Source organism: Cupriavidus sp. 01T418 (assembly GCF_056398885.1).
The window spans coordinates 1-57,671 of sequence record NZ_JBFTQG010000022.1 but is presented as its reverse complement, the minus strand read 5'-3'; the positions used below and the strand labels follow the sequence as shown (position 1 = coordinate 57,671).

47 protein-coding genes and 2 pseudogenes (1 of these 49 running past the window's edge) are annotated in these 57,671 nt (G+C 64.7%); 32 read left to right on the top strand and 17 right to left on the bottom strand.

Going from position 1 to position 57,671, the window contains the following annotated elements:
- The 3 genes in view from ccoG to AC1DQ3_RS21030 are tightly spaced (at most 24 nt apart) and all read left to right on the top strand, a layout consistent with a single transcriptional unit that may run on beyond the window.
- Positions 1-1,093, top strand: partial view of a cytochrome c oxidase accessory protein CcoG gene (gene ccoG, locus AC1DQ3_RS21040; protein ID WP_477122087.1) — the 3' portion only. It extends 401 nt beyond the left edge of the window; 1,093 of the gene's 1,494 nt are visible here — the last part of the coding sequence; its start codon lies off the left edge, out of view; the stop codon is at positions 1,091-1,093.
- Between the two features lie 24 nt (positions 1,094-1,117).
- Positions 1,118-1,336, top strand: coding sequence for a FixH family protein (locus tag AC1DQ3_RS21035; protein WP_477122086.1), 219 nt, complete (start codon positions 1,118-1,120; stop codon positions 1,334-1,336).
- Between the two features lie 2 nt (positions 1,337-1,338).
- Positions 1,339-1,584 carry a hypothetical protein gene (locus AC1DQ3_RS21030; protein WP_477122085.1) on the top strand — a complete coding sequence of 82 codons (246 nt, stop codon included), beginning with the start codon at positions 1,339-1,341 and terminating at the stop codon, positions 1,582-1,584.
- A gap of 68 nt (positions 1,585-1,652) precedes the next feature.
- Here AC1DQ3_RS21030 and fnr read toward each other — a convergent pair whose 3' ends face one another.
- Complete coding sequence (gene fnr, locus AC1DQ3_RS21025; protein WP_477122084.1) at positions 1,653-2,378, bottom strand: fumarate/nitrate reduction transcriptional regulator Fnr; 726 nt, start codon at positions 2,376-2,378, stop codon at positions 1,653-1,655.
- 138 nt (positions 2,379-2,516) lie between these two features.
- Between fnr and AC1DQ3_RS21020 the strand changes: the two genes are divergently transcribed.
- The 8 genes from AC1DQ3_RS21020 (at position 2,517) to truB (ending at position 13,669) form a co-directional block, all read left to right on the top strand.
- The gene (locus AC1DQ3_RS21020; RefSeq protein WP_477122083.1) at positions 2,517-3,275 is read left to right on the top strand and encodes a sulfite exporter TauE/SafE family protein; all 759 of its coding nucleotides are present in this window, start codon (positions 2,517-2,519) and stop codon (positions 3,273-3,275) included.
- Positions 3,276-3,856: 581 nt separating this feature from the next.
- The gene (gene scpB, locus AC1DQ3_RS21015; RefSeq protein ID WP_477122082.1) at positions 3,857-4,900 is read left to right on the top strand and encodes an SMC-Scp complex subunit ScpB; all 1,044 of its coding nucleotides are present in this window, start codon (positions 3,857-3,859) and stop codon (positions 4,898-4,900) included.
- A gap of 5 nt (positions 4,901-4,905) precedes the next feature.
- Positions 4,906-6,909 (top strand): 23S rRNA pseudouridine(2605) synthase RluB, encoded by a 2,004-nt coding sequence (gene rluB, locus AC1DQ3_RS21010; RefSeq protein ID WP_477122081.1) that lies wholly within the window; start codon positions 4,906-4,908, stop codon positions 6,907-6,909.
- A 331-nt stretch (positions 6,910-7,240) separates the two neighbouring features.
- Positions 7,241-7,729 (top strand): ribosome maturation factor RimP, encoded by a 489-nt coding sequence (gene rimP / locus AC1DQ3_RS21005; RefSeq protein WP_477122080.1) that lies wholly within the window; start codon positions 7,241-7,243, stop codon positions 7,727-7,729.
- Positions 7,726-9,201, top strand: a complete 1,476-nt coding sequence (gene nusA / locus AC1DQ3_RS21000) for a transcription termination factor NusA (RefSeq protein WP_477122079.1) — start codon at positions 7,726-7,728, stop codon at positions 9,199-9,201. The genes rimP and nusA overlap by 4 nt, the downstream gene beginning before the upstream one ends.
- Positions 9,202-9,295: 94 nt before the next feature.
- A complete protein-coding gene (infB, locus tag AC1DQ3_RS20995) occupies positions 9,296-12,199 on the top strand; it encodes a translation initiation factor IF-2 (protein ID WP_477122078.1) in 2,904 nt (967 codons plus the stop codon).
- Positions 12,200-12,261: 62 nt separating this feature from the next.
- Entirely contained in the window at positions 12,262-12,630 is a 369-nt protein-coding gene (gene rbfA, locus AC1DQ3_RS20990) for a 30S ribosome-binding factor RbfA (RefSeq protein WP_477122077.1), read from the top strand.
- 91 nt (positions 12,631-12,721) lie between these two features.
- Positions 12,722-13,669, top strand: coding sequence for a tRNA pseudouridine(55) synthase TruB (gene truB / locus AC1DQ3_RS20985; RefSeq protein WP_477122076.1), 948 nt, complete (start codon positions 12,722-12,724; stop codon positions 13,667-13,669).
- A gap of 77 nt (positions 13,670-13,746) precedes the next feature.
- Here truB and AC1DQ3_RS20980 read toward each other — a convergent pair whose 3' ends face one another.
- The 4 genes from AC1DQ3_RS20980 to AC1DQ3_RS20965 form a co-directional block, all read right to left on the bottom strand.
- Positions 13,747-15,339, bottom strand: coding sequence for a DHA2 family efflux MFS transporter permease subunit (locus AC1DQ3_RS20980; RefSeq protein ID WP_477122075.1), 1,593 nt, complete (start codon positions 15,337-15,339; stop codon positions 13,747-13,749).
- A 2-nt stretch (positions 15,340-15,341) separates the two neighbouring features.
- Positions 15,342-16,616 carry an EmrA/EmrK family multidrug efflux transporter periplasmic adaptor subunit gene (locus AC1DQ3_RS20975; RefSeq protein WP_477122074.1) on the bottom strand — a complete coding sequence of 425 codons (1,275 nt, stop codon included), beginning with the start codon at positions 16,614-16,616 and terminating at the stop codon, positions 15,342-15,344.
- 83 nt (positions 16,617-16,699) lie between these two features.
- Positions 16,700-18,208 (bottom strand): efflux transporter outer membrane subunit, encoded by a 1,509-nt coding sequence (locus AC1DQ3_RS20970; RefSeq protein WP_477122073.1) that lies wholly within the window; start codon positions 18,206-18,208, stop codon positions 16,700-16,702.
- A gap of 116 nt (positions 18,209-18,324) precedes the next feature.
- Positions 18,325-18,813, bottom strand: coding sequence for a MarR family winged helix-turn-helix transcriptional regulator (locus AC1DQ3_RS20965; RefSeq protein WP_477122072.1), 489 nt, complete (start codon positions 18,811-18,813; stop codon positions 18,325-18,327).
- Positions 18,814-19,129: 316 nt separating this feature from the next.
- Between AC1DQ3_RS20965 and typA the strand changes: the two genes are divergently transcribed.
- Complete coding sequence (typA, locus tag AC1DQ3_RS20960; protein ID WP_477122071.1) at positions 19,130-20,950, top strand: translational GTPase TypA; 1,821 nt, start codon at positions 19,130-19,132, stop codon at positions 20,948-20,950.
- A 101-nt stretch (positions 20,951-21,051) separates the two neighbouring features.
- Here typA and AC1DQ3_RS20955 read toward each other — a convergent pair whose 3' ends face one another.
- Complete coding sequence (locus AC1DQ3_RS20955; protein ID WP_477122070.1) at positions 21,052-21,945, bottom strand: sterol desaturase family protein; 894 nt, start codon at positions 21,943-21,945, stop codon at positions 21,052-21,054.
- A gap of 299 nt (positions 21,946-22,244) precedes the next feature.
- On the opposite strand from AC1DQ3_RS20955, the gene AC1DQ3_RS20950 reads away from it, so the two are divergent.
- Positions 22,245-23,750 carry a methyl-accepting chemotaxis protein gene (locus AC1DQ3_RS20950; protein ID WP_477122069.1) on the top strand — a complete coding sequence of 502 codons (1,506 nt, stop codon included), beginning with the start codon at positions 22,245-22,247 and terminating at the stop codon, positions 23,748-23,750.
- A gap of 111 nt (positions 23,751-23,861) precedes the next feature.
- Complete coding sequence (locus AC1DQ3_RS20945; protein WP_477122068.1) at positions 23,862-24,938, top strand: enoyl-CoA hydratase/isomerase family protein; 1,077 nt, start codon at positions 23,862-23,864, stop codon at positions 24,936-24,938.
- Positions 24,939-25,144: 206 nt separating this feature from the next.
- Here the strand turns inward: AC1DQ3_RS20945 and AC1DQ3_RS20940 are convergent, their stop codons facing one another.
- Positions 25,145-25,363 carry a hypothetical protein gene (locus AC1DQ3_RS20940; RefSeq protein ID WP_477122067.1) on the bottom strand — a complete coding sequence of 73 codons (219 nt, stop codon included), beginning with the start codon at positions 25,361-25,363 and terminating at the stop codon, positions 25,145-25,147.
- Positions 25,364-25,898: 535 nt separating this feature from the next.
- Here AC1DQ3_RS20940 and AC1DQ3_RS20935 point away from each other — a divergent pair.
- Entirely contained in the window at positions 25,899-27,962 is a 2,064-nt protein-coding gene (locus AC1DQ3_RS20935; protein WP_477122066.1) for a serine/threonine protein kinase, read from the top strand.
- A gap of 91 nt (positions 27,963-28,053) precedes the next feature.
- On the opposite strand, the gene AC1DQ3_RS20930 is transcribed toward AC1DQ3_RS20935, so the two are convergent.
- On the bottom strand, positions 28,054-29,985 hold the full coding sequence (locus AC1DQ3_RS20930) for an SUMF1/EgtB/PvdO family nonheme iron enzyme (protein WP_477122065.1): 1,932 nt from the start codon (positions 29,983-29,985) through the stop codon (positions 28,054-28,056).
- Between the two features lie 410 nt (positions 29,986-30,395).
- Here AC1DQ3_RS20930 and AC1DQ3_RS20925 point away from each other — a divergent pair, with 410 nt between their 5' ends.
- The 10 genes from AC1DQ3_RS20925 to AC1DQ3_RS20880 all read left to right on the top strand — a co-directional run bounded on the left by AC1DQ3_RS20925 (position 30,396) and on the right by AC1DQ3_RS20880 (position 43,464).
- Positions 30,396-30,824 (top strand): DUF4399 domain-containing protein, encoded by a 429-nt coding sequence (locus AC1DQ3_RS20925; RefSeq protein ID WP_477122064.1) that lies wholly within the window; start codon positions 30,396-30,398, stop codon positions 30,822-30,824.
- A 43-nt stretch (positions 30,825-30,867) separates the two neighbouring features.
- Complete coding sequence (locus AC1DQ3_RS20920) at positions 30,868-31,308, top strand: DUF4399 domain-containing protein (RefSeq protein ID WP_477122063.1); 441 nt, start codon at positions 30,868-30,870, stop codon at positions 31,306-31,308.
- A gap of 384 nt (positions 31,309-31,692) precedes the next feature.
- The gene (locus AC1DQ3_RS20915; RefSeq protein ID WP_477122062.1) at positions 31,693-31,968 is read left to right on the top strand and encodes a hypothetical protein; all 276 of its coding nucleotides are present in this window, start codon (positions 31,693-31,695) and stop codon (positions 31,966-31,968) included.
- 64 nt (positions 31,969-32,032) lie between these two features.
- Positions 32,033-32,293 carry a hypothetical protein gene (locus AC1DQ3_RS20910; protein ID WP_477122061.1) on the top strand — a complete coding sequence of 87 codons (261 nt, stop codon included), beginning with the start codon at positions 32,033-32,035 and terminating at the stop codon, positions 32,291-32,293.
- A gap of 270 nt (positions 32,294-32,563) precedes the next feature.
- Positions 32,564-34,003 (top strand): efflux transporter outer membrane subunit, encoded by a 1,440-nt coding sequence (locus AC1DQ3_RS20905; protein WP_477122126.1) that lies wholly within the window; start codon positions 32,564-32,566, stop codon positions 34,001-34,003.
- Positions 34,004-34,218: 215 nt separating this feature from the next.
- Positions 34,219-36,849, top strand: a complete 2,631-nt coding sequence (locus tag AC1DQ3_RS20900) for an FHA domain-containing protein (RefSeq protein ID WP_477122060.1) — start codon at positions 34,219-34,221, stop codon at positions 36,847-36,849.
- On the top strand, positions 36,818-38,200 hold the full coding sequence (locus tag AC1DQ3_RS20895) for a beta-barrel domain-containing protein (protein WP_477122059.1): 1,383 nt from the start codon (positions 36,818-36,820) through the stop codon (positions 38,198-38,200). Before AC1DQ3_RS20900 ends, AC1DQ3_RS20895 begins: the two co-directional genes overlap by 32 nt.
- A gap of 72 nt (positions 38,201-38,272) precedes the next feature.
- The gene (locus AC1DQ3_RS20890; RefSeq protein ID WP_477122058.1) at positions 38,273-39,025 is read left to right on the top strand and encodes a peptidylprolyl isomerase; all 753 of its coding nucleotides are present in this window, start codon (positions 38,273-38,275) and stop codon (positions 39,023-39,025) included.
- 18 nt (positions 39,026-39,043) lie between these two features.
- Entirely contained in the window at positions 39,044-42,103 is a 3,060-nt protein-coding gene (locus tag AC1DQ3_RS20885; RefSeq protein ID WP_477122057.1) for an ABC transporter transmembrane domain-containing protein, read from the top strand.
- Between the two features lie 56 nt (positions 42,104-42,159).
- The gene (locus AC1DQ3_RS20880; RefSeq protein WP_477122056.1) at positions 42,160-43,464 is read left to right on the top strand and encodes a sigma-54 interaction domain-containing protein; all 1,305 of its coding nucleotides are present in this window, start codon (positions 42,160-42,162) and stop codon (positions 43,462-43,464) included.
- Positions 43,465-43,510: 46 nt separating this feature from the next.
- Here AC1DQ3_RS20880 and AC1DQ3_RS20875 read toward each other — a convergent pair whose 3' ends face one another.
- Positions 43,511-44,281: a PP2C family protein-serine/threonine phosphatase gene (locus AC1DQ3_RS20875; RefSeq protein WP_477122055.1), complete on the bottom strand. Its 771-nt coding sequence runs from the start codon at positions 44,279-44,281 to the stop codon at positions 43,511-43,513.
- 126 nt (positions 44,282-44,407) lie between these two features.
- Positions 44,408-44,704, bottom strand: a complete 297-nt coding sequence (locus AC1DQ3_RS20870; RefSeq protein WP_477122054.1) for a hypothetical protein — start codon at positions 44,702-44,704, stop codon at positions 44,408-44,410.
- Between the two features lie 572 nt (positions 44,705-45,276).
- On the opposite strand from AC1DQ3_RS20870, the gene AC1DQ3_RS20865 reads away from it, so the two are divergent.
- The 6 genes and pseudogenes from AC1DQ3_RS20865 to AC1DQ3_RS20840 form a co-directional block, all read left to right on the top strand.
- Positions 45,277-45,753 carry a lecithin retinol acyltransferase family protein gene (locus AC1DQ3_RS20865; protein ID WP_477122125.1) on the top strand — a complete coding sequence of 159 codons (477 nt, stop codon included), beginning with the start codon at positions 45,277-45,279 and terminating at the stop codon, positions 45,751-45,753.
- A gap of 24 nt (positions 45,754-45,777) precedes the next feature.
- On the top strand, positions 45,778-45,999 hold the full coding sequence (locus tag AC1DQ3_RS20860; protein ID WP_477122053.1) for a hypothetical protein: 222 nt from the start codon (positions 45,778-45,780) through the stop codon (positions 45,997-45,999).
- A 128-nt stretch (positions 46,000-46,127) separates the two neighbouring features.
- Entirely contained in the window at positions 46,128-46,349 is a 222-nt protein-coding gene (locus AC1DQ3_RS20855; RefSeq protein ID WP_477122052.1) for a hypothetical protein, read from the top strand.
- Between the two features lie 247 nt (positions 46,350-46,596).
- The gene (locus AC1DQ3_RS20850; RefSeq protein ID WP_477122051.1) at positions 46,597-47,742 is read left to right on the top strand and encodes a hypothetical protein; all 1,146 of its coding nucleotides are present in this window, start codon (positions 46,597-46,599) and stop codon (positions 47,740-47,742) included.
- Between the two features lie 345 nt (positions 47,743-48,087).
- A complete protein-coding gene (gene dusA, locus AC1DQ3_RS20845; RefSeq protein ID WP_477122050.1) occupies positions 48,088-49,101 on the top strand; it encodes a tRNA dihydrouridine(20/20a) synthase DusA in 1,014 nt (337 codons plus the stop codon).
- A 306-nt stretch (positions 49,102-49,407) separates the two neighbouring features.
- A pseudogene (locus AC1DQ3_RS20840) lies at positions 49,408-50,305 on the top strand (ABC transporter substrate-binding protein); the annotation flags it as partial.
- A gap of 223 nt (positions 50,306-50,528) precedes the next feature.
- On the opposite strand, the pseudogene AC1DQ3_RS20835 reads toward AC1DQ3_RS20840, so the two are convergent.
- From AC1DQ3_RS20835 to senB, 6 genes and pseudogenes are all read right to left on the bottom strand, one after another.
- Positions 50,529-51,063, bottom strand: a pseudogene (locus AC1DQ3_RS20835) (IS630 family transposase); the annotation flags it as partial.
- Positions 51,064-51,113: 50 nt separating this feature from the next.
- Positions 51,114-51,911, bottom strand: a complete 798-nt coding sequence (phnE, locus tag AC1DQ3_RS20830) for a phosphonate ABC transporter, permease protein PhnE (protein WP_477122049.1) — start codon at positions 51,909-51,911, stop codon at positions 51,114-51,116.
- Between the two features lie 3 nt (positions 51,912-51,914).
- The gene (locus AC1DQ3_RS20825) at positions 51,915-52,736 is read right to left on the bottom strand and encodes a PhnE/PtxC family ABC transporter permease (protein WP_477122048.1); all 822 of its coding nucleotides are present in this window, start codon (positions 52,734-52,736) and stop codon (positions 51,915-51,917) included.
- On the bottom strand, positions 52,733-53,560 hold the full coding sequence (locus AC1DQ3_RS20820) for a phosphonate ABC transporter ATP-binding protein (protein ID WP_477122047.1): 828 nt from the start codon (positions 53,558-53,560) through the stop codon (positions 52,733-52,735). The genes AC1DQ3_RS20825 and AC1DQ3_RS20820 overlap by 4 nt, the downstream gene beginning before the upstream one ends.
- Complete coding sequence (locus tag AC1DQ3_RS20815) at positions 53,557-54,423, bottom strand: putative selenate ABC transporter substrate-binding protein (protein WP_477122046.1); 867 nt, start codon at positions 54,421-54,423, stop codon at positions 53,557-53,559. The genes AC1DQ3_RS20820 and AC1DQ3_RS20815 overlap by 4 nt, the downstream gene beginning before the upstream one ends.
- A 110-nt stretch (positions 54,424-54,533) precedes the next feature.
- Positions 54,534-55,529 (bottom strand): selenoneine biosynthesis selenosugar synthase SenB, encoded by a 996-nt coding sequence (gene senB / locus AC1DQ3_RS20810; protein WP_477122045.1) that lies wholly within the window; start codon positions 55,527-55,529, stop codon positions 54,534-54,536.
- Between senB and senA the strand changes: the two genes are divergently transcribed.
- Positions 55,450-56,727, top strand: a complete 1,278-nt coding sequence (senA, locus tag AC1DQ3_RS20805; RefSeq protein WP_477122044.1) for a selenoneine synthase SenA — start codon at positions 55,450-55,452, stop codon at positions 56,725-56,727. The two genes, senB and senA, sit on opposite strands and share 80 nt — an antisense overlap.
- A 143-nt stretch (positions 56,728-56,870) precedes the next feature.
- Here senA and AC1DQ3_RS20800 read toward each other — a convergent pair whose 3' ends face one another.
- Positions 56,871-57,170: a hypothetical protein gene (locus AC1DQ3_RS20800; protein WP_477122043.1), complete on the bottom strand. Its 300-nt coding sequence runs from the start codon at positions 57,168-57,170 to the stop codon at positions 56,871-56,873.
- Between the last annotated feature and the right edge of the window lie 501 nt (positions 57,171-57,671).

Genomic DNA, 57,671 nt, shown 5'->3' with positions numbered 1-57,671 from the left:
GACGGTGTACACCGAGATCTTCATGTGGATCGAGCGGCATGTCGAAGGCGACCGCTTCGCACGCATCCGCCTGGACGGCGATCCGTGGAGCGCGCGCAAGCTGCGGCTAAAAGCCGCCAAGCACACGCTCTGGATCGTGATCGCGCTGTGGACCGGCTTTACCTTCGTTGGCTACTTCTCGCCCATTCGCGAGTTGGGTGGCCACGTGCTGAGCCTGTCGCTGGGCCCGTGGCAAACGTTCTGGACGCTGTTCTATGCCTTCGCCACCTGGGGCAACGCCGGCTTCATGCGCGAGCAGGTCTGCAAGTACATGTGTCCGTATGCACGCTTCCAGAGCGTGATGGTCGACCGCGACACCTATGTGGTGACCTATGACGCGGGTCGCGGCGAGCCGCGCGGCAGCCGCTCGCGCAAGGCCGATCACAAGGCTTCAGGGCTTGGCGATTGCGTGAACTGCAGCATCTGCGTGCAGGTCTGCCCCACCGGCATCGATATCCGCGATGGCCTGCAGTACGACTGCATCGGTTGCGGCGCCTGCATCGACGCCTGCAACCAGGTCATGGACAAGATGGCGTATCCGCGCGGGCTGATCCGCTACACCTCGGAGAACGCCATGCGCAGCGCGTTGCCCGAGCCGGAGGCGCGCAAGCGCCTGGTTCGTCCGCGCACGATGGTGTACTCCGTGATCTGGCTGGCCCTGGTTGCCGGCTTCATGGTGTCACTGGCGATGCGCACGCCGCTCAAGGTAGACATCATTCGCGACCGCGGCGCGCTGGGCAGGGAAGTGGAGGGGCGCTGGATCGAGAACGTCTATCGCGTGCAACTGATCAATACGAGCGAAGCGCCGATGCATGTGGCCATCCGCGCGGACAGCGACGACCTGAAGGGCCTGGCCGTGGAATACGACCACGCTGCCGGCAATCTCGCGCCCACGTCCAACCGCCTGATCCCCGTTCGCGTGCGCGTGCCGATCGAAGCCGCCGGCCAGGGTAACCACAAGATCCAGGTGACGGTGACCGCGGCAGGCGATGGCGGCGCAAGCGGTGCGCGGATCAGCCAGGGCACCAGCTTTATCGTCCCGCGCAACCTTTGAATCCAGAAAACTACAGGAGGCCTGATGATGCAGCAAAGCAATCCCTGGTGGAAGGAGCCCTGGCCCTGGCTGCTGATAAGCGGGCCCTTGCTGGCGATGGTAGCCTGCGGGGTCACGATCTGGCTGGCCGTGACACACCCGGACCAGCCCATCGTCGATGGCGTGTCGCGCCATGGACTGGTGGTCGAGAAGGCAGGCACCACGGCACGGCAAGCTGCGCCGGCCACGGCGCAGGTGAAGTGACCATGAGACTGCGCTGGCTGATGTGGGTGCTATGGCCCGGCTTCCTGGTTGCCGGGCTGACGACGGCCCTGGTATTTTCCATGGTCGATCCCGGTGACCTGCGCTTTTTCGGGCAACCGGTCGAGGCGTCGCGCGAGGCGGCCTACACCGTGGGCTTCCTGGTCGCGTGGGCGCTCTGTTCGCTGTCGAGTGGATTGACCTTGTACACCATGCCCACGCGGCTGGCGCAGACCGACGAACTGGAGTGAGGGCGATGCGCGGCTGCCAAAGCCGCGGGAGCCGGATGGCTCTGCGCGGCAGGCCGATGTTTGCCGGCCTAGCAGGACTTGTTGACGATCTGCTTGATGCCCGTCATGTCGACCAGCTTGACGTGGCGCTGGCGGATCTGGATCAGCCCGGCTTCCGCAAATCGGGAGAACAGGCGGCTGACGGTCTCGAGCTTGAGCCCGAGGTAGCTGCCGATTTYCTCGCGGCTCATGCGCAGCACGAACTCGGAGGCCGAATAGCCGCGCGCGGAAAGCCGCTCCGACAGGTTGAGCAGGAAGGCGGCAAGGCGCTCCTCGGCGCGCATCGAGCCCAGCGTGATCAGCATCACCTGGTCCTGCGAGATTTCCTTGCTCATCAGCCGCATGAACTGATGCTGCAGCGAGGGGAGCACATTGGACAGCGACTGGAGCTCGCCGAAGCGCACCACGCAGACTTCGGTATCCTCGAGTGCGGTGGCGTCCGATGCGTGCTGCATCTCGCCGAGGCCGTCGAGCCCGACGACTTCGCCGGGGAGGTGGAAGCCCGTGATCTGCGAGCGGCCATCCTCCATCGTCAGGTGGGTCTTGAGCGTGCCGAAGCGAATCGCATAGACGGCGCTAAGCGGATCGCCGAGGCGGTACAGGGTCTCGCCCTTGCGTACGCGCACGCGCTCCTGCACCAGCGAATCCATTTTTTCGAGGTCCTGCTGCGACATGCCGACGGGCAGGCAGAGCTGTCCCAGCGAGCAAGTGGAGCAGCGGGGCGACATCTCGGTAATGGGAATGGATGTTGGCAATTGGGGCCTGTCGGTTTAGCGCAATCAATCAAGCGCGGAGTAGCAGGCGCTGGGCTTCATATTGATAGCGCCTCCTGGAGGCCCGGGGGCGCGTTGGACGCATTTTACCGCGCCAGGTGATGTGGTTGGGAGGGGAAGTTGACCATAGGCGTACTTTTCAGCGTATTTACCCTGGCTTTGCTGGGCGGCGCGCATTGCGCGGCCATGTGCGGCGGGATTGCGCTTGCCGCCGAGCAGGGTGGTGTTGCAAGCGTGCCTGCCACCGTGCTGCGCCGGCCAGGCCATTGGCTGCTCGAGCTGCTGGTCATGCATGCCGGGCGGTTGAGCATGTATGCGCTGTTGGGGGCCTTGCTGGGCGCCTTGGGCGCAGGCGCCTGGAAGGCCCAGTACCTGCCGCTGCAACGCTGGATGTTCGGGGTCGGCAGCGTCATGCTGGTGTTGTCGGGTTTAAGGATGCTGCGCGGGCGCGTCGTGGCGGCTGCCTGGCTGGAGCGGCTGGCCGCCCGTGGCGCCGGCTGCTTGCTCCGCGGTTTTTCCGCCGCTGTCGCGCGCCTTGTACCCATGAGCTTGCCGCAGGGCCGGCTGCCGCGGCGCTACGGCATGGGACTGGCCTGGGGGCTGGTGCCATGCGGCATGGTCTATGGCGCCCTGGCGATGGCGCTGCTGGCCGGGAATGCACCTTCCGGGGCGCTGGTGATGGCCGTGTTCGGCCTGGGCACCTTGCCGAATCTATTGCTTATCTCGGGCCTGTCAGGCTACCTCAGGCAGTTGTCGCGCCGTCCGGCGGTACGTACGGGCGCCGGTCTCGCGGTGGCAGCTCTCGGCGTCGTCGGAGTGGCGCGTGCGTTGCTTTTGCCGGAGACGCTGGCCGCGCACGGCTTCTGCCTGGTCTTCTGATACGCCGCTTCATGGCGTATCGCGCACTTGGTCAGGTGACTGCCTGCGTGAATCGGTTGCAGGTTTGCCAGGGAATGCCATACAATCGCAAGAACAGCGATATCGCGCAGCGTATTTCATCGTGGCATCGTCAGGTAGCATTCGCACTCAGGGATGCATGCCAGAACACCCGGGTACGTACTACCGCCAGGGACCGTTCCCCATCCGCCGTCCAGTTCAAAAGATTATTTGGTTCAAAAGACCAGCCACGGCAGGGCGGGTGAAACAGGCCAGGCAGGCCCGATATCCGTATTTTCTTGCACCTGGAGCGACGGACGTCGCACCGGACAGGTCCGCCACATCAGGGGGAAGGCGCGACGCAAGGGCTCTGTCGACCGGCAGGTAAAGCCGGTGGCCGGGCGATCTCCCGCCGGACAGGTCCGGCACCCGATGCAAAAAAGAAAGCGCACGACTGCATGCATCAAGCATTGCAATTGGCTGCGCGGTCAGATGGCGGTGGCAATTCCAACCGCTGAACCCAATCTCCAGTGCGTCCGGGCTTGTCCGGGGCGCAGGTGCAAAGACAGGCTGCACGCAATCACATGAATACCCAAGAGGCGAAGATCGTCCTCGAGACCGCGCTGATCTGTGCGCAGGAACCCTTGCGCGTCCATGACCTGCGCCGGCTTTTTGCCGACGATGTTGGTGCCGATAGCATCCGGGTGCTGCTCGAAGAACTGCGCCGCGACTGGGAACAGCGCGGCGTGGAACTCGTGGCGCTGGCCAGTGGCTGGCGCTTCCAGAGCCGCCCGGTCATGCGCGAATACCTGGACCGGCTGAATCCTGAAAAGCCGCCGAAGTATTCCCGCGCGGTGATGGAGACGCTGGCGATCATCGCTTATCGGCAGCCGGTCACGCGCGGCGACATCGAGGAAATCCGCGGTGTCGCGGTGGGCACCGAAGTCGTGAAGAAGCTCGAGGACCGCAGCTGGATCGAGGTGATCGGTCACCGCGACGTGCCGGGCCGGCCAGCGCTGTATGCCACCACCAAGAATTTTCTTGATGATCTTGGCCTGCGCACGCTGGACGAACTGCCGCCGCTCGAAGATGTCCAGGCGCAGACGCAAGCCGCGTTGCTGAACCAGGAGCCCATCGATTTCGAGGCGCTGGGTACCGTGCCGGCCGGAAGCGACGAAGAAGCGTTCGCGGAGGCAGGCAGCCAGGCAATCGGGACCGGCATCGAGGCTCTCGATGCAGGTGACGTGCGCGAAGTAACCCGGCCGGCGGCGTCCGTCCCCGATGTCCTTGAGGCTGGCGCTGCGCAAGGCATCGCCGGTCTGGTGGATGCGTTTGAAAAGAAAGAGGCTCTGGTGCAAGCGCGAGCCGCGCCTGGGCCCGAGGCCGAAGTGCCGGCGACGCCGGAGCCAGGGATCGAGCCGGAGTCCGCCGAGCCCCTGGGGGCACGGCTTGACGACTCAGCCGTGGAGCAAGCCGTCGGTGACGGCGAAACCAATGAGCAAGCGGAAGCACCCGCCAACGGTTACCACGAGCAAGTGGCCTCCGGCGAGCAGGAGTCCGAAGTCCCGGGGGCGTCCAAGACGAATCCGGCGCACCCCAGCGAGCACGACGAGCGCGTGTCCAACTGAACACCATGCAACATCCGAATGTGAATACCTTGTCCGATTCTGTTGATCAAGACGTCCGCCAGGCGGATAAGCCGGCCGGCGATGCCGGCAACGGCGCCGAAGGCGGCGCCGGCACCGAGGGCGCGCCGCGCCGCAAGGGCCTGCGCCGTGGCTTGCGCAATCTGGTGGCGACGCGCCGCCAGGCCGCGCACGACCGCGACGGCGAGCGTGCCGCGGATGGCGAGGCCACTGCCGCCGCGGGCGGTCCGGATGCGGGCGCCGCGGCGGACGCGCAAGCCGGGCGTGGCGACGGCGTGAGGAAGGGACGTACGCGCGGCAAGCGCAAGCCCGCCGAAGGCGAATCAGTGCAAGCTGGCGAGCAGCAGGGCGAACGCCCTGCGCCGCGAGGCGGCCGCCGCCATGTCAGCGCCGATGCAGGCGAAGGCGTGAGCGAAGCCGGCGGCGAAGCAGCTGGCGAGCGCCAGCGCGACGGAGCCCGCGGCAATCCCAATGGCGCGCGCAAGCGCAGGCCGCAGCAAGGCCAGCAACAGGGCCAGCAGCAGGGCGCGGCCAGGCGCGGCGGTGCCGACGGGCAGCAGGGCGGCCCGCGCCAGGCGGGCAAGGGAAACAAAGGCAGGGGCGGTGCGCAGCGCCCGGCCCCGGGTGTGCCCGAAAAGGCACCCGCGGCCGTGGCCGCGGGCGGCGAGGACCTGTTCCGCTTCGTCATCTCCGGCCAGTACGACCAGGAAGATGCCAGCGGCGGCGCGCATGCCAAGGTCAAGCCGGTGCGGGAACTCTCGGCGGATGACGATGCGCCCAAGCTGCACAAGGTGCTGGCCGAGGGTGGCCTGGGCTCGCGCCGCGAGATGGAAGAGCTGATCCTGCAGGGACGCGTCTCGGTCAACGGCCTGCCGGCCCATATTGGCCAGCGCATCCTGCCGGCCGACCAGGTTCGCGTCAACGGCAAGCTGATTCACCGCCGGGTGTCGACCAAGCCGCCGCGCGTGCTGCTGTACCACAAGCCGGCGGGCGAGATCGTCAGCCAGTCGGATCCCGAAGGCCGTCCGACCGTGTTCGACAGCCTGCCGCGCATCAAGGCAGGGAAGTGGGTGGCCGTGGGCCGCCTGGACTTCAACACCGAAGGGCTGCTGATCTTTACCTCCTCGGGCGATATCGCCAACAAATTCATGCATCCGCGCTACGGCGTGGAGCGCGAGTATGCGGTGCGCACGCTGGGCGAGCTGGCCGAGGCCGATCGCCAGCGCTTGCTGCATGGCATCAAGCTCGATGACGGTGAAGCCAATTTCCTGCGCATCGCCGACGGCGGTGGCGAGGGCATCAACCACTGGTACCACGTGGCGCTGACCGAAGGCCGCAACCGCGAAGTACGCCGCATGTTCGAGGCCGTAGGCCTGACCGTGTCGCGCCTGATTCGTACCCGGTACGGCCAGTTCCTGCTGCCCCGCGGCCTCAAGCGTGGCCGCTGGCAGGAACTCGCGGCGGATGACGTGCGCGCGCTGATGGCATCCATCGGCCTGAAGGCGCCCGGCAAGGGCGATAGCATGCCCAAGGGCGGCAGCAAGGTAGGCGGCCGCCAGCAGCGTACCGAGGCGGCGATTGCCGGCATGCCGATGCCGACCGGCATGGATGGCCTGCCGCGCGTCAACAGGAATAACGGTCCGCGCGGCAGTGGCGCCGGCCGTGGTCAGCCCGATCCGATGCAGACCTCGATGGGTTATATCGGCGGCCCGACCTTGCTGACTTCGCACACCACCAAGTTTGGTGGTGGCGCGGCGGGTTCGCCGCGTGGTCCCGGTGGTCCGGGGCGTGGCGGTGGCCGGGGCGGCCGAGGCACGAATGGACCCATGGGCCCGATGGGGGGTATGGGCGGTATGGGTGGCATGGGCGGTGGCCAAGGCCGTTCCCAGCGTCGCGGCGGCGGCGAAGTCAACGGGAATGTGATGCCGCAAGCCGGCAAGCCCGGTGGCAATCGCCGTCCTCGCGGCGGTGGCCGTGACGGCAACCGCTGAAGCGATGGCGGCAGGGTGTGCCGGACGGGCCATACAGGGAGAAGAGCGGCGCAAGCCGCGTCCTTGGCAAGGCAAGTCCCCGCGCCTTTGCCTTTTGCACCGCGACAGCGTATAATCCAAGTCTATTCAAAAGTCATCCTGTAAAAGGATGGGCGAATGATGGGCATTGCGCCCATTTTTTTTTGCTTCGCCCGTTTCGTGTGCTTGCCGTGTTTCACGGCGCGCCGGTCGGGATGGCTGGCAGGCAAGCAGGCTGCAAGCCGCCAACAAAGGCGGCCGTGCCGGTGGGCTGGGTCTGCCACGGTATTGATGGCCATTATTCGGGAATACAGTGCATCTGGCAGATTTGATCGAAACCACCCTTAACGGCATGGGGTACGAGCTGGTTGAGCTCGAGCGCGCTCCGGGCGGACTCATGCGCGTCTACATCGATCAGCCTGAAACCGGCATCGTCATCGAGGACTGCGAGAAGGTAAGCCGCCAGCTTACCCACGTGCTGACCGTCGAGAATATCGACTACGAGCGCCTCGAAGTGTCCTCGCCGGGGCTGGACCGGCCGCTGAAGAAACTGGCTGACTTCGTCCGCTTCGCGGGCCAGGAAGCCAGGGTCACGTTGCGCCTTCCGGTCAATGGCCAGAAGAACTTCGTTGGCATCCTGCAAGTGCCTGCCGGGGAACCGGGGGAAGAGCAGATTGGCCTCGAGTTCGAAGGCCAGAACGGCACGGCACTGCTGGAATTCACCATATCCGATGTCGATCGCGCACGCCTGGTGCCGGTGATCGACTTCAAAGGAAATCAGAAAAAAGGGAACAAGCAATGAGCCGCGAAGTTCTGTTGCTCGTCGATGCGCTTGCGCGTGAGAAGAACGTCGACAAGGATGTGGTATTCGGTGCGCTGGAAGCGGCACTCGCTTCGGCAACCAAGAAGCGTTTCGAGGAAGACGTGGATATCCGCGTTGCCATCGATCGCGAGTCCGGTGAGCACGAGACGTTCCGTCGCTGGCTTGTGGTCCCCGATGAACAGGGCCTGCAGGAGCCGGACAAGCAGATCCTCATGTTCGAGGCACGCGAGCAGAATCCGGACATCCAGCTGGATGAGTGCATTGAAGAGCAGATCGAGTCGGTCGAGTTCGGCCGTATCGGTGCGCAAGCCGCCAAGCAGGTGATTCTGCAGAAGATCCGCGACGCCGAGCGCGAGCAGATCCTCAACGATTACCTGGATCGCGGCGAGAAGGTCATGACCGGTACGGTCAAGCGCGCCGACAAGAAGGGCCTGATCGTCGAGTCCGGCCGCGTGGAAGCGCTGCTGGCCCGCGACCAGATCATTCCAAAGGAAAACCTGCGCACCGGCGACCGTGTGCGCGCCTATATTCTGAATGTGGATCGCACCGCGCGCGGCCCGCAGATCGAGCTGTCGCGTACCGCGYCCGAGTTCCTGATCAAGCTCTTCGAGAACGAAGTGCCGGAGATGGAGCAAGGGCTGCTGGAGATCAAGGCGGCCGCCCGCGACCCCGGCGTGCGCGCCAAGATCGCGGTTGTGGCGCATGACAAGCGTATCGACCCGATCGGTACCTGCGTCGGCGTGCGCGGCACGCGGGTGACCGCGGTCCGTAACGAGATTGGCGGCGAAGCGGTCGACATCGTGCTGTGGTCGGAAGACCCGGCGCAGTTCGTGATTGGCGCGCTGGCGCCGGCACAGGTACAGTCGATTGTTGTAGACGAAGAAAAGCACAGCATGGACGTGGTGGTGGACGAGGAAAACCTCGCCGTCGCCATCGGCCGCAGCGGTCAGAACGTACGCCTGGCGTCCGAGCTGACCGGCTGGCAGATCAACATCATGACGCAGGAAGAATCGGCGCAGAAGCAAGCCGAGGAAAGCGGCGTGGTGCGCAAGTTGTTCATGGCCAAGCTGGACGTGGACGAAGAAGTGGCTGACATCTTGATCGACGAAGGTTTCTCCACGCTGGAAGAAGTGGCCTATGTGCCCATCAGCGAGATGTTGGAGATCGACGCATTCGATGAAGATACCGTCAACGAGCTGCGCAACCGCGCACGCGATGCGCTCTTGACGATGGAACTGGCCCGGGAAGAGAAGGTGGAAGAGGTGTCGCAGGATCTGCGCTCGCTCGACGGCCTGACCCCGGAACTGATCGGCAAGCTGGCCGAAGGCAACATCCACACGCGTGACGAACTGGCCGAATTGGCCGTCGACGAACTTGTCGACATGGTTGGTCTCGGCGAGGAAGAAGCCCGCGCGCTGATCATGAAAGCACGGGAACATTGGTTTAACTGAGGGACACGCTCAGGTAACGCTTGCAGAGGCTACTTGAGCGCGCATTCCGCACACGACTGTCCCGACGAATAAACCGAGCATTGAAAGGGTTTGAATGGCAAGCACAACAGTTGCCCAACTGGCCGCAGAACTGAGCCGCAGCGCAGCTGCCCTGCTGGAACAATTGCAGGCAGCTGGGGTGGGCAAGGTGACGCCTGACGACATCATCACCGAATCCGACAAGACCAAGTTGCTGGATTACCTCAAGCGTTCGCACGGGGCGGCCGATGACAGCGCGCGCAAGAAGATCACGCTGACCAAGCGCGAGACTTCCGAGATCCGCCAGGCTGATTCCACCGGCAAGACTCGCACGGTGCAGGTCGAGGTGCGCAAGAAGCGCGTCCTGATCAAGCGCGACGAGGCTTCGCCCGATGGCGCCGACGGCCACGACGTGGCCGAGCTGCAGATCGATGCGGCGGAACAGGCACGCCAGGACGAGGAAGATCGTCAGCAGACCGAGTTGCTGGCACGCCAGGAAGCCGAGTCGAAGGCACGCCAGGAAGCGGCTGAACGCGAGGAAGCCGAGCGCCGCGCCAAGCAGGAAGCACTGGAGGCGGAAGAGCGCCGCCAGGCTGAACTCGCCGCCCGCAAGGCGGAAGAGGAAGCCGTTGCCCTGCGCGCTGCCGCTGCCGCCAAGGCACCGGAAGACGACGACTCGCGCAGGAAGGCCGAAGACGACAAGGCGCGTCTGGCAGCCGAGCGCGCTGCCGCGCAGAAGGCTGCGGACGACGCCAAGCAGGCCGCCGACAAGGCGCGTGCCGAGCAGGACGCAGCGCGCAAGCGCCGCGAGGCCGCCGAAGCCGAGGCGCGAGCCATTCAGCAGATGCTGAATGCGCCGGCGCGCGTGCTCAAGGCGCCGTCGGAACGCAAGGCCGAAGAGAAGAAGGCCGAACAGACCGGCACGCTGCACAAGCCGGTCAAGGCGCCGGGCACCGAAGTCAAGAAAGAAGAGAAAAAGCCCGCAACGACGACTACCGCCACCGCTGCCACCACGGTCGACAAGAAGACCGGCAAGGTGCTGAAGGCTGGCACTTCCTCGACCTGGCAGGATGAAGGCTCGAAGAAGAAGGGCAGCGGCCTGAAGACCCGCGGCGATTCCTCGGGTGGCGTTGGCGGCTGGCGCGGCGGTCCGCGCGGCCGTGGCAACCGTCACCAGCAGGACGATCGCGGCACCAATTTCCAGGCACCGACGGAACCGGTGGTGCGCGAAGTGCACGTGCCGGAAACCATCTCGGTGGCGGATCTCGCGCACAAGATGGCCGTCAAGGCATCCGAGGTCATCAAGCAGATGATGAAGCTCGGCCAGATGGTGACCATCAACCAGGTGCTGGACCAGGAAACCGCCATGATCGTGGTGGAAGAAATGGGCCACAAGGCGTTTGCCGCCAAGCTGGACGATCCGGAAGCCCTGCTTGTGGTGGGTGGCGAAGACCACACCGACGCGGAGCAGCTGCCGCGTCCGCCGGTGGTGACCGTGATGGGTCACGTCGACCACGGCAAGACCTCGCTGCTGGACTACATCCGCCGTGCCAAGGTGGCGGCGGGCGAAGCCGGCGGTATTACGCAGCATATCGGTGCCTACCATGTGGAAACCGAACGCGGCGTGATCACCTTCCTGGACACCCCGGGCCACGAGGCCTTCACGGCCATGCGTGCCCGCGGTGCCAAGGCAACCGACATCGTGATCCTGGTGGTCGCGGCCGACGACGGCGTGATGCCGCAGACGAAGGAAGCCATCGCCCACGCCAAGGCGGCGGGCGTGCCCATCGTCGTGGCGATCAACAAGATCGACAAGCCCGAAGCCAACCCGGACCGCGTGAAGCAGGAACTGGTGGCCGAGCAGGTGCTGCCGGAAGAGTACGGCGGTGATTCGCCGTTCGTTCCGGTGTCCGCCAAGACCGGCGCCGGCATCGACGATCTGCTGGAGCAGGTGCTGCTGCAGGCCGAAGTGCTGGAACTGCGCGCCCCGACGGATGCCCCGGCCAAGGGCCTGGTGGTGGAAGCCCAGCTGGACAAGGGCAAGGGCCCGATCGCGACCATCCTGGTCACCAGCGGCACGCTCAAGCGTGGCGACGTGGTGCTGGCTGGCAGCGCTTATGGCCGCGTTCGCGCCATGCTGGATGAAACCGGCAAGCCGACCAAGGAAGCAGGTCCCTCGATTCCGGTCGAGATCCAGGGCCTGTCCGAAGTGCCGGCCGCCGGCGAGGAAGTCCTGGTCCTGCCGGACGAGCGCAAGGCGCGTGAAATCGCGCTGTTCCGCCAAGGCAAGTACCGTGACGTCAAGCTGGCCAAGCAGCAGGCTGCCAAGCTGGAAACCATGCTGGAGCAGATGAGCGAAGGCGAAGTGCAGTCGCTGCCGTTGATCGTCAAGGCCGACGTGCAGGGTTCGCAGGAAGCGCTGGTGCAATCGCTGCAGAAGCTGTCCACCGAAGAAGTGCGCGTGCAGATCGTGCACGGCGGCGTGGGCGGCATCTCGGAGTCGGACGTCAACCTGGCCACGGCCTCGAAGGCGGTCATCATCGGCTTCAACGTGCGTGCCGATGCCGGCGCGCGCAAGCTGGCCGAGAACAACGGCATCGACATCCGCTACTACAACATCATTTACGATGCGGTAGACGAGATCAAGGCGGCGATGTCGGGCATGCTGGCTCCGGAAAAGCGCGAAGTCACGCTGGGTACGGTCGAAGTGCGCCAGGTGTTCCGCGTGCCGAAGATCGGTGCGGTGGCCGGCTGCATGGTTACCGATGGCCTGGTCAAGCGTACCGCCCTGGTACGGGTGCTGCGCAACAACGTGGTCATCCATACCGGCGAGCTCGATTCGCTCAAGCGCTTCAAGGACGACGTCAAGGAAGTCAAGCAAGGCTTCGAGTGCGGTCTGTCGATCAAGAACTTCAACGACGTTCAGGAAGGCGACCAGCTCGAAGTGTATGAAATCACCGAGGTGGCGCGCACGCTGTAAAGCGTGTTGCGGGCGGCGAGCCAGTTGGCTCGCCGCTGCCTGTCTCGACAGAAGCGTATTGAATGGCCAAGAAAGGCAATATCTCCTCCCGTAATCTCCGGATTTCCGACCAGATCCAGCGCGATCTTGCCGAGATGATCCAGCGTGAGCTGCGCGATCCCCGCCTGGGGCTCGTCACACTGCAGTCGGTCGCGCTGACCCCCGACTACGCGCACGCCAAGGTGTACTTCACCGTGCTGGCGGCCGATGCCGCGGAAGTGGAGGGCATCCTCAACGAAAAGTCCGGCTACTTGCATTCGCTGCTCTATAAGCGGCTGCATATCCATACGGTGCCGACACTGCGCTTTTTCCACGATACCTCGGTGGAACAGGCGATCGAGATGTCCAAGCTGATCAAGGAAGCGAACTCCACTCGCGCAAAAGAAGACTGAAAAACGGCCCGTACTAACGGGCCGTTTTCTTGTACACCCCGTCTGTCGCGCCCGGCATCGCACTGCGTGCCGGCGTCACATGGTTCCCGTCATGACCGATCCCAAAAACAATCGCCCGCCCCGGCAGCCGCGCCGCGAGGTGCATGGCGTTCTGCTGCTCGACAAACCGCCAGGCCTGTCATCCAACGATGCACTGGTGCGTGCCAAGCGTCTGCTGCGTGCGCTCAAGGCAGGCCATACCGGCACGCTCGACCCGCTGGCCACCGGCCTGTTGCCGCTGTGCTTCGGCGAGGCCACCAAGTTCTCGCAGGACCTGCTCGAGGCCGACAAGACCTACGAGGCAGCCGTGCGCCTGGGCATCAAGACGGCCACCGGCGATGCCGAAGGCGAGGCGATCGCGCAGCGTCCGGTAACCTGCGATATCGAGGCCCTGCGCGAGGCAATGCAGCGCTTCGCGGGTGAGATCGAGCAGGTGCCGCCGATGCACTCGGCGCTGAAGAAAGACGGACGCCCGCTGTACGAATACGCGCGTGCGGGACAGACGGTGGAGCGTGCGGCGCGCCGCGTCACTATCCGCGAGATCACGCTATTGGATTGCGGCTTGCCGCAGACGCCCACTTTCAGCATGCGCGTGACCTGTAGCAAGGGAACTTATATCCGCACCTTGGCCGAAGACATCGGCGAGGCGCTCGGCTGCGGCGCGCATCTGAGCGGCTTGCGGCGTACCGCGGTAGGCGACCTGAGCCTGGCCGGCGCGGTCACGCTGGAGCAGATCGAGCAGCACGCCGATGACGAGCGGCCGGCCTTGCTGGCGCCGGTCGATGCCTTGCTGCAGCGCTGCGTGCCGGTGACGCTCGATGAGGCTGCCATGGCTCGCTTCCTGCAGGGGCAGCGCATCGCGCAACGCGACCTGCCCGCGGCTACCGTGCTCGCGGATGGCGAGCTTGCCCGCGTCTATGGCGATGAACCGCAACGACTGCTGGGCGTGGCGCGCATGCGTGAAGGGGCGCTGCGTCCCGAGCGGCTGGTCAAGCTGTAAGGAAAGCGGGGCGCGGGGGGAGGGGGCAAGGCCGATGCCTGGGAAGGCACCGGCCTTGCCGGCAGCGCTGGCTGCGCTTAGTGCGCCCCGGCGGCGGAGGCGTCCAGGTCGCCCCCCTTCTTGGGCTTGGTCAGCCAGACAAACACAACCAGCGCGAAGAACAGCACGCCCGAGATCCAGAAGATGTCGTTGGCGCCGAGCATGGCCGCCTGCTGTGAAATGCTTCGCTCGATCTGGCCATTGGCCTGGGCCTGGCTCATGCCCATCTCCATCAGGTGATTCAGCTGATCGGTGTAGGCCGGATTGTAAGAATTGACCTGTTCCACCAGCTGCGCGTGATGCAGCGCCGTGCGATTTTCCCAGATGGTGGTCGAGATCGATGCCCCGATCGCGCCGAAGGTGATCCGTACGAAATTGGAGACGCCCGAGGCCGACGGGATCTTCTCCGGCGGCTGGCCCGACAGGATGATCGAGGTCAGCGGGATAAAGAACATGGCCATCGCCGCGCCCTGGATCAGCGTCGGGATCATCAGCGTGCGGGTATCGACCTGCAGGGTGAAATCCGAACGCATCAGGCTGACGATGCCGAAGATGATGAAGGCCACGGTGGCAACCCAGCGGGCGTCCATCCTGGGCAGGTTCTTGCCGATCACTGGCGACAGCAGGATAGCGAAGATCCCGACCGGCGCCATCACGATGCCGGCATTTGTCGCCGTATAGCCGACGATGGTTTGCAGCCACAGCGGCAGGATCACCAGGTTGCCGAAGAACAGCCCATAGGCCACCGAGATGGCCACCACCCCCGCGCTGAAATTGCGGCCCTTGAACAGCGTAATGTCAACGACCGGGTGCTTCTCGTAGCTCTCCCAGACGAGGAAGAACAGGAAGCCCACGATGGCCACCACCGTCAGCACCACGATCGCGGTCGAGTGGAACCAGTCCAGTTCCTTGCCCTTGTCGAGCATCAGCTGCATCGAACCCACCCAGATCACCAGCAGTGCCAGCCCGATCCGGTCGATCGGCAGGATCTTGACGGGCGTTTCCCGGTCGCGGTAGATGACCCAGGTTGCATAGGCTGCGCCAAGGCCCACCGGGATGTTGATGTAGAAGATCCACGGCCAGGTCATATTGTCCGAGATCCAGCCGCCCAGCAGTGGCCCCATGATCGGCGCCACCAGCGTGGTCATGCCCCATAGCGCCAGCGCCATGCTGCTTTTCTGCGGCGGATAGCTCGATAGCAGCAGCGACTGCGACAGCGGGATCATGGGCCCGGCCACGGCGCCCTGCAGCACGCGCGCCGCCAGCAGGACTTCCAGGTTGGGCGCGACGCCGCACAGCCACGACGACAGCACGAACAGCAGGATCGAGGTGATGAACAGCCGCACCGCCCCGAAGCGCGTGGTCATCCAGCCGGTCAGCGGCACCGAGATCGCGTTGGCCACCGCGAACGAGGTGATGACCCAGGTGCCCTGGTTGGGCGCCACGCCGAGATCGCCCGAGATGGCCGGGATCGATACGTTGGCGATGGATGAGTCGAGCACGTTCATGAACGTGGCCAGCGACAACGAGATGGTGCCGATGAGCAGCTTGCCGCCCGAGAGCGGTGTTGGCACGCGGGGGCGCGCCGCCGGTGACGGGGCAGCGCCGCGCGCGGGGGTGGAGGTTGCCATGTTCAGGTGTTGGCTGGTTTGGCCGCCGAATGGGCTGCACCCGGCGCTGCACCCGGCGCCGCACCCGGCGCTGCCATGGGCTCGGCCGCCTGGCGGCCGCCATTGTTCAGCGAGACGATGCGGGCGATCAGCGCGTCGGCGTCCTGCGCGACCTTGTCATAGACGTCGGTCTGCATTGGCCGGGCAACCGTGGTGCTGGTCATCGCCGCGCCTTCTTCCTTGCGCACGTCGACGGTTACGTTCATCGACAGGCCGACGCGCAGCGGGTGGTCCTTCAATTGCTGCGGATCCAGGGCGATGCGCACCGGCAGTCGCTGCACCACCTTGATCCAGTTGCCGGTGGCATTCTGCGCCGGCAGCAGCGAGAAGGCCGAGCCGGTACCGGCCGAGAAGCCCTCCACCTTGCCGTTGTAGGTCACCTTGGAGCCGTACAGGTCGGCCTCCAGCGTGACCGGCTGGCCAGCGCGCATATGCGTGATCTGCACTTCCTTGAAGTTGGCGTCGACCCACACCTGGTCCAGCGGCACCACGGCCATCAGCGGCGCGCCCGGCGCCACGCGCTGGCCCACCTGCACCGAACGCTTGGCCACGTAGCCGGTCACCGGCGCCGGCAGGGTCGAGCGTGCGAATGCGAGGTAGGCGGCACGCAGGTTGGCCGCGGCGCGCTGCACATTGGGATGCTTCTCCACCGTGGTCTGGTCGGTCAGCACCTTGTTGGATGCCAGTTGCTCGCGCGTTGCCGACAGGGCCGACTGGGCCGCCGTCAGCGCCGTCTCGGCGTGCGAGATTTCCTCGCCCGACACCGCGCCGGAATTGGCGATGGCCATGCGGCGCTTGAGGTCCTCTTTCGCCTTGGCCACGTCGGCTTCACGCATCGCCACGTTGGCGGCCAGCGAACCGTTGTTGACGTAAAGGGTGCGGACTTCGCGCACGGCTTGTGCCAGTTGCGCCTCGGCCTGCTCCAGTGCGACCTGGGAGTCGGCGCGGTCGAGCTGGATCAGCGGCTGGCCGGCAGTGACCAGTTGCGTGTCGTCGGCGGCGATCGAGATCACGGTGCCGCCTACCAGCGGCGTGACCTGCACCACGTTACCCGCCACATAGGCGTCGTCGGTGCTTTCGAAGTGACGCGCGTACAGGCCCCAGTAGATGCCGTAGGCCACGCCGGCCACCACCACCGCGGCGGTGAGGGAAAGCAGCAGGCGCTTGCGCTTGCCGTTGTTGTTGACGGAGGCCGCGGGGGAGGCGGGAGTCTGGGGCGCTTGCTTGTTGTCGCTCATGATCGTCTTTGATGAATGCTGTCAGTACCACTGGTCTGGGCTGGTCTGTTCTTGCTGTGCATGCCCGCACTGCGAGGGCGGGCTCAGCCGCGCGCCTCGGCCGGCTTTTGCGTGCCTTCGGCTTGCTCCTGATAGCCACCGCCGAGCGCTTTCATCAGGCTCATCTGGAGGTCCAGGCGGCGCGCCTGGAGGTCGGTGGCAAGGCGGCGCTGCAGCAGCACATTGCTCTCGGCATTGAGCACCGTGAGCTGGGTGCCCAGTCCGGCCTTGTAGCGGATGATGGCCAGCGAGTAGGCCTTCTCGGCCAGGGCCAGCGCTTCGCGCTGGGCCGTGATCTGGGTGTCCACGCTGCGGATGCTGGCGACCGTGTCGGCGGTTTCGTGCAGCGCATCGACCAGTGCCTGGTTGTAGGTGGCCACGGCAATGTCGTAGTGCGCGTACCTGCCCTTCAGGTTGGCGCGCAGCTTGCCGCCCTCGAAGATCGGCAGGCTGACGGCCGGGCCGATGCCGAAGGTCCGGCTCATGCCCATCAGCAGGTTGGACGGATCCAGCGAGGCATAGCCGGCGAAGGCGGACAGGGTGACGTTGGGCAGGAATTCCGCGCGCGCCACCTCGATGTCCTTGCTGGTAGCCTCGACGCGCCAGCGCGCCGCGACCAGCTCGGGTCGGCGGCCCAGCAAGTCGACGGTGAGGTTGTCCGGCAGTTGCGGCGTGTCCTGCGCCAGGATGGTCGGGCGCTGGATCGCCAGGCCGCGGTCGGGGCCCTTGCCCAGCAGGGCGGCGATCTGGTTGCGCGCCAGTGCGATGTCTTCGTCCACGCGCAGCAGGTCGGTTTGCGCAGACGCCACCGTGCCGCGTGCCTGGGTGGTTTCCACCTGGGTATCCAGCCCCGCTCTGAGGCGCTCGCTCGACAGCTGGGTCAGGTCGCGGCGCTGGGCGATGGCGCGCTCGGCCACGTCGCGTTGCGCGTACAGGGCGGCCAGGCGCGCGTAGGCGCGGGCCACGGACGTGGTCAGGATCAGGCGCGAGGCCTGGCTTTCCGCCTCGGCGGCGCGGTCGTCGGACAATGCGGCTTCGAGCGCCGCGCGGTTCTTGCCCCAGAAGTCGAATTCGTACGACAGGCCGGCTTGCAGGCGCGCCTGGTTTTGCCAGGAGCCGGCCAGTGGCGTGCCTTCGAACAGGTCGGTCGCGGAGAAGCGCTGGCGCACCAGGCTGCCTTGGAAATCGACCTGCGGATACAGTGCGCTGCGGGTGACGTCGGCCATCGCGCGGGAGGCTTCCACGCGGGCGAAAGCGGCTTGCAGGTCAGGGCTGTCCTTTACCGCCTCGTCGACCAGGCCGCGCAGTTGTGGATCCTTGAACTGGTCGATCCAGTCCAGCGAGGGCCACTGGCCTTGCTGCGAGGGCAGGGTCCGGGCGCTGGCAAGCGAGGCCGGGGCGGTGATGGTCTGCGTGCTGTGCGAATTGCCGAACGCGGCGCAACCCGCGAGGACCGCGACCGCGAGCGCCGTCAGCACGAGCGTGCCGGCCCGGTGCCCGGCTGCGCTTGCGCGCGGGGACAGAGTGGAAAGAGAGGAGAGGGCTTGATTCATCTGGGTGCGGAGCGACGGAGCCTGATTATTTGTTCTTGTCGTTAAGAGATCGGGGCGGCAGCGGCCGGCAGGCATGGCAAGGGTACGCCGGGGGTATGTCACCGGGGGTATGTCAGTTACGCAGGCTGTCCGCTGTTGTTGCCGATGATCCGGTTCAGCATCGAGCGGAAAGTCTGAAGCTCGGCTGCGGAAAAATCCCGGAAATGCCGGTTCAGCACGCGGCAATAGATCCGGGGCAGCTCTTCCACCAGGGCCCGGCCGGCGGCCGTGATCGACAGGTCGACCACGCGCCGGTCGGCATCGCTGCGCTGGCGCAGGATCAGCCCGCGCTTTTCCATGCGGCTGAGCAGGCGCGTGACCGAACCCATGTCGGTGTTGAGCTCCCGGCCCAGGTCGGTCACGGTACTGCCACTGCCATTGGCCAGCATCATCAGGCAGGTGGCCTGGGCATGCGTGATATCCAGGCCGTTGACCTCCTGCTCCACGTCGTGCGACAGCACGCTCTTGGCACGGGCCATCAGATAACCCACGCTTTCACCCATGCGGTATTCGGCCGGGTCGAAGGGGTGGGTGTCATCGGAAACGGGCTGGGTTTGCTCGGACATCTGTGGACATCTCGCCTGGGTGTTTGTCGCTGCAATATTTGTCATGACAACTATATGTTCGCGATTCGCGATACGCAAGTCAGTCAATTTGCTATTGCGGATAACGCAATAATAAAATTTCGCCGGCACCCGAGTACTCCTTGCGCAACGCACGCATTTCGTCAGGTGCTTATGGCTCTACCTCGTTATGCGAAGGGCCACTCGCCAGTTGCCGGGCTTCAGGTAACCTCCGAAGGTTGGCCTCGGGTTTTGCGTCGCAGCATGCTATAATTTCGGGTTATCTTTTGATGCTCAGCCCCCAAAGCGAGACGCTGCAATGACCCGCGCCATCCGCAATATCGCCATCATCGCCCACGTCGATCATGGCAAGACCACACTGGTCGACCAACTCCTGCGCCAGACAGCCACCTTCCGCGACAACCAGCAAGTGGTCGAGCGCGTGATGGATTCGAACGACATCGAAAAGGAACGCGGGATTACCATCCTGGCGAAGAATTGCGCTGTCGAATACAACGGCACCCATATCAACATCGTCGATACGCCAGGCCACGCTGACTTCGGCGGTGAAGTGGAGCGCGTGCTGTCGATGGTCGACGGAGTGCTGTTGCTGGTCGATGCCGTCGAAGGCCCGATGCCGCAGACCCGCTTCGTCACCCGCAAGGCGCTGGCGCTGGGCCTGAAGCCGATCGTCGTGATCAACAAGGTCGACCGTCCGGGCGCGCGTCCGGAGTGGGTGATCAACCAGACCTTCGACCTGTTCGACAAGCTGGGCGCAACCGACGAGCAGCTCGATTTCCCGGTGATCTACGCATCGGGCCTGAACGGCTATGCCGGCCTGACCGACGACGTGCGCGAAGGCGACATGAAGCCGCTGTTCGAGACCGTGCTGGCCAAGGTGCCGGTCCGTGACGACAACCCGGATGGCCCCCTGCAGCTGCAGATCATCTCGCTCGATTACAACAGCTATGTCGGCAAGATCGGCGTAGGCCGCATTTCGCGTGGCCGTGCCCGTTCGCTGCAAGACGTGGTGGTCAAGTTCGGTCCGGAAGGCAACCCGATCAAGGGCCGTATCAACCAGGTGCTGAAGTTCCAGGGCCTGGAGCGCGAAATCGTGGCAGAAGCCGAAGCCGGCGACATCGTGCTGATCAACGGCATCGAAGAACTGGGCATTGGCTGCACCGTGTGCGCACCGGACGCCCAGGACGCGCTGCCGATGCTGAAGGTGGACGAGCCCACGCTGACCATGAACTTCTGCGTCAACACGTCGCCGCTGGCCGGCCGTGAAGGCAAGTTCGTGACCAGCCGCCAGCTGCGCGAACGCCTGGACCGCGAACTGAAGTCGAACGTGGCACTGCGCGTGGCCGAAACCGGCGACGACACCATCTTCGAAGTGTCGGGCCGCGGCGAGCTGCACCTGACCATCCTGCTGGAAAACATGCGCCGCGAAGGCTACGAGCTGGCCGTGTCGCGCCCGCGCGTGGTGTTCAAGGAATTCGACGGCGTCAAGCACGAGCCGTACGAACTGCTGACCGTGGACGTCGAAGATGGCCACCAGGGCAGCGTGATGGAAGAGCTGGGCCGCCGCAAGGGCGAACTGCTCGACATGGCATCGGACGGCAAGGGCCGCACCCGCCTCGAGTACCGCGTCCCGGCCCGTGGCCTGATCGGCTTCCAGGGCGAGTTCCTGACGCTGACCCGCGGCACCGGCCTGATCAGCCACATCTTCGACGACTACGCGCCCGTGCGCGAAGGCGGCCTGGGTGAGCGCCACAACGGCGTGCTGATCTCGCAGGACGACGGCGATGCCGTGGCCTACGCACTGTGGAAGCTGCAGGATCGCGGCCGCATGTTCGTCAAGCCGGGCGATGCGCTGTACGAAGGCATGATCATCGGCATCCATAGCCGCGACAACGACCTGGTCGTGAACCCGATCAAGGGCAAGCAGCTCACCAACGTGCGCGCCTCGGGTACCGACGAAGCCGTGCGCCTGGTGCCGCCGATCCAGATGTCGCTCGAATACGCGGTGGAATTCATCGCCGACGACGAGCTGGTGGAAATCACGCCCAAGAGCATCCGCCTGCGCAAGCGCCACCTGAAGGAGCACGAGCGCAAGCGTGCTTCGCGCGAAACCGCGTAAGCGGCTTCTGCCCCAGGCAATCCTGCCAACAAAAAACCGCGCCTTGTGCGCGGTTTTTTGTTGGCTGTTTGTTGGCTGTTTGTTGCCAGTTTCCTGGCCTGTCAGCCGTCCTGGCTGCGATCGGCCCCAAATGCCACGCCGCTCGGCGCCGGGCTCCCGGCCACTTCGCGCGGATTGCGCCACTCCGGCGGCTTCCAGAGATGACGCGGGTCCCGGTGGCGCCACGCGTCGGAGAACATGTCGCGCCATTCGTGGAAGGTCAGGATGATCGGGTCATGACTGGCGATGCGGCGGGTAATGCCGTACTCGGGCGGCGCCTGCTCGGGCACGAAGGAGCCGAACATCCGGTCCCACACCGTCAGCACGCCCGCATAGTTGCGGTCGATGTACTGCGGGTTCTTTGCATGGTGCACGCGGTGGACCGAAGGCGTATTGAACAGCCATTCAAGCCGGTGCCAGCGTCCGCCCAGCCGCGTGTGCACGAAGAACTGGAAGGCGAGGTTCAGGCCCACGGCCAGGATCACCCAGTCGGGCGTGAAGCCGATCAACGCCAGCGGAATCCAGAACAGCCACATCCCCGAGAGCGGATAGGTGAGGCTTTGGCGGAAGGCCGTGGAGAAATTCATGCCCTCGGAGGAATGATGGGTGACGTGCGAGGCCCACAGCCAGCGCACCCGGTGGCTGGCGCGGTGAAACCAGTAATAAAGGAAGTCCTGCAAAAGCAGCAGCAGGAGAAACGACCACAGGGTTTGCGGCATCGCCTTCAACCCGTGCTGGTAGCTCCAGGCGTAGGCCGTGCGCACCATCAGCCACAGGAAAAAAGCATCCGACACCTGATGTATCAGCGCCAGCGCGGAGTTGGAGAGCGTGTCGCGCAGGCTGTAGACCGCGGGATCGCGCCGCGCCCAATACCCTGCCTCCGCGCCGATGGTCAGCAGGAAGACCGGCGCGAACGCCAGCAGGATCAGGGCGGGATCGATTGTCGACGGCGTCATGCGCGCCATGTTGCGTGATTCGCAATCTTTTGTCTGGGGGCCATCCTCTAAACGCCTGAGCAGCGTTGTCAAATGTGCACCTTGATCCGCTCAAAAACGCTTGTGGCGCGCAATTTCATTCCTGATTATTTTGCAAGTCTGAATATCCACGCGCGCGGGGTCAAGGCGGCAGGAGGGGCGCCGTTATAGCAGGGCGGCCAAAAACGGAGCCGCGTCAGCGCTAATTCCAACGGGGGAGCCTCATGTTTCGCAACACCACCATCTGTACCAGATTGTGGATTTAGACTATTGTCACCAATATGCTGTTGCTGATTGTCGGCTCGGTTGGCTGGCTCGGCATGTCGCGCAGCAATGACGCCACGCGGCAGATCTACCAGCAGCAGCTCGCCGCCGCGGTGAACCTGGCGGAAGCACGTTCCAACCAGCTGCTCGTACGCAGCTTGCTGGACCAGGCCACCTTTGTCGCCGATCCCGCCGATGCGCGTGCGCGGGCTGCCGCCGCCGAGGGTTTCGCGCGCCAGTCCGACGCCGCGTGGAAGGCCTACCTGGCACTGCCGCGTTCGGCCGAGGAAGCCAAGGCCGCCGAGGACGTCGCCGCCAAGCGCGAGGCGTTGTTCACGCAGGGCGTGTCGCCCATGATCGCCGCGCTGCATCAAGGCGACCGCGAGGCCGTGATGCGTTTCGTGCTGGAAACCATTCCCAAGCTCGATATTGCCTTCACTGCCGTCAATACCGAGCTGGGCAGGCTGCAGGTCGCCAGCGCGGAGGCGGTCTATCACGGGTCGCAGGGGCGCTACACCGCCTTGCGCTCGTTCTCGATCGGCGTGCTGGTGCTCGGCCTGTGCTCCAGCACGGTGGTGGCCTGGCGCCTGCGCCGCTCCATCGTGGGCCCGCTCGATGCGGCCATCGCACGCTTCGAATGCATCGCGGCCGGCGATCTTGGCGCGAAGGCGGATGGCGCCGGCTTGCACGCAGAGGGCGAGCGCAGCGAGACTGGCCGCATGCTTGCCATGCTTGGCCGCATGCAGAGCAGTCTGGCCGCGATGGTGAGCGACGTGCGCGGCGGCGCCGATTCGATCGCCGCCGCCAGCAAGCAGATCGCCAGCGGCAATAACGATCTCTCGCAGCGCACCGAGCAGCAGGCCGCGTCGCTGGAGGAGACCGCATCCAGCATGGAGCAACTCACGGGCACGGTGCGCCAGAATGCCGATAGCGCGCGCGAGGCCAACGACCTTGCCAGCGATGCCTCCGGCCTGGCCGAGCGCGGCAGCGATGCCGTGGCGCGCGTGGCAAGCACCATGCAGGCCATCGACGCCAGCGCCAACAAGATCGTCGACATCATCGACGTGATCGAGAAGATCGCGTTCCAGACCAATATCCTCGCGCTCAACGCAGCGGTGGAAGCCGCGCGCGCCGGCGAGCACGGGCGCGGCTTCGCGGTCGTGGCCGGCGATGTGCGCGATCTCTCACAACGCTGCGCGGGCGCTTCCAAGGAGATCCGCGCGCTGATCGGCGATTCGGTAGCGCGGGTGCGCACCGGTGGCGAGATGGTGGAGCAGGCGGGGCAGGTGATGCAGGAGATCGTGAACGCGGTGCGGCGCGTGAGCGGCATCATGGGCGGCATCAGCTCGGCCTCCGGCGAGCAATCGCGAGGCATCGAGCAGGTCAACCAGGCGGTGGCGCAGATGGACGGCATGACCCAGCAGAACGCCGCGCTGGTCGAGCAGGCGGCGGCTGCCGCGGCGTCGCTGGAAGACCAGGCGCAGCGCCTGACCGGCCTGATGTCGGCGTTCCGGGTGGCCTGAGCGGCTGGCGCGCGGCGGCGTTGAACGGCTCGCCGCGCGCCATCCGCCAGGAGGGGGGCGGGCCGCCGCGGGGCTGGTGTAAAGTTGCGGGTTGCATTCGCGGAGAGAGACATGACTGACTTGGTCACAAGCGAGATCCACGGCGGTATCGGCTACCTGACGCTGAACCGGCCCGAGGCGCTCAATGCGCTATCGCTCGAGATGATTCGCGCCATTACCACGGCGCTCAATGACTGGGCGGTGGCGCCCGAGGTGGTGGCGGTGGTGGTCGCGGGTGCCGGCGGCAAGGCCTTCTGCGCCGGTGGGGATATTCGTTTCTTCCACAAGGCCGCGCTGGCCGGCGATCCCTCGCTCGACCAGTTTTTTGTCGAGGAATATGCGCTCAATCACCTGATCCACCGCTACGCCAAGCCCTATATCGCGATGATGGACGGCGTGGTGATGGGCGGCGGCATGGGCATCTCGCAAGGCGCGCGCCGCCGGCTGGTGACCGAGCGGACCAAGATGGCGATGCCGGAGACCAATATCGGCCTGTTCCCCGATGTGGGCGGGGGCTGGTTCCTGTCGCGCACACCCGGCTGCCTGGGCGAATACCTGGGCCTGACCGGTGCCATGATCCATGCTGCCGATGCGCTGCACGCGGGACTGGCCGATGCCTACCTGCCCGGCAATGCGATGGCCGAACTGGTGGACGCCCTGCGTGCCCGCAACTTCGCCGATGGCGACGCCGTGCTGGCCTGCATCGACGCGGCCACTGCCGCGCACCGTGCCGCCTGCCCGCAGGGGGAGAGCCGGCTGGCTGCGCTGCAGGACGATATCGACCGCCTGTTTGCCGGCGCCTCGGTGATCGACATCGTGGCCGCGGTCAGCGATGCCGGCACCGACTGGGCCGCGCAGACGGCCGCCATGCTGCGCGCGCGCTCGCCGCTGATGCTGAACGTCACGCTGGAGCAAATCCGACGTGCCCGCAGCATGGCGCTCGAAGACGAGCTGCGCATGGAGCTGGACATGATGTACTACGTGTTCCGCCAGGGCGACGGCGTGGAAGGCATCCGCGCGCTGGCTGTCGACAAGGACCATGCGCCGAGGTGGCAGCCCGCGCGCCTTGACGAAGTCAGCCGCGAACGCGTGCGCGCCTTCTTCGACAGCCCCTGGGCGCATGCCGCGCATCCTCTCGCCTCGCTGTAGGCGGGGCGGGACGGTCCGCCGACGAATGCTGCTGCCGGGTTTGGCAGGCCCCCGCGGCCGCATTGTCTTTGGCATTCAGCCTTTGAATCTGACGTTCAGGTTAAGCCGTTTCAATCAACCCCATCCCCAAAAAGACTGACGCCCGCTGCCAACAAGGCAGCGGGCGCGGAGGGCAGCGTATCACTGCCTTGCGCTTCTGATTCTGCTTACTTGCGCTTGATGTCCCCGGCCGGCCGCTCGTGCGCGCCTGCCAGCGGCTGGCCTGGAAAGCCCCCCGGATAGCTGATGACGCGTATGCCCGCCCCGGGCCTGCGCGGCGTCCATGCATGACCGGCGCGAACTCTCGCGCCGCCTGTGATTGCGACCATGGCTTCCCTGTCGAGATCCACGCTGTCCGGCAAATCCTTGATGACGATGACGGCCATGTCTACCTCCTTCTTGATGGCGAAGACCGGGCTCTCCGGTGTTCGCCGGGCGGGCGCGCCGATGATGCGGCGAGCCCGGCCAGATCAGTATAGGCCACGGGTTTTACTCCCGCGGCAGTGCCTTGGCGTGCGCGCAACGGCCACGGAAGCCACCATCGTCGCCACGCACGGGAAATATCAACGCATGGAGCGTGCCAGGAGCGGCCGTGTCACGGCGAATCGCCCGCAAACCCAGGCAGGGCCTGGAACAATTCTCTCCGGGGAGAGGACGGGCGCCAAAGCAAAGCTGGCAGGCAGCGTGGATCTGACTGGTTCCATCCAACACAACCGCGCCGGGTGTTCGCCGATACCCAACACCCTGGCGCCAGGGCTCCCTGGTCATGCGGCAGGCGCCGCCTGCCGGCCTTGATGCAATGCACGGGGGATTTGCGATTGGCATGAGTGCGGACTAGTATCCATCGTGGGCAGTACTCGCCGGTGAGCGGCGAGTGGGCGCTCAATGCGCACTACGCGCAACTACGTCGCGGGTGCATCGATGCCTAGCATTCCAGACCTGATACGTACCTTCCAAAGTGGTGGCCTGTCTCACGACGAGCTTCTTGCCCGCATTGACAGCACCTTGGCCGTGGACCAGGCCAGCGCGACGCAGCTGGTGGACATGCTTAGCGAGGAGAACACGCGCTTCCCGCTGCCGCCTGGCGTCTATGAAGAGGTGCTGCAGCGCATCGAGCGTCGCGGGGCTACGCAGTTCGCGGATGGCGGCGAGGAGACCCAGGTCCAGACTGGTGCCCCCGGCACGGCATCCCCGCCCACCGCGGCCACCACGGCGCCGGCAGCGCCGGCCGAGCAGGCCGGCTCCGGGGCGGAGCAGTCCAAGAGCGTGGGCGATACCCTGAATGGCCGCTTCGTGCTGGAGGAATGCCTTGGCGTGGGCGGCATGGGTACGGTCTACAAGGCGCTGGACTTGCGCAAGCTGGAGGCCTCGGACCGCAAGCCCTATATCGCCATCAAGGTCCTCAACGTGCAGTTCCGCGGCCATCCGAAATCGCTGATCGCGCTGCAGCGCGAGGCGCGCAAGGCACAGACGCTGGCGCACCGCAATATCGTGACGGTCTATGATTTCGATCGCGATGGCTCGGTGGTCTACCTCACCATGGAGTACCTGTCGGGCAAGTCGCTCAATCGCGTCTTGCGCGCCCCGGATTTCACCGGCATGCCCTACGCCAAGGCACTGCCCATCATCACGGGCATGGGCCGGGCCTTGTCCTATGCGCACGAGCGCGGCTTTGTCCATTGCGACTTCAAGCCGGCCAATGTGTTCCTCACTGATAGCGGCGAAGTGAAGGTGATCGATTTCGGCATCGCGCGGGTCTTCCAGCAACCGGCGGACGATGCGGACCCGACCGTCTTCGACCCTGGCACGCTCGGCGGCATGACGCCAGCCTATGCCAGCCCCGAGATGTTCGATCACCGCGAGCCGGATCCGCGCGACGACATCTATGCGCTGGCCTGCGTGACCTACGAGCTGCTCACGGGCCGGCATCCTTACGAGCGGTTGTCGGCCAACCAGGCGCGCGCAGCAGGCCTCAAGCCACCGCGGCCGAAGGTGCTTGCCCGCGGCCAGTGGCGCGCGCTGCGTGATGCGCTTTCCTTCGATCGCGCGACGCGCACCCCCACCGTCGCGCGTTTCCTGGCCGACCTGGGGACCGAACGTGGCAGCGCGATGCCAATGGCCAAGCTGGGTGCCGCGTCCCTGGCGGGCCTGCTGGTGGCAGGCGGAGTGGGTTACTACGCCTGGCGCTCGCGTCACGCGCTCGACGGGCAACCGCAGCCCCCGCCAGCCGTCGCGACCGATACCACGGTAACGCCACCACCATCTTCCCCGCCGGCACAATCACAACCGGCCCCGGAAGCGAAACCGCAGCCTGCGCTCTCCATGCAGGCTGTCGCGCCGGTACTGGCGAGCGTGCCTTGCTCGCTGCTAGTGGCCTCGGTGCAGGAGCATGCGCTGCAGGTGCGCGGCTATGTGGCCGAGCGCTTTGGCATCAAGCGCCTGAAAGATGCGCTGGCGGCGGTCCCCGGTGCGCAAACGCTGAACCTTGACGTGCAGCCGCTGGGCGATGACAAGTGCGACGTGATCAAGCTGATCGGGCCCTATTGGACGGGGCGCCGCTCCGGGGACGCGCTCACGACGATTCGCACCAGGGCACCTGGCGCCCAGCTTACCGAGGGTATGCCACTGATTGTCGATATCACGACGCCGCCCTTCGATACCTACGTCTACGTCGATTACTACATGGCCGATGGCAAGGTCGTGCACATGGTGCCCAACCAGCGCGCCAAGGCCAACCAGGCGCCCGCCAGCTACCAGGCAACCGTCGGCGGCCTGGGTGACTGGGTGGTCGCGAAGCCGTTCGGCACCGAGATGATCGTGCTGCTCACCACGCCCGCGCCGCTGTTCGACGCGCTGCGCCCGGAGCTGGAGCCCCGGCAGGATTACCTGCATGCGCTGGAGCGGCAACTGGGGCCGATGGCCGCCAGGCACGGGGAAGACCACATCGGTGCCGACTTGGTGCAGATATCCACCAAGGCGCGCTAGCCAGGCTGGTGAGCCAGTAGAGCCAGTAGAGCCAGTAGAGCTGGTAGCGCCAGTCAACCAGGCTGCGTCGGCGGGTTTGGCGCATCGGCCGCTACTTCAGGTCTCTCGCGACACGAAAGCCATTCTGCGACTGGCGTACGCTGGCGCTGTACTTGAAGCGGGTGGATGAGAGCATGTAGCTCGCGCCTTCGAGCCAGGAGCCGCCGCGGATCACGCGCACGCTGCAGCCGGGCTCGTCCYAGGCGCGCCCGTCGGCCGGCGCGTTCTTGTACGAGACGTGCCAGCAGTCGGCGACCCATTCCCACACGCTGCCGTTCATGTCATGCAGGCCATAGGCATTGGCGGCGAAGGAGCCGACGGGGGCCGGCGCATCGGCACTCCACGGTTCGCCGCAATCCTTGCAGTTCGCCGTCCCCTTGCGCAACTGGTCGCCCCACCAGTAGAGCGTCGAGGTACCGCCCCTGGCAGCGTATTCCCACTCGGCTTCGGTCGGCAGGCGGTAGGGCTTGCCGCTGACCTTGCTCAGCCAGGCCAGGTATTGCCGGGCGTCGTCCCAGCTCACATCGCGCACGGGCGCGTTCCTGGGCGCGTTTGCGACGGTGGCGATACGCTGGCAGCCGCCGGCATCGGCACAGGCGCTCCATTGCTCGACGGTGACTTCATACTTGCCGATCGCAAAGGGCTGGGCGATGGTCACGTGGTGCGGGGGCTTCTCGCTCGGGTCGCCGCCGTTGCTGCCCATGGTGAAGCTGCCCGGGGCGATGCTGTGCAGCACGGGGCAAGCCGGGCAATCCTTGAGATCGCCCGGCTTGATGTCGACCGTCACGGTGCCGGGAGCGGCAGGGCGCTGCGCAGCGGGCGAGGGCGCGGCCGGTCCGGCGGCGGGCGGCGGCTGCACCTTGCCGCCTTGCGTGCGCGCGGGCGGCGGCGTGACAGTGCCCTGCGCAGCGGATTGCCCGGAGGAAGCCGGCGCAGTGCGAGCACGATCGGCGGGCGGCTCGGCCTTCACTCCGGCCGCGCGCAGCCGCTCGATCCTGGCTCGTGCCAGGGCCGCAAAGCGGCCGTTTGGATAGGCCTTCAGGTAGGCCTCATAGTCGCTGGGGTAATTGCTGTCCTTGATCGAATCCCAGAAGGTGAGCTCATACTGTTCCTCGCTGTCCTTCGGGAGAATGCCACGATGCCGGGCAAGGAGCGGCGCAACGCCGTGCATGCCTGCAGCGCTGCCGCTGCCGGATGCGGTGCCCGCCGCGAGCCGCAGCGGTGTGGATAGCGAGGACGACATCCAGGGCTGCTGGCGCATTCCGGTTTGCCTGCTGACGATCTCGCCAGCCTGCCGGACGACGGCCTCGGCATCGAGGCCTGGCGTGTTCAGCGTACGCAGCAGCGCAGCGGTGAACAAGCCATGCCGGGCATCCTCGGCCGCGACCACGCCAGGGGCCGTGGCGTAGGCGATCAGCGTGTCGGAGGGTGCCGCGGGCGGCGTGACGGCGCTGCCGCGGTACGGGTTGTCCAGGCAGGTATCGAGGATCACCACGTTGCGCATATCCGGGCGCGGCACGGACATGCTCGCCAGGACGGCGCGCAGGTCGGTGCCCGCTGTCAGCAAGCGGGCTGGCGTGTGGCTACCCGCACCGACGGGAATCAGCATCGGGCTGTCCGCGACCTCGATGCCGTGCCCGGCGAAGTAGAACAGGCCGACGCCGCCGGCTTGCAGCCGTTGCCGGAACTCGGCAAGCGCGCGCGCCATGCCGTCCCGGTCCAGGTTCTCGCCGAGCATGACGTCGAAGCCGAGGGCGGACAGGGTCTGGCCCATTGCCCGCGCATCGTTGGCCGCGTTGGGCAGCGGCTCGTCCGCGTAAACGGCATTGCCGATGACAAGGGCGAGGCGCCGGGCCTCACCGCTACCGGCGGAAACGGCCACGTGCCGTGCTTCGGCGGGGGAGGCTGGCGCGTCGATGCCGGCTTCGGCACGAATGGCCGCAGCCAGCGCGAACAGGCACACGACAAGGAGTTTTCGCCACATATTCAGGCCTTGTTCGTACGGCGCCGACATGCATCGGCGATCCCGCGTGCAAGCGGCGTCACGCTGCACGCGAGCGCCATGATGCCCGACCATCACACGGCCGGTCCGCCTGGTCCCTGGCTCCGACGCGATGCAGCGCGGGCGGCACTGGGCTGGCTCAATCAACCATAGCACAGCGATTGTGAATCCGGAGGTGCTTCGCAACGCGAGGTGGCGCAGCAAACCCACCGCTGCCGGCAGCCGTCGCCCGCGCGGGGTATCGCCAAGTATCTTTTTGCAGTTTTCCGTTCTAAGCTGAATGACGAAAGAAATGCAAACGCGCCGACGATGACGCCGACGAAGAGCAAGATGCCCGGCAGGTGTTGCCATGCATCTTTGCGGTGCGGACCATTTTTCGGGAGGGCTATCGTATGCGCAGGCGAACCGTGCTCGGCACACTGGCAGCATCGCTGCTGGCTCCATTGCCCTTGATCTCGTTGTCCGCCACACCATCCCCGCCCAATGCCGAGGTCTACATCATCTGGCCTCCCGATGGCGCCGTGATCACCGGCGGCAAGTTCTGGGTGCGCATGGGCCTGCGCAATATGGGGGTCGCCCCCAAGGGTACCGACTTGGCTAACGTCGGCCACCACCACTTGCTCATCGACACCGACCTGCCGCCGATGGACAAGGAAATTCCGAACGACCGGAACCACGTGCACTTCGGCGCCGGCGAGACCGAGGCGCGGATCGAGCTGCCGCCAGGGAAGCACACCTTGCAGCTGCTGCTCGGCGACAAGGACCACAAGCCCCACGATCCGCCGATCTACTCCAAGAAGATCACCATCACCGTTCGATAGGGCCCGGGCCGCCGGGCCGGCGGCACGATACGGGAGAGAGTCCATGCGTAAGCTCATTTCGGCTGCTGCGCTTGCCGCCAGCCTGCTTCTGAACGGTGCCATGCCGAACAACGCGATCGCGGGTCCGACACCCGCGCCGCCCAGTGCCTACCTGTATATCGGCTTCCCCAATAACAACCAGGTCCTGCCGGCGGGCAAGCCGATCAAGGTGTGGTTCGGGCTGCGCGGCATGGGCGTGGCGCCGCGCGGCGTGAAGTTTCCCAACACCGGCCATCACCATCTGTTGATCGATACCGACCTGCCGCCGATGGACAAGGAAATCCCCAACGACCGCAACCATGTGCATTTCGGCGCGGGCGAGACGGAGACGACGATCGAGCTGCCGCCGGGCAAGCACACCCTGCAGTTGCTGATGGCCGACGACAAGCACATCCCGAACAACCCGCCGATCTACTCCAAGAAGATCACGATCTATGTGAAGTGATCTCCATCCCGTACGGCGCGGGATGCCTCGCGCCGGCTGGCCCCTGATTGCCCCCGGCGCGCTCCGCGCTTGTCCCATTTTCCTCCTCACGCTGCGCGCGATTGCCGCGGCCGACGCTCGTCTGTCGCCGGCGAACGAACACCTGGCGTCCCTTGTGTTGGTTTCCACCCATCTGGTCAAAGGCGTCCCCGCATGGGGCGCTGACGTCCTCGCCGTGCCCGAAGGAAATTCTTTCCAGGCCCCGCCTGGGTTTGCGGGCGATCCGCCGTGGCATGGCCGGCGTTGGCACACTCCATGCGTTTGTCCCTCCCGAGCAAGGCCACGATGGCCGAACCGACCGAACCGACCGAACCCATGTACTGCCCGCTCCCAAGGAGAACTGCCATGACGGCCACCCTGACCATCAAGGACCTGCCAGTCACCGAAGAACTCGGCGCCAGCGCCATGCGCACCGTGCGCGGCGGCTCCCTGTCGTCCCAGTACTTCGTGCCCTTCATGGCCTCCCTCGATGCGGTCAAGCTCGAGACGACCCTGATGGCCTCGCAGCTGATCGGCCAGACGCAGAATGTCGTCAATATGAACGGCAGCAACACGGCCTACGCGAACGGCATCCAGTCCCATGTCACCTCGACGCAGAACGCCAGCAACAATATCTATTGAGCCGCGGGCCACGCCCACCGCTCGAGCCGAATTCGCAAGCTACTGAATCCCCCGGAGAACTGCCATGACTTCCACCCTTGCCATCAAGGACCTGAGCCTCACCGAAGAGCTGGACGCCAGCGCCATGCGTGCCGTGCGCGGCGGCTACGCGCCTTTCCTGCCCGTCTTCGGCGGGCTCAAGCTCGATTCGTTTTTCAACGCCTCGCAACTGATCAGCCAGGCGCAGAGCGTCGTCAACATGAACGCCAACAACGCGGCCTTCGACGAAGGCATCGGGTCCCAAGTGAGCTCAACGCAGAACGCGAAAAACAACATCTATCGTTGACGCCACCGCCGCCCGCCCGGTGCGCCGGGCGGGCGGCACCTTCTTGCCGTGGTCATGGCGGCCAGCCTCGATTTACAGGTTGGATAGCGCCGCCGGCGGATGCACAATGAGTGCATGGCGAGGCCTGCTTGCATCCAGGCCGTGACCGACCCGACGCCTGGCGCCGGCGACGGCGACGTGACGAGCGCAAGCCTGTTGCCCGCCAGGTTCCTTTCGGTTCGCCAGCGCCCGCAGGAGGCGATCGTGCCAGACCTTTCCAACCCGTTCCCGATGTATCGATCGCGTATCGCTGTAAAGCGTTGCCTGATGGCAGGCGCGTGCCTGCTGGCACTTGCCGCCTGTGCCGATTTTCGTCCCCCCGTGTATGAGCGTCCGGCAACGCCGGCCAAGCCCGATTGGGCGCGCCAGGGTTCGATCACCGTCTCGGCCGCGGACACCATCGTGCCGAACTGGTGGCAGGCCTTCCGGGATCCCTATCTGGACGGACTGGTCAACAAGGCTATCGCCGGCAACTACGACATCAAGGTGCTGGCCGCCCGCATCAAGGTGGCTGGCGCGCAGATCGCCGAGGTCAAGGCCGGGGCGCTGCCGGTCTTCGATGCCGGCGCCGGTGCAAGCTTCGAGAAGACCACCGGGCAGAACCTTGTCAAGACCTACAACCTGGGCACCCAGGTCAACTGGGATATCGACATCTGGGGCAAGGTCGAGAAGGGCGTGCAAGCGCAGACCGCGGAATTCCGGGCCACCGAAGCCGACTGGCGCGCCGGTTACCTCACCCTGGTCTCCGACGTGTCCACCACTTATTTCCAGATCCTGCAGTTCGACGAACAGATAGATCAGCAGACGAAGTCACTGGGCAAGAACAAGGAGATACTCGCCACCTACCAGGCGATGTTCCAGAACGGCCTGGTCCCCAAGATCCGCGTGATGCAACAACAGGCGGAAATCAACCGGCTGACCAAGAACCTGCTGGAGCTGCGCCGCTCGCGCGATATCTCGGAGAATGCACTTGGCACGCTGGTGGGCGTGCCGGCGGGCGAATTCAAGGTGCCGGCCGGACGGCTGCAGGACCGCGTGCAACTGCCCCCGGTGCCGGCGGGGCTTCCTTCGCAATTGCTCTCGCGGCGCCCGGATATCGTGGCGGCGGAGTACCGCGTGCTTGCGTCATACAACCTGGTGGGCCAAGCGCGGCTGGCGCAGCTGCCCTCGGTCAGCCTGACCGGGCGCGGCGGTACCGCAAGCTTCGCGCTATCGTCCCTGCTGAAGTCCTTTACCTTTGGCCTCATGCCGAGCATCAACCTGCCCATGCTGGATCCGAATGTGCGTGCGCATGTGAAGACCACCGAGGCGCAGACCAAGGTGGCCGAGAGCGAGTATGGCCGCACGGTGATCACCGCCTTCGAGGAGGTGGAGAACGCGCTGGTCAGCGTCGATGCGCACAAGAAGCAGCGCGTGGAATTGCAGCAGGAAGTGGAGCAACTGCGCGTGGTGTCGGCGCAGATCCAGGCGCAGCTCAAGGAAGGCGTGGTGTCGCAGCTGGAAGTCTTCGAGACCGAGCGTTCACTGCTCAGCGCCCAGCTCGAATTGTTGGCTAATCACCAACAAATCCTGTCCGACACTGTCACCCTCTACAAGGCACTTGGCGGCGGCTGGCCAAGTGTCGTAGTGAGCAACGCAAAGGATGAGGCGCCGCGGACGATGGCGAAATAGCCGCCACGGCCGTGCGCGCGCAACATCGGGGCAAGCCCGGTATAGCCCGCAATAAGCCGCCGGCGGACGTTTGACTACCGGCAAGCGTGGCCTACTATGTCCTTAGTCAACACGTTCCCGGCGGAGCGGGGCGGCATGGCCCCGCTCCGCTGCCATGGAAAATGGCTTGCCGCCGGCGCACGCGCCGGGGCGCGCACTGTTGGTGGTATCGAAACATGGCTCCAGACGAAGCTCTGATTGTCGAGATACGGGCAAAGGCGGGGCAGGCGTTCGATATCGTGCTCGTCCCCATCGCGCACCCCGGGTTGGGCGAGATCCGCATCGACGAGAGCCTGTTTGCGGTGGGCCGCGCGGAAGCGCCCTTCGCCACCTACCCGGCCGACGTGGCGGCCGTGCTTTCGCGACGTCACGCCCGGATCTTTTCCGAACAGGGCGCGGCCTACATCGCGGACCTGGGCAGCAAGAACGGCACCACGGTGAACGGCGCGATCGTGGCACAGCAGCCGGCGAGGCTGCGCGACGGCGACGAGCTGCGCTTTGGCGCGGCGCTGTCGTACCGGGTGCGGCTGGTTTCGCGCACGCCGGTGCACGAACCGGAGCCGACTCCGATCGTGCTGACGCTCACCCCCGAGCGCGACGACCTGGGCCTGCAGCCGGTTGAGGTGGCCGGATTTCCTTTCCTGGTCAGCAAGGCGGACGAGACGTTCTCCCGCTACAAGGAGGTCTATCCCCAGCAGGTCAACTATGTCTCGCGCCGTCATGCGCACATTTTCCTGAAGGGCGGACAGCCTTTCATCGAGGATCTGGGCAGCACCAACGGCACCTTCGTCAACGGCAAGCGCGTGGAGGAGCACGCGGTTGCGCTTGGCGAGGGAGACCTCGTCGCATTCGGCGGCAATCACTTTGTCTATCGGCTTGGCATACGCAACGACGCGGCCACGGATGGGACACTCACCAGTTCGACTCCGCCGCCCTCTCAGAGCGCCGAGGCGCCTGCGCAAAGTGCGCCGCCAGAGGTGGCGCCAACGTTGGCATCGCCCGTACCCGTACCTGTATCCGTACCCGCACCTGTACCCATACCGGTATCCGCGCCGGCACCCGCGGCCGCACCGGCCCAGGATGCCGACAAGACCACCTTTGTCGCCGCGGCTGGTTCGTTCCTGGATATCTTCTGCGTCGACTATGCCGCGCAGCAGGAGGACGAGGTCAACCAGGAGGCGCTGCCTCAACCCGAGGGCGAAGCCGGCACCGTGGACAAGCCGTATGGGCAAGGCAAGTTTGCCCTCGTGATGGACAAGCTCGGCAGCAGTTTCGGTGCCGCCGAGCGTGCGGGGCTGAAACGGGCCGCGCGGTGGGGCGGCGTCCTTGCGGCGGCGGTTGCGGCGCTGCTGCTCTTCCTGTTTTTCCGGGGCGCGCCCGAGCGCGAGATGAAGGACTTGATGGCCACCGGCAACTTCGCCCGCGCGGCCGCGGTGGCCGATGCGTATCTCGAGCGGCATCCGGACAAGGTGCGGTTCCAGGCGATGGGTACCGAGGCGCTGATGCGGGCGGAAGTGCCCGCGTGGATCGGCAAGCTGCAGTCGCGCGACTTCAACGGCGCCGAAGCGGCGCTGGCGCGCATGAAGACGCTCGGGGCCCACAATGCGGACGCACGTGGGCTGCTGGACGAACTCGGCTGGGTCGGCCAGCTGAATCGCTTCGTGGCCGGCCGCGGCGGCGTGGACGCACCGATCCGCATGTATGCCGATGAAGCCAGCATCCGCGCCTTGCTCAAGCACTGGGACGAGGACACCCCGGCGCACCAGCGCACGCTCGATCGCATCGCCAGCTATGTGCCGCAGTTCAAGCAGCCTTATGCCGATGCGCTCAGCTACGTGCGCAAGCTGCAGAGCGACGATTCGGTCTACCTGGCGGCCATCGACCGCCTGAACGCGGCGCTCGCCACGGGCCTGGCGAGCGATCACCCGGAGACCCTGCAGGCGGTGCTGGCGGACTACGCGGAGAAGTATCCGAGGCTCAATGGCATGGATCGCCTCAAGGAAGATCTGCGGCGGTACCTGGAACTGGATAGCGCGGCGCGCGCCAGGGCGCTGGGCCCGCTGATGGCGCTGATGGCCAAGGCCAGTTTCTCCACGCCACCCTTCCAGGCGCGCTTGCGCGTGCTGGCAGCCAGCACCCTGCCGCCGCCGGAACTGGTGCGGCAATACGGCGAGGTCGACAAGGCCTGGCGCGCGGGGGACAGCGACAAGGCGTTCGCCGGCTTGCAACAGATCAAGACCGGGCCATGGGCCGAAGCCGCGGCCAAGGATCTCGCACGCAAGCAGGCCGTGGCAGCGAAGTTCGCCGAATTGAAGTCGGCGCGTGGCGGCAATGGCTACGAGGAGTCCTTGCTGTCGTTCTACGCCATGCTCGATCCCGCCGTGGATACCTATTTCCTCAAGGCGGTCGAGCCCGACGTGGCCGCGATTCATGATGCTGCGATCAAGCGGGCGCAGGAACTGATGAACGGCGCCCTCGCCGCGTGGCGCCAGTATCGCCGCGACGGCGCAATCGGCAGCGAGCAGCGGCTGGAGTCCGACATCTCGGCCAAATTCCGCACGCAGGCGCGCCTGCTAGCCAGTGCCAGCGTACAAGCGCGCCAGGGCATGCGCATCTACACGCAATTGAAAGTCGGCGATACGGCCCAGTGGAGCCAGCTCCAGGAGGATATCGATTCGGAGGCGGCGTTGCAGCGGCGTTCCTTGCAGGAACTGCGCATGGTGTTGAATCCGGCCTTGCTCAAGGCCAAGCTTGCATTGATAGGGGGGGAGGGTGATGAGGGACGACAGCCGAGACAATCGCCTTAAGCCGCTGTCAGAAGCGCTTGAGGATCACAGTGCCGAAGGCATCGCCATTCTCAGTGCGGAGCCATGGAAGCTGATGCAGATATCCGTGCTGATCATGGTGGCGCTGATCGTGTGCGCGCTGGTATGGTCATTCGTGGGCCACGCGGATGTGATCGTGTCCGCGGACGGCACCCTCGCGCCCGAGTCGGAAGTGCGGCGCTTCTATGCGCCGGTCGACGGGGAACTGGCGGATCTCTATGTGGCCGAAGGCCAGCCGGTGTCCAAGGACGACGTACTGGCGCGGTTGAATGCGCGCGGCGCGATCGAGGCTGCCACCAATGCGCTGGAGGCGCAGCTCAAGCTGCAGGATACCGAGCGCGAGTGGAAGCAGTTTCCCGACAAGAAACTGCTGATGGAGCGCAAGGCGGCGGCGTTGAAGCAGCAGATCGAGGTAGCGGAACGGCTTCATGAGAATCGCACCGCGGAGGGCACCACCCGGCTCGCGGAACAGCAGCGGGCGCAACTGCAGCAGGCGCGCAGCAATCTCGACAGCGCGCGGCGCACCCGTGAGTTCGCGCGGCAGGAGCAGGACAGGTATGCACGCCTGTTTGCGCTGCCCGGTGGTGGCGGGGTCTCCCAGTCGCAGGTGGAGTCCAAGCGGATCGCAGCCGTGGAAGCGGAGAACGCGCTGCAGATTGCCCAGTCGCGCCTGGCGGAACTTGAATCCAAGCTAAGCCAGGAGTTCAACCAGGCCACGGTGCAGCTGGAAGGCAGCAGCCAGGAGTTGACCAACCTGCGTATCCAGTACGATGCCGCGCTGCGCGAGATCGCCAATACCGAGGACAAGCTGCGCCTGCAGGTGCAGACCGCGCGGCTGGTGGCCGAGGCGGCGGCGCGCATCCGCTTCGAGAATATCGACAAGGACAACTTCCTGCTGATCCTGGCCCCGGTGGCCGGCGTGATCACGGACGTCACCTCCACCCAGCGCGGCGACAAGGTCCAGGCCAATACGCCATTGGGCGGCATTGCCCCAAAGGATGCGCGTCCGGTGCTCAAGATCGTCATCGCCGAGCGCGACCGCGCCTTCCTGCGCGAGGGCTTGCCGGTCAAGCTGAAGTTCAACGCCTTTCCCTACCAGCGCTACGGCCTGATCAACGGCACGCTGGAGTACATCTCGCCGGCGACCAAGCTCTCAGGTCCGAACAAGCAACCGGTGTACGAGGGGCGCGTGAGGCTGGCGCAAGACTATTACTCGGTGGCCGACAGCAAATATCCGCTGCGCTATGGCATGACCGCCACGGCGGAGATCGTGGTGCGTGAGCGCCGGCTGATCGACCTGGGGCTGGATCCGTTCCGGCAGGTGGCTGGGTGAAAGGTGCGGATCGGCTGCCCCCACCATCGGGCAGGCGATACGTGGTGTTTGGAAAGACAAGGAGCTGACGAGATGACAGCGATTGTGCGGGTCGACGACGAAGTCATCGGCGTCGAGGATTTCATTCGGGTCCTGAAGCTCACGGGACAATTCGAAGGACTGATCGAGCAGATCGTCCGGGACAAGCTGACGGTGCATGCGGCGAAGAAGCAGGGCATCAAGGTGTCGCCGGAGGAGGTCCAGGAGCGCGCCGATCAGTTCCGGCGCGTGCAAGGGCTGCACCGCGCGACCGAGATGAATCATTACCTGGATGTGCTCGGCGTCAGCCTCGATGAGTTCGAGGCGTTTATTACCGACGGCCTTTACCAGGAGAAGATGCTGGCCGAGGTGGCCAACGACAAGGCCGTCGACGCTTACTTCAAGCTGCATTCCCCGAAATTCGACAGCATCGAGGTGAGCCATATCGTGGTGGACGCCGAAGGCACGGCCAAGGAGCTGATCTCCTACCTGCAGGACGATCCCGGCAGCTTTGCCGAGATGGCGCGCGAACACTCCCTTGCGGACACGAAGGAGCATGGCGGCGCGATCGGCAAGGTTCTGCGCGGCTCGCTGAAGAGCGACATCGAGGCCAAGGTGTTCAACGCCGCCACCGGCGACCTGCTCGGGCCGTTTCCCTCCCACGATCGCTCCTTCTTCGAGATCTTCATGGTGAGCGCCAAGCATCCCGCGGTCCTGGATGCGGAAGTGGCGGCGGAGGTGCGCCGGCTCCTGCGTGAGGACTGGCTGATGGCCAGGTCGCAGGAACACGTGATCGAAGCGCGCTAGCCGCGAACCGAGAAACCTATGGAAGCCAGCCCCGACCTGCAGCCGCTCGCCGATTTTCTGTCGGGCGTGGAGATACTCTCGCCGTTCTCGCGCGAGGAACTGGAGCGGCTGGCGGAGCACGCGCAATCGCTTTCCTATGCCTTCGGCGAGACGATCTGCAGTGCCGGCGAAGCGGCCGACGGGCTCTTCGTCATCAAGGCGGGCTCGGTGCGCATCTTCAACGAGGAGAATGGCAAGGAGGTCAGCCTGGGCGTGCGCAAGGCGCGCGAGGTCTTCGCCGATATCGCCATGCTGCGGGAGTACCGGCACGAATCCTCGGTGCGGTCTTCCGGCAAGACCGAGCTGCTGTTTATCCCGCGCAGCGTGACCGAGCCCATGATCGCGCAGAACCCGGCGGCGATGGCCTTTGTCGCCAGCTACGTCGCTATCAGCTCGGCCGGTGGCTTCGTGGCGCGGCTGTTCGACCTGCGCGGCAAGCTCGACAAGAGCGAACTGGAAGAGGCCGTGCGCAGCGTCGGCGTCAAGCGCGTGTCCGAGGGCAAGGAGATCCTGAAGCAGGATGCCAGGGAGGACCGCCGCCTGTACGTGGTACGCCAGGGCGAGGTGCGCATCGTGCGCATCGAGGAGGGCGTCGAGTATCCGCTGGCGACCTTGCGCCAGGGCGACATCTTCGGCGAGCGCGCCTGCGTGATGCGCCAGGAGCAGATAGCCTCGGCCATGGCGGGCACCGATGTCAGGCTGCTGGTGATCCCGGAGAAGACCGTGCAGCTCATCCTGGAGCGCAACCCGAAGCTGCGCGAAGTGCTGGAAGAGCGCATCCGCTTTATCGACCGGGAACTGCACCGGCAAAAGAAGCTGGCGGAGCGGCGCAAGCATCCGGTCATGCTCGACCTGCGCTCGAAGCCGGAGTTCGGCGAACGGGTGATCCGCCGTTTCGCGATGGTCGAGCAGGCCGAGGAGATGGATTGCGGCGCCGCATGCCTGGCGATGATCTGCCGCCATCATGGCATTCCCATGACGCTGGGCAAGCTGCGCGAGCTGGCCAACGTGACCACGCAGGGCGCCACGCTGGACAGCCTGGCCCGCGCCGGCGAATCGCTCGGCTTTACCGCGCGCGGGGTGCAATGCACGCACGAGTCGCTGCTCGGCTTCGAGTTGCCGTTCATCGTGCACTGGGAGGGCTATCACTACGTGGTGGTCTATGGCGTATCGAAGCGCTGGGTATGGGTGGCCGATCCGGCCATCGGCTTTCGCAAGATGTCCGTCGACGAGTTCGAGCGCGGATGGAGCGGTACCTGCCTGCTCTTCAGCGCCAGCGAAAGCATGGCGCAACTGGCTGTGTCGCGCTCGCCCTGGCTGCGCTTCATCGGCTACCTGGCACCCTACAAAAGGATCCTTGCGCACTTGTTCCTGGCGACTTTCGTGATCCAGGTGCTGGGCGTGGTGCCGCCCCTGATCATCCAGAACATCCTGGACGGCGTGGTGGTGCACCAGAACGTCGGGCTGCTCAACCTGCTGATCCTGGGGCTGGTCATCTCCAATGTCTTCTCGCAGTTCATGAGTACGGTGCGGGCGTATCTCGCCAACTTCATGGTACGCAATATGGACTTTGCCATGATGTCGCACTTCTTCAAGCACACCATGTCGCTGCCGTTCTCCTTCTTCGCCAAACGCAAGACCGGCGACATCTTCGCCCGCTTCCAGGAGAACCAGACCATTCGGGCCTTCCTGACCGAGTCGACGGTGACAACGGCGCTTAACCTGCTGATGGTGTTCATCTACTTCACCATCATGTTTCTCTACAACGTCAAGATGACGCTGGTACTGATCGGCTTCGTGATCCCCATCGCCGCCCTGACGGTGGTGGCCACGCCCAAGGTCAAGGCGTATGCGCGCGAGGTGTTCAACACCTCCACCGATGCCAGGTCCTACCTGATGGAGACGCTGGGCGGCGTGGAGACGGTCAAAGGCATGGGCATCGAGCGGCCTGTGCGGCTGAAGTGGGAGAAGAAATACGCCAAGGCGCTGGAGTTGCAGTACAAGGCGCAGGCCTTCCACATCCTGGTGGGGCTGGCCAGCCAGCTGCTGAACGCGACGACCACCATCGCCGTGCTGTGGGTGGGCGCCAACCTCGTGCTGGAGCGTGAACTGACGGTTGGCCAGCTCATTGCCTTCAATGCCTTCATGGGCAGCGTGCTGGCGCCGTTGATGGGCCTGGTGGCATTGTGGGGCCAGCTCAACGATGCCGGCGTGGCGATGGAGCGGCTGGGCGATGTGCTGGACCTGGAGCCGGAGCAGAAGCCGGAAGACCTGCCTTCGCGCGTGATGCTGCCCGACCTGCAGGGCGAGATCAATCTGGAGGGCATCTATTTCCGCTACGGCGGCGCGGAGACGCCCTACGTACTGGAGAACATCAGCTTCAGCGTCAAGCCGGGCGAGTTGCTGGCCATCGTGGGGCGCAGCGGATCGGGCAAGACCACGCTGGCCAAGATGCTGGTGGGTTTCTATGTGCCGACCGATGGCAAGCTGACGGTGGATGGCTACGACATCGGCGTGATCGACAAGGAGTACTACCGCGCGCAGATCGGCTACGTGATGCAGAGCAACCTGCTGTTCTCCGGCACCATCGCCGAGAACATCGCGTGCGGGGACGACAGTCCGGACCGCCGCCGTATCGAGGAAGTCGCCAAGATGGCCGATGCCCATGCCTTCATCAGCAAGCTGCCGCTCGGGTATGAGCAGGTCGTGGGGGAGCGCGGCGTGGGCCTGTCCGGCGGGCAGATCCAGCGGCTTTGCATTGCGCGCGCGATCTATCACGATCCTCGCCTGCTTGTCTTCGACGAGGCGACCTCGGCGCTGGACACGCAGTCGGAGAGCAACATCCTCGGCAATATGCAGGAGATCCTGCGTGGCCGCACGGCCGTAATCATCGCGCACCGCCTGAGCACCATCATGCGCGCGGACAAGATCCTGGTGCTGTACGAGGGGGCCATTGTCGAACAGGGGAAGCATGAGGAGTTGCTGGAGCGCAAGGGCATGTACTACCAGTTGGTGCAGAAGCAGCTGAGCGCGGCTTGAGCGCGGCTTGAGCGCGGCTTGAGCGCGGCCGCAGGGCAACGCAGGGGGAGCGCGATATGAAGTTGTTCAACCAGGGTGGATCGGTCGGGTCCGCCATCTCCTATGCGGGGCTGATCGAGAAGATCGAAATCCTGCGCTCCACGCTGCGCTGGGCTTCCAAGCTCGAACGCACGGAAATCGAGAAGCTGCTCAAGCAAGCCACCACGCTGCGCGACGAAGTGATGCAGCTGTCGCACAAGGAGCGCTTTGTGCAGGCGGCGGTGGCCGAGCCGATGCCGGCGGATCTCGCGCCGCGAGAGCGCCGCCAGGCACTGCTGGAGCGCAGCTTTATCTTCGAGGGCACCTTCGGCGACAACCCGAAGCTGCTCGAAGCGCTGGAAATTGCCGAGAAGGCGGCGCCGACCGACTTGCCGGTGCTGATCGACGGCGAGAGCGGCACCGGCAAGGAGCTGATGGCCAAGGTGATCCACGCCAACGGATCGAGAACGGACAAGCCCTATATCTCGGTGAACTGCGGGGCGATTCCGGAGAACCTGATCGAGTCCGAGCTGTTCGGGCACAAGAAGGGCGCCTTCACAGGTGCGGCCAACGATCGCCGGGGCAAGTTCGAGAGCGCGCATACCGGCACCATCTTCCTCGACGAGATCGGCGAGCTGCCGCTGACCGGGCAGGTCAAGCTGCTGCGGGTGCTGGAGTCGCACGAAATCCAGCGGGTCGGCTCCGATGAGACCATTTCAGTCGATGCGCGTATCGTGGCGGCCACCAACCGGGATCTGCGCCGTTTGAGCGAGGAGGGCAAGTTCCGCGAAGACCTGTTCTACCGGCTTAGCGTGATCCACGTCACGTTGCCGCCGCTGCGCGAACGGCGCGACGAAATCGCCTTGCTGGTGGCGTATTTCGGCGACGAGGCCGCGGGCGTCTTGAAGCGCCGTCCCATCAAGCTGACCCCCCGTTTGCGCGATTTCCTGATGAACTACGCCTACCCCGGCAATATCCGCGAGCTGCGCAACCTGATGTACCGGGTCTCCTGCCTCGCCGGTGACACGGCCGATCTCGAACATCTTCCGCAGGATCTCCGGCCCAAGGCATCGGTGTCGGCCTCGGTCGCAAATGGCGTGGCAGCGGTGGTGGTGGATGCGTCGACGGCGACCTCGCTCAGCGAAGCCAAGCGGGCCGCCAGCGATGAAGCCGAACGCGCTTTCCTCGAGCGCGGCTTGCAGGAGGTAGGCGGCACCGTGGCGGAGCTGGCCAGGCGCTTCGACATGAATCGCTCGCACCTGCAGATGCTGTTGAAGAAGCACGGCATCCATTCGAAGGATTTCCGCCATCAGGCCGCGGCGCAGGGTGGCAAGGCGCGGTGAGCGGCAACGACGGCAACGACGGCAACGACGGCAACGACGGCAACATCTACAGCGCGGGATTCACCATGGTCTTGTCGGAGCCGTAGAGATCTTCCGCCCGGGCCACCACGGCCGAGATATTGTCGTGACCGCCACGGCCGAGCGCGGCAGTCACCAGCGCCTGGGCTGCCAGCTCGCAATCGCCGCAGGCTAGAATGCTGGCGATCTCCGCATCCCGCAGTTCATTGCTGAGCCCGTCGCTGCAGAGCAGGAAGAGATCGGCATCCGCTACCTCCACCCAGCTCTGGTCCAGTTCCAGCGTGGAGTTCGCGCCCACGGCGCGGGTAATGGTGTTATGGGCCGGATGATGAATGGCTTCTTCCGCCGTGATCAGCCCGCGCGCCTTGAGTTCTTCCACGCGGCTGTGATCGCGCGTGAGCTGCGTCAGGTGTGAATCCCGGTACAGATAGATACGGCTGTCGCCCGCCCACAAGCAGCCACAGAAGCGTTCGCAGGACATCAGCACTACCACCGTGCTGCCAATGCGCCGCACCTGCCGGCGCGCCGCTTCCGCCAGCAGTTCGCGATTGACTTCCTGCAAAGCCGCGCGCGCATCGTCCAGCAAGCCATCGCGGCTGCGGGGCGGGCCGAGGCGGGCCAGCGTCTCCACCACGAGATTGCTGGCGTAGTCGCCAACCGCATGGCCGCCCATGCCGTCGGCCACCACCCACAGTCCGCGTTCCGGCTGCGCGAGGCAGGCATCCTCATTACGCTCCCGTACCAGGCCGACATCGGAACGAGCGGCTGAAGTCCAGCGAAATTGCGATGCACAAGTCACGATCCTCTCCGGTGTACGGGGGAGCAGGGCGCTGCTGCGCCACGCTGTTGCCGGGGCAGGCAACGGCGTGGCGTACAGCGTGGGGCCGGACTGTGCGGCCGGCGGCGCGAGCCGCGCGCGGCCAGGTTACATCCGTCCGTCGTTCCTTGCTCCTTGTCCCGCTTGGACATTGATGTTCGCGCCCGGCGCCGAATTGCGAACGTCAATGTTCTGAAACTGGTTAACCATCTGTCCAGCATAGAAGCTGTTGTTGATCTCGTAAAAGTTGACGACAGGCATGGCGCCTGGCTGGGGCGGCTGGGGCGGTATATAGGGCTGGATCCAGCCGAATATCCAGGGAGCACCGCCGCCGCGGATGGCCGCCATTGCGCTGCCATCCAGCGTGCGGTTGTTGTGGAGGTCTCTGATGGTAAGCGCCGCCATGATCGGTCTCCGGTGCATGGGATGGATAAGGGTGGCTTCTCGCCATGCTTTACTAACGCAAAGCGCGTGCCAGTGAGTCGTCCATGGCTGCGCGCCGGCCGTAACTGCCTGATTTCACTGGGCTTGCCGTCGCCCAGGCGGCGTAGTGGCGGCGTAATGGCGGCGCAGCGTGCGTGCCGGCCGGGCCCCGGCGCGTTGTCGTTCCCCCAACATCCCAGGCCTTGTGGTGGGTGCAAACCACCACAAGGCACCCCAAGGCCATGGTCCGGTTGCCTGGCCTGCCCACTTGAGCGCGGAGACAGGGCGGTTCGCGGCTCGCCACTTCGTGCCTCATCCGCTTTCTCCCTTCCGCATTTGCTGCGATGCAGGCCGCATGCCGGTTTGATGGCATGCCACCAACATAATCGTCCGCCTGCTGTTGGTTCGGCTCCGACGCTTTCTCTTTCCCTGGCGCGCTGCATCACCCGCAAGCCCTTGCATTGCCTGGGATCATGGCAGGTGGCACGGTTGATGCGGATGCCATGGCAACGAAGCAGGCAATGCCTGCTGCCAGCAAACAGATCGAGACCGCCATGAACCATCAACATCAACTTCAGGAAGAGGCCAACGATGCCGATCTGCCTCTGGGCGCGCACCTTGTCACGGAGCGCCGCGGCTATGCCCATCACGGCATCTACATCGGCGAAGGCAAGGTGGTTCACTACGCGGGCTTTGCTGGCGCGCTCCACTGGGGCCCGGTGGAAGAAATCACGATCGAGGCGTTCGCCTCTGGCCACCCGGTCACGGTGAAGGCCACCCCCCATGCCAGGTATGTCGGCCTCCAGGCCGTCGAGCGCGCCCGTTTCCGTCTCGGCGAAGACAACTACCGCCTGCTCACCAACAACTGCGAGCACTTCTGCACATGGTGCCTGCTTGGCGAAAGCCGCAGCGAACAAGTGGAAGCCTGTCTGCATCATCCGTCGACGGCCGTGCGCACTGTCGTCACGCTGTTCAAGACGCTCCTCGAAACCGAATGGAAGGGCGAGCACCTCGGTGCCCGCGCCGCTTAAGCACGACAAGCCAAGGAGAGCGCCATGCAAACCGCCAAGATATCCCTGCGCGGGCTGATCGACAAATGGCTGGGTGCAAGCCGGACCGCCCCCGCGCGCATCACGCGCGTGCGCAGCGCCAGAGCTGGCCGCAGCGGCTGCGTCCGGGTGGATGTGGCGCGCCCGTCGGGTCAGTTGTCGATGTTCTTCTTTCGGCACGACGACGGGTGCTGGTGCGTATTTCCCCCCGCGCTCAGGGTGGGTTGAGGCTGATGCGTGGCCGACAGGTACATGCAGAAGGTCGATCACCGCGAAGCCAATGTGGCCATGGCCCTATTGGCAAGAGGACGTATCCATCTATGATGGCTTCATGTCCCGCGTAGAGGAGTGGCAACATGGAGCGACAGTTCGAATACGGCGGCTATGCGGTGGTGGTCCGCGCGGTGGCATCGGCCAACGGCGGCTTCACGGCGCAGGTCGTCATCGCCGACACATTCGGCGAAGCCCCGCAACCCTCGTTCGAGGAAAACGCCGGCGTCGCGCAGACGGAGGAAGCCGCCATCGCCCTGGCTGAAGCCGCCGCCATGAGAACGATCGATGCGGGGCAGGTCAATTAGTCGGGCGATGGGGGCCAGTGCTCAGCTGCCCTGAGCGGCCCGCCTTGAAGCGCAGGGGCTGCGGGATTGCGATTTCTTGCTGACAATGTTAATTGTATGGTGCATTCATACGGTGGTTGATTGTATGTACATATGGATTGCCTTTGGATGTCTGTATACGAGAGAATTCTGGCTGTACCAGTCTGACGAGATTCGGTTCTAAAGTCTGTCAGCGTCGTTTCGAACGATTGCTCCCGTGTGCGTGGGAGTGAGCACCGACTGCGGCGTGGATGATTTTTTATTCGAGATATTTAAGAAATACATGTATCTACAGTTAATTGCCTCCGCTCTGCTGGCAATCTATTTTTCGTCTGCCGCGGCGTTTGAGATTGAGCCCGGCATGCAATCGGCAAACCTTGTAAGAGTTGAAGGAATCGTCAAGGCGACCGAATCCGATCTCAAAGAGTATACAGGGCCGGATCTGGCAAAACCGTTGCTTGCGGAGAGTGAGCGTATCTACCGGAATTTTGTTTTTGAGGATACTGGTCCACGATATTCTGTGCCTCGGCGGGACAGGGCATTGTTTTACGGCAATCCCGGTTTGTGTGACACCATGGTGGTTGTGTTGCGAAAGTTACTCCCAAAGACTGTCATTGTTCATTCGCTGAATATGGTGGCGCCGTTTGATGCGCCGAACAGCGGTCTGGAATATGGACGGAATTTTATTAATCGTGGGCATACCATATCTGTTGTTATTACCCCGCATGGTCAAGTGGCGATTGATCCAACGTACGGTTTCATTCTGGTGACGAAAGGTGACTTTTTTAGAAAAGAAACCTTCGAAAAGCTGAATTATCGGATTTTTACGATTTTTAAGAAACCATTTGACTACAAGGGGGATCGTAGCCCAGGAAATGGGGCGGCGTTTTACGCCAATCTTGGGTTGCCTGAGGGAGCGGTGGCAAGAGGTGGCGGTCGATTAATTGTCAGGATGCCGGTGGTGGAGGTTGGGGTGAGAGGAGGGGCGGTAATCGGCCGGGCCGATAAAACCAATGATCAGATCACGAAAATCTACGGTGGTTGGGCCAATCATATTGGTTATTGGTATGAACCAACAACGCACATCTGGCGGTTCCGTATAAAAAAACGGGGGAGCTATAGGGTCACTTTCGGTTTGATTGGTGAGGGGAAGGTTAAAAGTGAGGTGCTAAGACGGCCGCTATCGGTAAAGATTGCGGTGCGGAGTGTGAACGCGAATGCCAAGCTTCTTTCTCCCGAGAAAATTGTGACAGATAATGACGCGTTGGGCGTCGTCGTGCACGCGGAGGAGGGGAACGTTGGTATTGCGATATCGTCCGAGACGGTTTCTTCCCGTCTGCTGGACTATATACGTGTAGAACCGTTGGCGTCGTGAGTTAAAGGTGGTTTGGAGTGAGGAGCGGATTTGGGGATTTGGGTGCAGGGGCAATTCACCAGTTTCGACTTTAGCTCTTCGTGCACCCCTGGGCGGGTTCCTTTCCCCGTTTCATAAGCCACGCCGCCTGCCGCCTATCGAAGGTCTTGACCTCGTTGTACACGACCTTCCCGCCTTGCTTCAGGCGGATCTGGGCGGTGTACCCTATACTCTTGCCCTTCCTTTGTCGCTGCGTAATGGATCCCATGCGTTCCGGTGCAAAAAATAGCATGGAATGGGCCTGAACAGGCACTAGCGAGACTGCAGGCAAACTACCGTAGAACCCAGTACTGAAGCCACTTCCCAATGAAATCAACGCCTAGGAGAATATCGGTTGCGCCGATGATGGATTGGACGGACCGTCATTGCCGTATGTTTCACCGGCAGCTAAGCCGCCATACCTGGCTCTACACGGAGATGGTGACTACCGGTGCGCTGCTTCACGGCGATGTGGCTCGCCACCTGGACTTCAATGCGACCGAGCAACCCGTGGCGCTGCAACTCGGAGGCAGCGAACCCGCCGACCTCGCAGCGGCGGCGAAGCTCGGCGAGCAGTGGGGCTATGTCGAAGTCAATCTCAACTGCGGATGCCCTTCCGAGCGGGTCCAGCGGGGCGCGTTCGGCGCGTGCCTGATGGCGGAGCCGGAATTGGTGGCGGATTGCGTGAAGGCGATGCGCGACGCGGTATCGATTCCGGTGACTGTCAAGCATCGCATTGGCATCGACACCATTGAACACTACGATTTTGTCCGTGACTTTGTCGGCACAGTGGCCGATGCGGGGTGCCAGACCTTTGTCGTGCATGCACGGAACGCGATCCTCAAGGGGTTGAGCCCAAAGGAAAATCGCGAAATCCCGCCGCTGCGCTACGAAGTGGCTTACCAGCTCAAGCAGGAATTCCCGCAGCTGGAAATCCTGATCAATGGCGGTATCGTCACGCATGACGAGATGGACGAGCACCTGGCGCATGTGGACGGCGTCATGATCGGGCGCGAAGCCTACCACCAGCCCTATGTGCTGGCCGAGATGGATGTCCGTTTCTACGGGGCGCAGACCCCCGTGCCTTCACGGCTGGACGTCGAGCTGGCGATGCAGCGCTACATCGGGGATGTGGTCGAGCAGGGTGGCTATATGGGGGCGGTGACGCGCCATATGCTGGGCCTGCATCGTGGGATCCATGGTGGTCGTGGCTGGCGGCGGGTTTTGTCGGATGCCCGCCGCATGCATGCCGTGCGTACGCGCGCGGCCGTCGATGCGCTGTTCGAGGAGGCGCGCGCGCATCTGCGGCAGGGGAGCGAGCTGGTCCATGAAGCGCCATGAGCGTGTGCGGGCGCTTGGCCCTGCGCGGGGTGGAGCGATTCCTCTAACTTCGAATCCCCTTTTTATGCGTTAGGGCAGCGAAGGGCTGCGACACGCATCTGGTTCTCGCGCTGGACTGCTTTTCCGCCATGGCAAAGGGATTCCCCTAATTAGGCAAGTGGCCGCAACTTCTTACACTGTCCCTGCCCTCGAATACAGGGTTTTCTTCAACTGATTGTTAAGCCCGCCTTGTGCGGGCTTTTTTTCGCCGCAACCATGACATTCCGATCGACCGCCTGCGCAAACGCATCGGTCAGCCGCTGATAGGCCAGTTCCTTCATCAAGGCGCGTGGTGAGACTCCCCTGCGAATTGGCATGGTCGATCCCTTGACCGGCGTTTATGCTGCAGTGGCACAGAATGAAGTGATGGGCGCGAAGCTTGCCGTCCAGCAGATCAATGCCAAGGGCGGCATCCTCGGGCGACCCATCGAGCTTTTGGTGGCATTTCATTACGCCGGACTACGCCTTTGGCCACACCCTGCAAAAGGCCGCGGCGGCCGATCTGCAGAAGCTTGGGGGCACGATCACCGGCAACGAGCTCACGCCGCTTGGCACCACCGACTTCTCCGCCTATCTGATCAAGGCGCGCGCCGCTAATCCGGACGTTCTGCTGGTACTGCCGCAGGGCGCCGACATGGTCAATTGCCTGAAGCAGATCGCGCAGTTCGGCATCGCCAGGCAGATGCACGTAGCCGGGCTTCAGCAGGAGCTCGAATCGCTTGAGGCCATGCCACCGGAAGCGCGCGTCGGCATCTGGATGTTCGAGTGGTACTGGAAGCAGCCGGGTGTCCCGGGCGTCGACAAGTTCGTCGGCGATATCCGCAAGATGAACGGCGGCAAGGTTCCCACCGCGCGCCATTGGTTCGGCTATACCTCGGTTCATACCCTCGCCGCCGTCGCCAACAAGGAAAAGAGCCTCGATGCGAGAAAACTCGCCGAAGCGCTCGCCGGCATCGCGCTGGCGGACGACGTCAAGCTACAGCCCAACAAGTGCTACTACCGCAAGGGGGATCACCAGCTCATGACGTCGTCCTTCGTGGGAGAAGCGCTGTCCAGGCCCGCCGGCGATCCCGAGGACCTGTTTCGCGTCGATCACGTCATCGCGGGCGACATGACCGCGCCACCGGAGAGTGCGACCGGGTGCAAGGTGCGGTGGCCCGCCTGATCCTGCAGGTAACAGCCGCACGGTAACGCCGGACGCCGCTCCCATGACCATGACAACCATGCCTGGAAAAACGGCGGCGCGTGCCGCCCAACGCAGCCCGGGCACGGCGGGCATGAAGGCGTGAGCCGGTAATGATCCAACTTCTCCTCTTCAACATCACAAACGGCCTGATCATCGGCGCGTTTTACGTGCTGATGGCGCTTGGCTTGTCGCTCATACTTACTCAGCAGTCCCAAATATATGCGACAGAAGGTGCCTCGAAGAATGATCGAACCAGGCTGCGTTTCTTCTGCAATCCTCGCAGTTGTTGCTCGATGCGGATCTCCAACCTCTCGCCGGCGCGCAGTGGGTTGCGAGCCACGCCGGTGCGCTTGACATGACTCCACACCAACTCGTCCGGATTTAAGGTCGGGTGCGTAGCCCGGAAGGAAGTGCAGCGTCAATCTACCGCTGGTGGAATCGACATACTCGCGCACGCATGCCTTTTTGTGCGCGGGCAAACCATCCACCACAAGATGTACCGGCTTGCGCCGTCCCTTCATCATCTTCTTGAGCAATTTGACGAACAGCTCCGCGGTAAGCGCTCCTTTGTATGTCGCAAACCAGAAGCCGCCCTGGGCGTTGACCGCAGAGGCGGCCGAGATGGATTGGCGCTGGCCGGGGCGCTCAATCACCGGGCTCTGGCTCTTGGGCGCCCACGTCTTGCCGTGCACCGTGTCGGCGCGGAACCCCGATTCGTCCCAGAAATAGATTTCCGCTGCGCCGCGGGGGGCGCAGCGGAAATCATGCGTCTACGAGCACGATTTGCTCAGGCGCGAACCGCGGCCCAGCTTCGGCGTATGATCGCGCTCGCTGCGTCGACCAGGCCGGCCAGGATGAGCATGGCGATGATCACCGAGCACGCCTGGGCGAGATGAAAGAGGGAAAGCTCGTAGTACAGCATCTGCCCGAGCCCGCCGGCGCCGACGAAGCCCAGGATTGCCGCCATGCGGATATTCGTTTCCCATCGATATAGTGCGTAGGCTACGAACTGCGGCTGAACGCAGGGGAGCGTGCCATATACGAAGGCCAGCGCGGGGGACGCCCCACTTGCGATCAACGCTTGTGCCGGGGCGGTCGGCGCATTCTCCAGTGCTTCGCCGAACAGGCGCCCGAGCACCCCGGCGGTGTGCAATGCCAGGGCAAGGGTGCCGGCAAATGGCCCGAGGCCGACGGCGAGCACGGTGAGTGCCGCCCATACCAGTTCAGGCACCGAGCGCAACAGGTTCAATATCAGGCGCGATAGCGCCCGCGGCGCATCCCCATGACGGCCGGAGGCAGGCAACGCCAGGACCAGGCCAAGGACCGCAGCGCATAGCGTGCCAACGGCGGAGACCGCAAGCGTTTCGAGCATGCTCCTGGCCGTCCTGGCAAGGAATCCGGCCGACAGATCGGGGGGAAAGAAGGACAGCAGGAAGCGCAGCATCTCGCCGGCGGCTTCCATGGAGAAGAGCCGGCCGAGATTGAGCGAGAGGTAGGCAAAGCTGCCCGACACCGCGACCGCCACGGCGATCACGGTGAGCAGGCAGCGCATGCACAACTGGGCGGCTTTGGCTTTCTCCGACATGACCTACGCCAACAGTTTGCGCAGCCGCGCGCTGATCGCATCGGCCAGCAGGACCAGCAGTACGAAGACGGCCAGGATCGTCGCGGTTTCGCCGCCATTGAGCAGCTTCATCGCCTGGTCCATCAATTGGCCTAGCCCACCGGCGCCGACGAAGCCCATGACCACCGAAGCCCGGATCGCGCACTCCCAGCGATAGACCGTGTACGAGACCAGTTCCTGCGCCGCATTCGGCAGCAGCCCATAGAGCAACGCCACCAGGCGTGCGCTGCCGCCACCAAGGAGCGCATCCACCGGGCGCCTGTCGCTGGATTCGAGGATTTCCGCATAGACTTTCGCCAGCATGCCGCCATAGGTGATGGCGAGTGCCAGCACCCCGGCTGCCGCCCCCAGGCCGAGGGCGCGCACGAAGAGCAGTGCCCAGACCAGTTCCGGCACACAGCGCAGGAGGAGCACCAGGGCCCGCACGCCGATGCGCAAGGCCGCGCGCGGGATGCGACCGGGGCCCGGCCCGATGCGAGAGATCGATAAGCTGCTCGTCATCGCCACGGCAAGAGGCGCGGCAACAACGAAGGCGAGGGCGATTCCCGCCGTGGCGATCGCCAGCGTCTCCAGCGTGGCCTTGACCACATGGCCGAGAAACTCGGCCGAAACCTCGGGGGGAAGAAAGTTGCGCAGAAAGCCGCCCATCACCGTGAGGTTTCCTGCCTCGAACAGTGCCGACGGGCTGAACTGGGCAAGCTTCAGCAGGGGCCACAGCAGAAGCAACGCAAAGGCCAGGGTGCTCGCCCGGCGCAGCGCCTGCGGATCACGCGGATGGGCAGTCATCGGCACGCTCTGGGCCGGTCACCGCCTGCCGCACTGGCGGCCATGACCAGGGGCTGGGTGCCGCCTTGCACCGGCGGCGACTCGCTCTCGGAGGCATAAAGCTCCCGCAGCAGGACATCGGTGACGCGCTCGGCCGGCAGGTCGAACGCAATCTCGCCGGACTTGAGCCCGACAATGCGGGGAAACCAGCGCAGGGCAAGATCCACCGCGTGCAGGCTGGCGATCAAGGTCACCGTCCGCGTCGTCGCTTCCTTGCTCAGCTCGCTCAGGGTGAGGTTGGCCAGCACGGGGTCCATCGCCGAGACGGGTTCGTCGGCCAGGATCAGCTCGGGGTGCTGGTATAGCACGCGAGCGACACCCACCCGCTGGAGCTGGCCGCCCGACAATTGGTCGCAACGGTCGAACAGGCGGTCGGCCAGGTCGAGGCGGGCGAGCTGTTCGTTAGCGCCGGACAGGTCTGCCGGATAGACCAGCGAGAGTATCGATTTCCAGGCAGGCCAGGCGCCGAGGCGGCCGGCCAGGATGGCAGTGACCACGCGCTGCCGCGGCGGCATTGGCGGCGCCTGGTGCACCATGCCGATGCGGCAGCGCAAGTGCCGCAGGCGTGCGGCGGACAGCGTCCAGGGGCTTTGCTCCAGCACCGCGACGCGGCCCTCGTCCGGCCGCAGCGAAGTGGCGAGCAAACGCAGCAGGGTGGTCTTGCCGGCTCCCGACGGCCCGATGACGGCGATGCGCTCGCCTCGGCCCGCCGCGAGCGCGATCTGGCTGAGCGCGCGCTGTCCGTTGGGGTAGCTGACGCTGGCGGCGTCGAGCCGGAAGCTCACTTGATCAGGCCGGCGGCGCGGGCCGCCTCCTCGATGCCGGCATAGTTCTCCGGCCGGGTGGGAATGTACTTGGCAGTCCGCTGCAATGCCATGATCTCCCGCTGCTCGGGATTGGCCGGGTCGAGGCGGAGGAACGCCTCGGTCAGCTTCTTGCGCAAGGCCGGGTCGAGGCCGCCGCGCACGGTCCAGTTGTAGTCGTAATAAGGCGGCGTGACGGCGAACACCCTGACCTTGCCGGGATCGACCTTGTGCTGCTCCACCAGCTTGTCCCAGACTGAGGCATTGAGCACGCCGGCGTCGGCCCTGCCGGCCTGGACGAAGGCGACCGTCGCATCGTGGGCACCCGAATAGGCGACAGTCTTGAAGTCCTTGTCCGGATCGATGCCGGCCTGCAGCAGGAAGTGGCGCGGCATCAGGTGGCCGGAAGTCGAGGACGGCRCGCCGAAGGCGAAGGTCCGGCCCTTCAGGTCGGCCAAGGACTTGATCGCGGGATTGGCGGTGATGAATTTGCTGGTGAATACGGCATCTTCCTGCCGCTGAACGATGGGAATGGTGGCGCCTTTTGTCCGGATCTTGCTCTGCACGTAGGTGAAGCCGCCCAGCCAGGCCATGTCGATCTTGCCCGTCGCCAGCGACTCGACCACGGCGGCGTAGTCCGTGACCGGCACGAATTCCACCTTCATGCCGGTTTCCGCCTCCAGGTATTTGCCGAGCGGCGCGAACTTGCGTTGCAGTTCGGTCGGTGCCTCGTCGGGAATGGCCGAAACCTTGAGAACCGGCTGGGCACTCGCGAGGCCAGCCAGGCCCGTGAGGGTCAGCGCGGCGAGGCACTTCAGGATACGCGGGAAGGCAATGGGAAACATGGTAGTGAGGTATCGAGGGATTGGGATGATGATGGCGCGCAAGGCGCCTATACTACCGCGACCCGGGATGGCCCCGTAGCCATTTCGCCGATCCACGGCGGGGCGCCGGATTATTTCTGTTTCAAGGCGTCGGCGACAAGTTTAATCACTTCCGCCTGTTCCCGCGCCGGCGCGAACAGCGGCGCCCGGCGCGCGCACTGCTGCCGCAGGCGGGACAGGAAGCCGGCATCCCGGCTCGTCCGCTCGAGCAGTTGCGCTAGCTGCAGGGCGTCACCCGGCGGGAAATAGCCATCGTAGTCACGGCCCAGCATGCCAATATTGCCCGGGATGCGGCTGGCCAGCACCGGCACACCGCTGGTGACGGCCTCGATGATCACGTTGGCGCCGCCCTCCATCACGCTGGAGATGATCATCGCCTGCGCCTGCCGGATGCGCCGCCGCGTTTCGGCGTGCGGCAGGCTCCCCAGCCAGACGTAGCGCCGCACCCCCGGCCACGCGTGTGCCTGCAGAGCCTGTGCGGCTTGCCGGTACTCGTCGTCGGGGGCGTCGCCGATGTGCACCAGGCGCGCGCGCGAATCGTCAGGGAGCAGTTCCAGGGCCCGCATGGGCGTGAGGGGATCCTTTTCCGCCCGCATGTGGCCTGCCAGTACGACATCAAAGGTTGGCAGCTTGGCCGTTTCCGGCGCACACGCCGGGGCGGACTGGTAGATGACACGGCACTTGGCGCGATGTTCGTCGGCCAGTTCGACGAGCCCCTCGTCCTGCAACACCACCAGGTGGGTGGCCAGATCCAGGGAGCGCCGCGCGGAGGCATCGCTGCGGATGTCGCGGTACAGATCCGTTCCGGTCAGCACCACCACCAGCGGACGACCCGGGCAGGTGTCGGCAAACCTGGCGATGGTATCGGCCGAGCGCCGGGCGTGCAGGGCGATCATGCAAGCGGGCAGGGCGTCGTGCTCGCCGGACGGCGGCCACTCGGCGGCCAGCACGACATCGTAGTCCGCGCGCAGGAAATGGGACCAGCGATTGGCGGTTCGCCAATTGCCGTTGTTGGCTTTCCGGAGTGCCGGGCTGATAATTGCCAAGGTGACCTTGGGAGGGCGCATGACGATGGGAGCTGAGGGCGTCGTGGCAAGAAGGATAAACAAGTTCGAGCTGGATGTGGCATTCGCCGATGCGCATCGGCGCACCTGGGCCATCCTGCAGGACTTGTCGCCGTCCCAATGGCGGGTTCCCTATGATCCGGGGATCAACCCGCCGTTATGGGAGTATGCCCATATCGCCTGGTTCACGGAGTACTGGGTACTCCGGGATCCGCGGGTCGGCCACGGCGGCAGATTCATTGCCACGCGCTCGTCGCTTCTGGCGGACGCGGACCGCTGCTTCGATTCCATGCGCGTCGCCCACCAGGACCGCTGGCGTCTCGCGCTACCCTCGCTCTCGCAGATACGCGACTACGCGGGCGCGGTGCTGGAGGGCGCTCGCAGCAGGCTTGCCGCAGCGCAGGACAGCGACGACGCGCTCTATTTCTTTCGCCTCGCCTTGTTTCACGAGGATATGCACGCCGAGGCGTTGACCTATATGCGCCAGGCCCTCGACTATCCCTTGCATGCCCCGCTTGGCATGCCGCCCGTCGATCGCGGAGCCGGCGAGGCAGCGGCGCCAGGCGATACGTTCCTGATGGGGGCGACGGCGAGCGACGGATTCGTGTTCGACAACGAGAAATGGGCCCACCCGGTTCGGATTGCCCCGCTGCGCATCGACCGCCAGTGCGTCAGCAACGCGGCGTTCGCTGAATTCGTTGCCGCGGGCGGCTATGGCAATCTGCGCTGGTGGTCTGACGAGGGCCGGGCGTGGCTCCAGCAGAGTGGGCTCAGCCATCCGGCGCGGTGGCGCCAGTCGGCGCATGATGCGCGGGGGCGATGGGAATGGCGCTGGTTTGGGCAATGGGGGCCGCTTCCGCTGGACCAGCCGGTTTGCCATGTCAATGCCTATGAAGCGGAGGCCTTTTGCCGCTGGGCCGGCAAGCGGCTGCCCACCGAAGCGGAATGGGAGTACGCGGCGAGCCGCGAGCTGATCCGCTGGGGAAGTGAAGTCTGGGAATGGACGGCCGATCCTTTCCTGCCCTATGCGGGATTTTCGGTAGACCCCTACCAAGAATATTCGGCGCCCTGGTTCAAAACGCATCGCGTAGTCCGCGGCGGATCGTTCGCCACCCATGAACGTATGCGGCATCCCCGCTATCGGAATTTCTACATGCCGCAACGCTGCGATATTTTCACTGGATTCCGCTGCTGCGCTTGATTGCCATTTTGTACGGGCGACATCGGTAGAATCGTGAACATTGACCTCGGACATGGCATTCATCGCTGAATAGGGCGAGCATGCGGCCGGGGGGCAGGCCAGTGCTAGCGCGAGGGCAGGGCTAGCGCCGCAGGACGCCTTATTCAGCCGACGACGAACCAATGCAGCAGCAATGCGGCAATGGCGGGGCATGCCAGGACCAGCCCACCCAGAGCCGGGAATCGCTGCGACCACATACCGATCAAGGCAGGGATGGCGGCAACCGCGCCGAGGATGTGTATCAGCAAGGACAGCAGGGTGTCGGGCTGGTCGCCGTTTGCAGCTTGCGGCGCGTCGCTGCCGCCGTACTGGCCGAAAAGTCCATAAGCGCTGCCAAGCAGCAGCGCGATCAGGCAAAGCGTGGCAGCCAGCTTGAAGCTGAGTTTTGTGCGTGACGACTGCATCGATGTCCTTTCCACTTGGATTGATGGCCTCTTGCCTGGCGAGGAAGGGCGCTTGGCGCATGTCTAGGATGCAAGTGAAGATAGCGCAGACGGCAACCAGTCCAACTGAGACTTTTCTAAGTCAGAGTTAAGCCGAGGCGTGACGATTGGCACGCATGTGCTGGGGGTCTACGTGGCAAAGCACGCCTGGTGGCAATGATCTGAGGCCCATAAGGCGCTTGAATGTTGGTGTCAGGAACCTTTGCGAAAACGCTTGCCAGGACCGAATGGGTCCCTTATAGTTCGCCCCCTCGCAACACGAACACCGGGCGGCAACGCAGACGGGACAAGGGTTGCGGGGGTTGGCAGGGTAGTTGGCGGCGCCGCAGGCGCGGCGAACGGAAGTCAAAAAACCTGTTGACGAAACGCGGATTGCTCTTCATAATCTCGTTTCTCTGCTGCGGACAACGCAGCGACGCGGTAAGCAAAGCGAACCGGGTGCCGTTCTTTAACAAACAAACA

Bases quoted from the DNA above. Each gene is read 5' to 3' on its own strand.
- scpB (WP_477122082.1), top strand. From the start codon at position 3,857: ATGAATACCCAAGAGGCGAAGATCGTCCTCGAGACCGCGCTGATCTGT.
- senB (WP_477122045.1), bottom strand. From the start codon at position 55,529: ATGCGCCCTCCCAAGGTCACCTTGGCAATTATCAGCCCGGCACTCCGG.
- AC1DQ3_RS20935 (WP_477122066.1), top strand. From the start codon at position 25,899: ATGCCTAGCATTCCAGACCTGATACGTACCTTCCAAAGTGGTGGCCTG.
- AC1DQ3_RS20900 (WP_477122060.1), top strand. From the start codon at position 34,219: ATGGCTCCAGACGAAGCTCTGATTGTCGAGATACGGGCAAAGGCGGGG.
- AC1DQ3_RS20905 (WP_477122126.1), top strand. From the start codon at position 32,564: ATGTATCGATCGCGTATCGCTGTAAAGCGTTGCCTGATGGCAGGCGCG.
- AC1DQ3_RS20880 (WP_477122056.1), top strand. From the start codon at position 42,160: ATGAAGTTGTTCAACCAGGGTGGATCGGTCGGGTCCGCCATCTCCTAT.
- dusA (WP_477122050.1), top strand. From the start codon at position 48,088: ATGAAATCAACGCCTAGGAGAATATCGGTTGCGCCGATGATGGATTGG.
- AC1DQ3_RS20800 (WP_477122043.1), bottom strand. From the start codon at position 57,170: ATGCAGTCGTCACGCACAAAACTCAGCTTCAAGCTGGCTGCCACGCTT.
- AC1DQ3_RS20895 (WP_477122059.1), top strand. From the start codon at position 36,818: ATGAGGGACGACAGCCGAGACAATCGCCTTAAGCCGCTGTCAGAAGCG.
- AC1DQ3_RS20970 (WP_477122073.1), bottom strand. From the start codon at position 18,208: ATGAATCAAGCCCTCTCCTCTCTTTCCACTCTGTCCCCGCGCGCAAGC.
- infB (WP_477122078.1), top strand. From the start codon at position 9,296: ATGGCAAGCACAACAGTTGCCCAACTGGCCGCAGAACTGAGCCGCAGC.
- AC1DQ3_RS20920 (WP_477122063.1), top strand. From the start codon at position 30,868: ATGCGTAAGCTCATTTCGGCTGCTGCGCTTGCCGCCAGCCTGCTTCTG.
- AC1DQ3_RS21035 (WP_477122086.1), top strand. From the start codon at position 1,118: ATGATGCAGCAAAGCAATCCCTGGTGGAAGGAGCCCTGGCCCTGGCTG.
- truB (WP_477122076.1), top strand. From the start codon at position 12,722: ATGACCGATCCCAAAAACAATCGCCCGCCCCGGCAGCCGCGCCGCGAG.
- AC1DQ3_RS20945 (WP_477122068.1), top strand. From the start codon at position 23,862: ATGACTGACTTGGTCACAAGCGAGATCCACGGCGGTATCGGCTACCTG.
- AC1DQ3_RS20940 (WP_477122067.1), bottom strand. From the start codon at position 25,363: ATGGCCGTCATCGTCATCAAGGATTTGCCGGACAGCGTGGATCTCGAC.
- AC1DQ3_RS20865 (WP_477122125.1), top strand. From the start codon at position 45,277: ATGAACCATCAACATCAACTTCAGGAAGAGGCCAACGATGCCGATCTG.
- AC1DQ3_RS20825 (WP_477122048.1), bottom strand. From the start codon at position 52,736: ATGACTGCCCATCCGCGTGATCCGCAGGCGCTGCGCCGGGCGAGCACC.
- AC1DQ3_RS20965 (WP_477122072.1), bottom strand. From the start codon at position 18,813: ATGTCCGAGCAAACCCAGCCCGTTTCCGATGACACCCACCCCTTCGAC.
- rbfA (WP_477122077.1), top strand. From the start codon at position 12,262: ATGGCCAAGAAAGGCAATATCTCCTCCCGTAATCTCCGGATTTCCGAC.
- AC1DQ3_RS20925 (WP_477122064.1), top strand. From the start codon at position 30,396: ATGCGCAGGCGAACCGTGCTCGGCACACTGGCAGCATCGCTGCTGGCT.
- typA (WP_477122071.1), top strand. From the start codon at position 19,130: ATGACCCGCGCCATCCGCAATATCGCCATCATCGCCCACGTCGATCAT.
- rluB (WP_477122081.1), top strand. From the start codon at position 4,906: ATGCAACATCCGAATGTGAATACCTTGTCCGATTCTGTTGATCAAGAC.
- AC1DQ3_RS20950 (WP_477122069.1), top strand. From the start codon at position 22,245: ATGCTGTTGCTGATTGTCGGCTCGGTTGGCTGGCTCGGCATGTCGCGC.
- phnE (WP_477122049.1), bottom strand. From the start codon at position 51,911: ATGTCGGAGAAAGCCAAAGCCGCCCAGTTGTGCATGCGCTGCCTGCTC.
- AC1DQ3_RS20885 (WP_477122057.1), top strand. From the start codon at position 39,044: ATGGAAGCCAGCCCCGACCTGCAGCCGCTCGCCGATTTTCTGTCGGGC.
- AC1DQ3_RS20910 (WP_477122061.1), top strand. From the start codon at position 32,033: ATGACTTCCACCCTTGCCATCAAGGACCTGAGCCTCACCGAAGAGCTG.
- AC1DQ3_RS20980 (WP_477122075.1), bottom strand. From the start codon at position 15,339: ATGGCAACCTCCACCCCCGCGCGCGGCGCTGCCCCGTCACCGGCGGCG.
- AC1DQ3_RS20855 (WP_477122052.1), top strand. From the start codon at position 46,128: ATGGAGCGACAGTTCGAATACGGCGGCTATGCGGTGGTGGTCCGCGCG.
- AC1DQ3_RS20975 (WP_477122074.1), bottom strand. From the start codon at position 16,616: ATGAGCGACAACAAGCAAGCGCCCCAGACTCCCGCCTCCCCCGCGGCC.
- AC1DQ3_RS20870 (WP_477122054.1), bottom strand. From the start codon at position 44,704: ATGGCGGCGCTTACCATCAGAGACCTCCACAACAACCGCACGCTGGAT.
- AC1DQ3_RS20860 (WP_477122053.1), top strand. From the start codon at position 45,778: ATGCAAACCGCCAAGATATCCCTGCGCGGGCTGATCGACAAATGGCTG.
- AC1DQ3_RS20955 (WP_477122070.1), bottom strand. From the start codon at position 21,945: ATGACGCCGTCGACAATCGATCCCGCCCTGATCCTGCTGGCGTTCGCG.
- AC1DQ3_RS20915 (WP_477122062.1), top strand. From the start codon at position 31,693: ATGACGGCCACCCTGACCATCAAGGACCTGCCAGTCACCGAAGAACTC.
- AC1DQ3_RS21030 (WP_477122085.1), top strand. From the start codon at position 1,339: ATGAGACTGCGCTGGCTGATGTGGGTGCTATGGCCCGGCTTCCTGGTT.
- AC1DQ3_RS20890 (WP_477122058.1), top strand. From the start codon at position 38,273: ATGACAGCGATTGTGCGGGTCGACGACGAAGTCATCGGCGTCGAGGAT.